The 57,671-nt window shown below is 66.7% G+C and carries 42 protein-coding genes and 1 rRNA gene (1 of these 43 running past the window's edge); 25 read left to right on the top strand and 18 right to left on the bottom strand.

The genetic code is table 11. The features are described 5' to 3' along the window. The first annotated feature begins 206 nt into the window (after positions 1 to 206). Positions 207 to 319 (top strand): 5S ribosomal RNA (rrf, locus tag BM436_RS00010). A 69-nt stretch (positions 320 to 388) separates the two neighbouring features. On the opposite strand, the gene BM436_RS00015 is transcribed toward rrf, so the two are convergent. The 4 genes from BM436_RS00015 to BM436_RS00030 form a co-directional block, all read right to left on the bottom strand. Then, the gene (locus tag BM436_RS00015) at positions 389 to 736 is read right to left on the bottom strand and encodes a DUF1840 domain-containing protein (RefSeq protein ID WP_093552118.1); all 348 of its coding nucleotides are present in this window, start codon (positions 734 to 736) and stop codon (positions 389 to 391) included. Positions 737 to 812: 76 nt separating this feature from the next. Continuing rightward, positions 813 to 1,346 carry a hypothetical protein gene (locus BM436_RS00020; RefSeq protein ID WP_093552120.1) on the bottom strand — a complete coding sequence of 178 codons (534 nt, stop codon included), beginning with the start codon at positions 1,344 to 1,346 and terminating at the stop codon, positions 813 to 815. 42 nt (positions 1,347 to 1,388) lie between these two features. Further along, positions 1,389 to 2,903 (bottom strand): YifB family Mg chelatase-like AAA ATPase, encoded by a 1,515-nt coding sequence (locus tag BM436_RS00025; protein WP_093552124.1) that lies wholly within the window; start codon positions 2,901 to 2,903, stop codon positions 1,389 to 1,391. A 209-nt stretch (positions 2,904 to 3,112) separates the two neighbouring features. After that, positions 3,113 to 3,358 carry an accessory factor UbiK family protein gene (locus BM436_RS00030; RefSeq protein ID WP_093552127.1) on the bottom strand — a complete coding sequence of 82 codons (246 nt, stop codon included), beginning with the start codon at positions 3,356 to 3,358 and terminating at the stop codon, positions 3,113 to 3,115. 234 nt (positions 3,359 to 3,592) lie between these two features. Here BM436_RS00030 and BM436_RS00035 point away from each other — a divergent pair, with 234 nt between their 5' ends. The 12 genes from BM436_RS00035 to BM436_RS00090 all read left to right on the top strand — a co-directional run bounded on the left by BM436_RS00035 (position 3,593) and on the right by BM436_RS00090 (position 15,046). Next, positions 3,593 to 4,336, top strand: coding sequence for a TorF family putative porin (locus BM436_RS00035; protein ID WP_093552132.1), 744 nt, complete (start codon positions 3,593 to 3,595; stop codon positions 4,334 to 4,336). Between the two features lie 14 nt (positions 4,337 to 4,350). Then, entirely contained in the window at positions 4,351 to 4,689 is a 339-nt protein-coding gene (locus BM436_RS00040) for a P-II family nitrogen regulator (RefSeq protein WP_093552137.1), read from the top strand. Positions 4,690 to 4,702: 13 nt separating this feature from the next. Further along, positions 4,703 to 6,268, top strand: coding sequence for an ammonium transporter (locus tag BM436_RS00045; RefSeq protein ID WP_093552139.1), 1,566 nt, complete (start codon positions 4,703 to 4,705; stop codon positions 6,266 to 6,268). 159 nt (positions 6,269 to 6,427) lie between these two features. Beyond that, entirely contained in the window at positions 6,428 to 7,729 is a 1,302-nt protein-coding gene (gene gshA, locus BM436_RS00050; RefSeq protein WP_093552140.1) for a glutamate--cysteine ligase, read from the top strand. A gap of 75 nt (positions 7,730 to 7,804) precedes the next feature. Beyond that, positions 7,805 to 8,758 (top strand): glutathione synthase, encoded by a 954-nt coding sequence (gshB, locus tag BM436_RS00055; RefSeq protein ID WP_093552142.1) that lies wholly within the window; start codon positions 7,805 to 7,807, stop codon positions 8,756 to 8,758. 6 nt (positions 8,759 to 8,764) lie between these two features. Next, complete coding sequence (locus tag BM436_RS00060) at positions 8,765 to 9,166, top strand: PTS sugar transporter subunit IIA (protein WP_093552144.1); 402 nt, start codon at positions 8,765 to 8,767, stop codon at positions 9,164 to 9,166. Between the two features lie 39 nt (positions 9,167 to 9,205). Beyond that, positions 9,206 to 9,475 (top strand): HPr family phosphocarrier protein, encoded by a 270-nt coding sequence (locus BM436_RS00065; protein ID WP_093552146.1) that lies wholly within the window; start codon positions 9,206 to 9,208, stop codon positions 9,473 to 9,475. Positions 9,476 to 9,534: 59 nt separating this feature from the next. Then, positions 9,535 to 11,280: a phosphoenolpyruvate--protein phosphotransferase gene (gene ptsP, locus BM436_RS00070; protein ID WP_093552952.1), complete on the top strand. Its 1,746-nt coding sequence runs from the start codon at positions 9,535 to 9,537 to the stop codon at positions 11,278 to 11,280. A gap of 108 nt (positions 11,281 to 11,388) precedes the next feature. Continuing rightward, on the top strand, positions 11,389 to 12,582 hold the full coding sequence (gene metX / locus BM436_RS00075) for a homoserine O-succinyltransferase MetX (protein ID WP_093552148.1): 1,194 nt from the start codon (positions 11,389 to 11,391) through the stop codon (positions 12,580 to 12,582). Further along, the gene (metW, locus tag BM436_RS00080) at positions 12,579 to 13,190 is read left to right on the top strand and encodes a methionine biosynthesis protein MetW (protein WP_093552150.1); all 612 of its coding nucleotides are present in this window, start codon (positions 12,579 to 12,581) and stop codon (positions 13,188 to 13,190) included. Before metX ends, metW begins: the two co-directional genes overlap by 4 nt. 33 nt (positions 13,191 to 13,223) lie before the next feature. After that, a complete protein-coding gene (locus BM436_RS00085) occupies positions 13,224 to 14,126 on the top strand; it encodes a M48 family metallopeptidase (protein WP_093552152.1) in 903 nt (300 codons plus the stop codon). 2 nt (positions 14,127 to 14,128) lie between these two features. Then, the gene (locus tag BM436_RS00090; RefSeq protein WP_093552153.1) at positions 14,129 to 15,046 is read left to right on the top strand and encodes a pseudouridine synthase; all 918 of its coding nucleotides are present in this window, start codon (positions 14,129 to 14,131) and stop codon (positions 15,044 to 15,046) included. Here BM436_RS00090 and BM436_RS38425 read toward each other — a convergent pair. The 4 genes from BM436_RS38425 to BM436_RS00110 all read right to left on the bottom strand — a co-directional run bounded on the left by BM436_RS38425 (position 15,043) and on the right by BM436_RS00110 (position 36,742). Continuing rightward, entirely contained in the window at positions 15,043 to 22,161 is a 7,119-nt protein-coding gene (locus BM436_RS38425) for an Ig-like domain-containing protein (RefSeq protein WP_093552155.1), read from the bottom strand. The genes BM436_RS00090 and BM436_RS38425 overlap by 4 nt on opposite strands. 121 nt (positions 22,162 to 22,282) lie before the next feature. Beyond that, positions 22,283 to 29,476, bottom strand: coding sequence for an Ig-like domain-containing protein (locus BM436_RS00100; protein ID WP_093552158.1), 7,194 nt, complete (start codon positions 29,474 to 29,476; stop codon positions 22,283 to 22,285). A 196-nt stretch (positions 29,477 to 29,672) separates the two neighbouring features. Then, positions 29,673 to 35,834 (bottom strand): Ig-like domain-containing protein, encoded by a 6,162-nt coding sequence (locus tag BM436_RS00105; RefSeq protein WP_093552161.1) that lies wholly within the window; start codon positions 35,832 to 35,834, stop codon positions 29,673 to 29,675. A 137-nt stretch (positions 35,835 to 35,971) separates the two neighbouring features. After that, positions 35,972 to 36,742 carry an exodeoxyribonuclease III gene (locus tag BM436_RS00110; protein WP_093552163.1) on the bottom strand — a complete coding sequence of 257 codons (771 nt, stop codon included), beginning with the start codon at positions 36,740 to 36,742 and terminating at the stop codon, positions 35,972 to 35,974. An 83-nt stretch (positions 36,743 to 36,825) separates the two neighbouring features. Here BM436_RS00110 and pyrE point away from each other — a divergent pair, with 83 nt between their 5' ends. The 3 genes from pyrE to BM436_RS00125 all read left to right on the top strand — a co-directional run bounded on the left by pyrE (position 36,826) and on the right by BM436_RS00125 (position 38,821). Next, on the top strand, positions 36,826 to 37,491 hold the full coding sequence (pyrE, locus tag BM436_RS00115; RefSeq protein ID WP_093552165.1) for an orotate phosphoribosyltransferase: 666 nt from the start codon (positions 36,826 to 36,828) through the stop codon (positions 37,489 to 37,491). A gap of 98 nt (positions 37,492 to 37,589) precedes the next feature. Continuing rightward, positions 37,590 to 37,964, top strand: coding sequence for a hypothetical protein (locus BM436_RS00120; protein ID WP_093552166.1), 375 nt, complete (start codon positions 37,590 to 37,592; stop codon positions 37,962 to 37,964). Next, the gene (locus BM436_RS00125; RefSeq protein ID WP_093552167.1) at positions 37,964 to 38,821 is read left to right on the top strand and encodes an alpha/beta fold hydrolase; all 858 of its coding nucleotides are present in this window, start codon (positions 37,964 to 37,966) and stop codon (positions 38,819 to 38,821) included. The genes BM436_RS00120 and BM436_RS00125 overlap by 1 nt, the downstream gene beginning before the upstream one ends. A 225-nt stretch (positions 38,822 to 39,046) precedes the next feature. Here BM436_RS00125 and gatB read toward each other — a convergent pair whose 3' ends face one another. The 3 genes from gatB to gatC are packed head-to-tail and all read right to left on the bottom strand — an operon-like array spanning position 39,047 to position 42,368. Next, positions 39,047 to 40,507, bottom strand: a complete 1,461-nt coding sequence (gatB, locus tag BM436_RS00130; RefSeq protein WP_093552169.1) for an Asp-tRNA(Asn)/Glu-tRNA(Gln) amidotransferase subunit GatB — start codon at positions 40,505 to 40,507, stop codon at positions 39,047 to 39,049. Positions 40,508 to 40,547: 40 nt separating this feature from the next. Then, positions 40,548 to 42,029, bottom strand: a complete 1,482-nt coding sequence (gatA, locus tag BM436_RS00135; protein ID WP_093552171.1) for an Asp-tRNA(Asn)/Glu-tRNA(Gln) amidotransferase subunit GatA — start codon at positions 42,027 to 42,029, stop codon at positions 40,548 to 40,550. Positions 42,030 to 42,065: 36 nt separating this feature from the next. Then, positions 42,066 to 42,368 carry an Asp-tRNA(Asn)/Glu-tRNA(Gln) amidotransferase subunit GatC gene (gene gatC, locus BM436_RS00140; RefSeq protein WP_093552174.1) on the bottom strand — a complete coding sequence of 101 codons (303 nt, stop codon included), beginning with the start codon at positions 42,366 to 42,368 and terminating at the stop codon, positions 42,066 to 42,068. Between the two features lie 265 nt (positions 42,369 to 42,633). Between gatC and BM436_RS00145 the strand changes: the two genes are divergently transcribed. The 6 genes from BM436_RS00145 to BM436_RS00170 all read left to right on the top strand — a co-directional run bounded on the left by BM436_RS00145 (position 42,634) and on the right by BM436_RS00170 (position 49,891). Further along, the gene (locus tag BM436_RS00145; protein WP_056398240.1) at positions 42,634 to 43,677 is read left to right on the top strand and encodes a rod shape-determining protein; all 1,044 of its coding nucleotides are present in this window, start codon (positions 42,634 to 42,636) and stop codon (positions 43,675 to 43,677) included. Positions 43,678 to 43,768: 91 nt separating this feature from the next. Continuing rightward, a complete protein-coding gene (mreC, locus tag BM436_RS00150; protein ID WP_093552176.1) occupies positions 43,769 to 44,878 on the top strand; it encodes a rod shape-determining protein MreC in 1,110 nt (369 codons plus the stop codon). Then, positions 44,875 to 45,387: a rod shape-determining protein MreD gene (gene mreD, locus BM436_RS00155; RefSeq protein WP_093552177.1), complete on the top strand. Its 513-nt coding sequence runs from the start codon at positions 44,875 to 44,877 to the stop codon at positions 45,385 to 45,387. Before mreC ends, mreD begins: the two co-directional genes overlap by 4 nt. Before the next feature lie 11 nt (positions 45,388 to 45,398). Next, positions 45,399 to 47,582: a penicillin-binding protein 2 gene (gene mrdA / locus BM436_RS00160; RefSeq protein WP_093552180.1), complete on the top strand. Its 2,184-nt coding sequence runs from the start codon at positions 45,399 to 45,401 to the stop codon at positions 47,580 to 47,582. Positions 47,583 to 47,591: 9 nt separating this feature from the next. Next, entirely contained in the window at positions 47,592 to 48,707 is a 1,116-nt protein-coding gene (rodA, locus tag BM436_RS00165) for a rod shape-determining protein RodA (RefSeq protein ID WP_093552182.1), read from the top strand. Then, positions 48,704 to 49,891, top strand: coding sequence for a septal ring lytic transglycosylase RlpA family protein (locus tag BM436_RS00170; protein ID WP_307663632.1), 1,188 nt, complete (start codon positions 48,704 to 48,706; stop codon positions 49,889 to 49,891). Before rodA ends, BM436_RS00170 begins: the two co-directional genes overlap by 4 nt. A gap of 102 nt (positions 49,892 to 49,993) precedes the next feature. Here BM436_RS00170 and BM436_RS00175 read toward each other — a convergent pair whose 3' ends face one another. The 7 genes from BM436_RS00175 to argS are packed head-to-tail and all read right to left on the bottom strand — an operon-like array spanning position 49,994 to position 56,186. Then, positions 49,994 to 50,686 (bottom strand): SPOR domain-containing protein, encoded by a 693-nt coding sequence (locus BM436_RS00175; RefSeq protein WP_093552184.1) that lies wholly within the window; start codon positions 50,684 to 50,686, stop codon positions 49,994 to 49,996. Further along, positions 50,680 to 51,486, bottom strand: a complete 807-nt coding sequence (locus tag BM436_RS00180) for a type III pantothenate kinase (protein ID WP_093552186.1) — start codon at positions 51,484 to 51,486, stop codon at positions 50,680 to 50,682. Before BM436_RS00180 ends, BM436_RS00175 begins: the two co-directional genes overlap by 7 nt. Continuing rightward, positions 51,483 to 52,289 carry a biotin--[acetyl-CoA-carboxylase] ligase gene (locus BM436_RS00185; protein WP_093552190.1) on the bottom strand — a complete coding sequence of 269 codons (807 nt, stop codon included), beginning with the start codon at positions 52,287 to 52,289 and terminating at the stop codon, positions 51,483 to 51,485. The genes BM436_RS00180 and BM436_RS00185 overlap by 4 nt, the downstream gene beginning before the upstream one ends. Continuing rightward, positions 52,286 to 53,065: an SDR family oxidoreductase gene (locus tag BM436_RS00190; RefSeq protein ID WP_093552194.1), complete on the bottom strand. Its 780-nt coding sequence runs from the start codon at positions 53,063 to 53,065 to the stop codon at positions 52,286 to 52,288. Before BM436_RS00190 ends, BM436_RS00185 begins: the two co-directional genes overlap by 4 nt. A gap of 7 nt (positions 53,066 to 53,072) precedes the next feature. After that, the gene (locus BM436_RS00195; RefSeq protein WP_093552197.1) at positions 53,073 to 53,744 is read right to left on the bottom strand and encodes a thiol:disulfide interchange protein DsbA/DsbL; all 672 of its coding nucleotides are present in this window, start codon (positions 53,742 to 53,744) and stop codon (positions 53,073 to 53,075) included. A 12-nt stretch (positions 53,745 to 53,756) separates the two neighbouring features. Beyond that, positions 53,757 to 54,458, bottom strand: a complete 702-nt coding sequence (locus tag BM436_RS00200; protein ID WP_093552201.1) for an SPOR domain-containing protein — start codon at positions 54,456 to 54,458, stop codon at positions 53,757 to 53,759. Between the two features lie 18 nt (positions 54,459 to 54,476). Continuing rightward, the gene (gene argS / locus BM436_RS00205) at positions 54,477 to 56,186 is read right to left on the bottom strand and encodes an arginine--tRNA ligase (protein ID WP_093552204.1); all 1,710 of its coding nucleotides are present in this window, start codon (positions 56,184 to 56,186) and stop codon (positions 54,477 to 54,479) included. 178 nt (positions 56,187 to 56,364) lie between these two features. On the opposite strand from argS, the gene BM436_RS00210 reads away from it, so the two are divergent. The 3 genes from BM436_RS00210 to BM436_RS00220 form a co-directional block, all read left to right on the top strand. Continuing rightward, entirely contained in the window at positions 56,365 to 56,592 is a 228-nt protein-coding gene (locus BM436_RS00210; RefSeq protein WP_093552206.1) for an addiction module protein, read from the top strand. Then, positions 56,589 to 56,885 carry a type II toxin-antitoxin system RelE/ParE family toxin gene (locus BM436_RS00215; RefSeq protein ID WP_093552208.1) on the top strand — a complete coding sequence of 99 codons (297 nt, stop codon included), beginning with the start codon at positions 56,589 to 56,591 and terminating at the stop codon, positions 56,883 to 56,885. The genes BM436_RS00210 and BM436_RS00215 overlap by 4 nt, the downstream gene beginning before the upstream one ends. Positions 56,886 to 57,021: 136 nt before the next feature. Next, a protein-coding gene (locus BM436_RS00220; protein WP_093552210.1) for a CRISPR-associated helicase/endonuclease Cas3 crosses the window boundary here: on the top strand, positions 57,022 to 57,671 show its 5' portion. It continues 2,131 nt past the right edge of the window; the window shows 650 of its 2,781 coding nt (coding positions 1–650); the start codon lies at positions 57,022 to 57,024; the stop codon falls past the right edge of the window.

The following is a 57,671-nucleotide window of genomic DNA, read 5'->3' on the forward strand; positions in this document are numbered from 1 at the left end:
GGCTGGGTGTGGAAGCGCAGTAATGCGTTAAGCTAACCAGTACTAATTGCCCGTAAGGCTTGTCCCTATAACATTGATAAGTTGTAGGCGGGAAGTGCGCATGTTGTGCGTAGTTGATACGCGATCGCTACAATAATAAATCCGAATTCTTCCAAGTTTTAGAGCCTTGCTGCCCAATCGGGAGCAATGTCTCGTACAAGTCAAAGCCTGATGACCATAGCAAATCGGTCCCACCCCTTCCCATCCCGAACAGGACCGTGAAACGATTTTGCGCCGATGATAGTGCTGCAACCAGTGTGAAAGTAGGTTATCGTCAGGCTAGTTATACAGAAGAACCCCCGTTTGGCGAAAGCCGGCGGGGGTTTTTCGCTTTTGTGCGCCGTTTTTTTTATATCCCCCACATCACGTCGTGGCCGTCCGTCATGGCGGTGCGCAGCATTTCCAGCAGCGGGTAGACGCGCGCGGCGAAGCCCACGTGCTGCTTTTCCACCAGGTCGGGACCGTCGCCGTCCAGTGCGTCGGTGTTGTGGGTGGAGTCCGGGTGGTGCTCGATGTCCATGTCCGGGTGCAGCTTGGAGAGCTCGATCTCCTTTTCCAGCGCCGCCAGCGCCGTTGGCACCTCGGCGGCCGTGATCACCCCACGCGTCGGACTCTTGTTCAACAACTCAAGAATACGCTCGGCGTGTTCCTTGTACATCATGACGGCTGGAGATGATTTGGATTTGAACGTGATCATGGCCCTATTCCCATTCTTGTTGTTCGTGATGAAAAGATAGCACGACTTGCGCGCTCGCACACTACGCTTGCACTCATCAATTCAGCTTGAACGAACTCATGAAGGTTTCAACTGCGTCCTTCACCATGTGTTTTTCCCGGCCAACAACGATAACCTGGTAAACACGTTTATCTTTGGCAACGAAATGCCCGACCATCAACACCGGCTCGCCGTTGCGCGAGCCCTTGGCTTCGATGTCGATGGTGCTTTGCTGGCGTCCGCCGGCGGACGAGCTGGCCTGCTTTTCCGACGTGACGGTGGCCTTGATGTTGCCCACCATGGTGGTTTTCATCGCGGCGAGCGCAAGCTGCGCCGCCGCGGGGTCCGGCAACTCCGCGCTGCCGACGGCGAACATGGCGCCGTCCACCTCGGCCGCCGCCATGTGCATGTTGACATTCTGGCCGCCCAGGCTGATGGCGCGGGTCTGCGTGGCCGGCTTGGCGGGGAACAGCACCGCGTACGGCGCCTCGCTGGCGCGGTAGTCGCGCCAGTCGAACTTGGGACTGCAGGCGCTGAAGACGCAAGCGGCCGCGACGGCGGTCCCTATCGTGACTAGGAATCTGATTTTCATGGTGTGATGGTAGCAGGGCGCAAGCGCGCACGCCATCCACCCTTACAGGTCCAGCAGTGCGCGGCGGTACTGGATCGCCTCTTTCACGTGCTCGCATCTGATGGCCTTGGACTGCGCCAGGTCGGCGATGGTGCGCGCCACCCGCAGCACGCGGTGGTAGGCGCGCGCCGACCAGTTGAACTTGACCATGGAGTCGCGCAGCACGGCTTGCCCCTCCTTGTCCAGCTTGCAGTGGCGGTCGATCTCGCGCGTGCCCAGGCGCTGATTGCTGGTCCCCTGCCGCGCGTGCTGGGCGGCGAAGGCCAGCGCGACGCGCGCCGCGATGTCCGGCGACGGCTCGCCGTCCGCGTCCGCATGCAACTCCTCGCTGGTCAGGGGCAGGACCGCCAGCAGCAGGTCCATGCGGTCCAGCAGCGGCCCCGAGATCCTGGCCTGGTAGCGCAGGATGGTGTCGGGCGGGCATTTGCAGCGCCCGCTGGGGTGGCCGTGATAGCCGCAGGGGCAGCCGTTCATGGCGGCGATCAGCTGGAAGCGGGCCGGGAAATCGGCCTGCCGCCGGGCCCGAGAGATGGTGACGCGGCCGGATTCCAGCGGTTCGCGCAGCACTTCCAGCACCCGGCGGTCGAATTCCGGCAGCTCGTCGAGGAACAGCACCCCGCAATGCGCCAGCGAGATCTCGCCGGGATGGGGCACGCTGCCGCCGCCGACCAGCGCGGCGCCGGACGCGGTATGGTGGGGAGCCCTGAACGGGCGCAGCTTCCACTGGCCGGCGTTGAAGCGCCCGGCCAGCGATTGCACGGCGGCCGATTCCAGCGCCTCCTCGTCGGTCATGGCCGGCAGCAGGCCGGCGAAGCGGTTGGCCAGCATGCTTTTGCCGGTGCCTGGCGGTCCGACCAGCAACACATTGTGCGCGCCTGCGGCCGCCACCTCCAGCGCGCGCTTGATGAGCGACTGTCCCTTGACGTCGGCGAAATCGGGATAGCCGGGAATCGCGGGCGCCGGCGCGGACACGTGGCGCGCCAGCGCCGCCTGGCCGTGCTGCGCGAAGTGGGCGCACACCTCGGTCAGCGAGGTGGCGGGATAGATGGCCGCGCCTTGCACCAGGGCGGCCTCGTCGGCATTGGCCCGCGGCAGGATGAAGCAGCGGCCGGCGCTGCGCGGATCGCGCTGCATGGCGAAGGTCATGGCCAGCGCGCCGCGGATGGGGCGCAGCTCGCCGGACAGCGACAGTTCGCCGGCGAACTCGTAATCGCGCAGCGGGGTGGTGGGGATCTGGCCGGAGGCGGCCAGGATGCCGAGCGCGATCGGCAGGTCGAAGCGGCCGGATTCCTTGGGCAGGTCGGCCGGCGCCAGGTTGACGGTGATGCGTTGCGCCGGCATCTCGTAGCCGCCGTTCACGATCGCCGCCCGGACCCGGTCGCGCGCCTCCTTCACTTCGGTTTCCGGCAGGCCGACGATGGCGAAGGCGGGCAGGCCGTTGGCCAGGTGCACCTCGACGCTGACTTCCGGCGCTTCCATGCCCGCCAGGGCGCGGCTGCGAACGACGGCTAGGCTCATGGCGCTTCCCGAGCTTGCGTGGACGGATTCCTAGGCTAGCAAACCGGGGCGGGGGGCGTTTTGCGGGCGCACAAAGGCCGGGCGGCGCGGCGATTTTCGCCGATTCACCGAAATGGTGCACGCGTCCGGGGAGGGGGCCAGGGAGCCGCCGGGGCGGCTGCGGGATGGCTTTTTTCGGTGCAGCACGCCGCGCCGAAAGGGGGGAACGGTTACTTCTGCTCGGCGATTTTGGCTTCCAGTTCGGCCAAACGCGTCTCCAGCGCCTCGAGCTTGGCGCGGGTCTTGGCCAGCACCTGGGTTTGCACGTCGAATTCCTCGCGCGTGACCAGGTCCAGCTTGGCGAAACCCTGGGTCATCATCGACTTCACGTTCTTTTCGATGTCCTTGGCTGGAGAATTCTCAATCGCCTGGTTGATCTTGCTCTGCATTTCGTTGAAAAAATTGTTCATGTCCATGGTGTTTCTCCGTCGGGTGTGAGAGGTGCGTCTTAAAATGCACCAATCAGGTGCGACGACGCATTAAGATGGTGCAGATTTTCCGCGATAGTCGCCGCCGTGTGCGCTAACTAACCGACAAGTTTGTGGATCGTAGCTGGCACGCATTCTGCTAAAGGACTAGGGGAACGTTTAGGCCTAGCCTGGATTTTAAACCGCAATAGCTACAAAAGTTCAAACTAAAAGGATATCGCCATGAAATACATGACCAAGAACCTGACTCTTGCAGCAGCAGTCGCCCTCGCGATGACTAGCCTGGGTGCAAGCGTAGCCCATGCGGAAGAAGCGGTACCGGAACACGCCGTCAGCTACAACGCCGCCGTCACCACGGACTACCGCTACCGCGGCATCTCGCAGACCCGCAAGCGCCCGGCGCTGCAGGCCGGCGCGGACTACGTGCACAATCCTACCGGCCTGTACGTGGGCACCTGGGCCTCCACCATCAAGTGGATCGACGACGCGGGCGGCGACAGCAGCCTGGAGATCGACCTCTACGGCGGCAAGCGCGGCGACATCGGCGAAGGCTTCACCTACGATGTGGGCGGCCTGTACTACTACTACCCGTCGAACGGCCTGAATCCAAGCGCCAACACCTTCGAACTGTACGGCGCCATCGGCTACGGCCCGGTTTCGCTGAAATACTCGCAATCGACCACCAACCTGTTCGGCTTCGCCAATTCCAAGGAAAGCGGCTACATCGACCTGTCGCTGAACCAGGAAATCAAGGATGGCTACATGCTGAACCTGCACCTCGGCCGCCAGTCCGTGCGTGACAACCCAAGCGCCAGCTACAACGACTGGAAAGTCGGCGTGACCAAGGATTACGGTGTCGTCACCGTGTCCCTCGCAGCGATCAAGGCCAGCACCGACGCCTACTTCGCCAAGGGCAAGGACCTGGCCAAGACCGGCGCCGTGCTGACCGTCTCCAAAACCTTCTGAAGCAAGAGGCCATCATGAAACTGATTACCGCCATCATCAAGCCCTTCAAGCTGGACGAAGTCCGTGAAGCGTTGTCGGCGATTAACGTGCAGGGCATCACCGTCACCGAAGTGAAGGGTTTCGGCCGCCAGAAAGGCCACACCGAGCTGTATCGCGGCGCGGAATACGTGGTTGATTTCCTGCCGAAAACCAAGATCGAAGCGGCCGTGGACGACGCCATCGTCGACCAGGCCATCGAGGCGATCGAAGGCGCCGCCCGCACCGGTAAGATCGGTGACGGCAAAATCTTCGTCTACAACCTGGAACAGGTGGTACGTATCCGCACCGGCGAAACCGGCAACGACGCACTCTAAGGGAATCTTTGAAATGAAGAAAACTATAACCAAACTGCTGGCTGGGGCCGCCGTCCTGTTTGCCTTTAGCGGCGCCCTGCCTGCCTACGCGCAAGACGCCAAGCCGGCCGACGCGCCGGCCGCTTCCGCCCCGGCCGCGGCAGCGCCCGCCGCCGAGGCACCCGCCGCCGCGCCCGCCGCCGCCGCCCCGGCTCCGGCCGCCGCCGCGGCGCCAGCCGCCGCGCCGGCCGACGCCCCGGCCGCGCCCAAGCCCGTCGCCAACAAGGGCGACACCGCCTGGATGTTCGTCGCCACGCTGCTGGTGATCCTGATGACCATCCCCGGCCTGGCCCTGTTCTACGGCGGCCTGGTCCGTTCCAAAAACATGCTGTCCGTGCTGCTGCAGGTGTTCTTCGTGTTCGCGCTGGTGATCACGCTGTGGTGCCTGTACGGCTACTCGCTGGCCTTCACCGAGGGCGGCGCGTTCTACGGCAAGTTCGACCGCCTGTTCCTGAACGGTATCTGGGATCCGGTCAACGCCACGTTCACCTCGGCCGCCACCTTCAGCAAGGGTGTCGTGATTCCCGAGTTCATCTTCGTCGCCTTCCAGGGCACCTTCGCCGCCATCACCTGCGGCCTGATCGTCGGCGCCTTCGCCGAGCGCGTGAAGTTCAGCGCCGTGCTGGCCTTCGTGGTGCTGTGGTTCACCTTCTCCTACCTGCCGGTCGCGCACATGGTCTGGTTCTGGACCGGCCCTGACGCCATCGTCGACGCCGCCGCCGCCACCACCGAGGCGGCCAAGGCCGGCTTCATCTGGCAAAAAGGCGCGCTGGACTTCGCCGGCGGCACCGTGGTGCACATCAACGCCGCCGTGGCCGGCCTGGTCGGCGCCATCATGATCGGCAAGCGCGTCGGCTACGGCCGCGAATCCATGGCGCCGCACTCCCTGACCATGACCATGGTCGGCGCCTCGCTGCTGTGGGTGGGCTGGTTCGGCTTCAACGCCGGCTCCGCGCTGGAAGCGGGCGACGTGGCCGCGCTGGCCTTCCTGAACACGCTGCTGGCGACCGCCGCCGCCACCGTGTCGTGGGTGTTCGGCGAGTGGATGGTGAAGGGCAAGCCTTCGATGCTGGGCGGCGCGTCCGGCGCGGTGGCCGGCCTGGTGGCCATCACCCCGGCGGCCGGCTATGTCGGCCCGATGGGCGGCCTGGTGATCGGCCTGCTGGCCGGCATCATCTGCCTGTGGGGCGTGAACGGCCTGAAACGCCTGATCGGCGCCGACGACTCGCTGGACGTGTTCGGCGTGCACGGCGTGGGCGGTATCCTGGGCGCGGTCCTGACCGGCGTGTTCGCTTCGCCGTCGCTGGGCGGCCAGGGCATCTTCGACTACGTCGCCAACAAGATGTCGCCGGACTACTCGATCAGCGGCCAGGTCATCACCCAGCTGACCGCGGTCGGCATCACCATCGCCTGGTCGGCCGTGGTGTCGGTGGTCGCCTACAAGCTGGTGGACATCGTCATCGGCCTGCGCGTGCCGGAAGAGGAAGAGCGCGAAGGCCTGGACATCACCAGCCATGGCGAGTCCGCGTACCACTCCTGATCCGCACTCCTGAGCGCGATTTGTCGCGCAATCAGTGAAAAGGCGCCCATTCGGGCGCCTTTTTACGTTCATAAACCTTTAAATTCCCGGTTTTGCCCCGATTTGGTGAGTTTGCACGGTAATATAAGATTGTTTTCCGCTGTTGTTAAGGAAGTAACCATGGTTCCCCACCTCGTCACGGCACTCACCGGACCGCTGCTCGACCTCGAAGAAAAGATCATCGCCGCCACGCCGGCCATCGAACGCTGGTTCCGCCTCGAGTGGCAGGAGCACACGCCGCCGTTCTATTGCTCGGTCGACCTGCGCAACGCCGGCTACAAGCTGGCCCCGGTCGACACCAACCTGTTCCCGGGCCGCTTCAACCACCTGGCCAGCGAGATGCTGCCGCTGTCCGTGCAGGCCGCCATGGCCGCCATCGACAAATACTGCCCGGACGCGCGCAACCTGCTGTTGATCCCGGAAATCCACGACCGCCACCCGACCTACCTGGACAACGTGGCGCGCCTGATGCAGATCTTCCGCCAGACCGGCCTGCACGTGCGCCTGGGCTCGCTGTCGCCGGAGATCACGCAGCCGACGCCGCTGGCGCTGCCGGACGGCAACATGCTGGTGATCGAGCCGCTGGTGCGCTCGCCCAACGGGCGCCGCCTGGGGCTGAAGGATTTCGACCCGTGCACCATCCTGCTCAACAACGACCTGTCCGCCGGCATCCCGGACATCCTGCAGAACATCCACGAGCAGAGCCTGCTGCCGCCGCTGCACGCGGGCTGGGCGCTGCGCCGCAAGAGCAACCATTTCAGCGCCTACGACGAGGTGGCCAAGAAGTTCGGCAAGCTGATCGGCGTGGACCCGTGGATGCTCAACCCCTTCCACGCCAAGTGCGGCGAGGTGGACGTGCACGGCGGCGACGGGCTGGATTGCCTGGCCACCAACGTCGACGCGCTGCTGGCCAAGATCCGCAAGAAGTACAAGGAATACGGCATCAAGGACCAGAAGCCCTTCGTCATCATCAAGCCGGACGCGGGCACCTACGGCAAGGGCATCATCTCGATCCGCGACGCGGCCGAGCTGAAGGACCTGTCGGCGGCCCAGCGCGAGCGCATGTCGGTGGTCAAGGACGGCAAGGTGGTGTCGGACCTGAACATCCAGGAGGGCGTGCCGACCTTCGAGAGCATCAAGGAATCGGTGGCCGAGCCGGTGGTCTACATGATAGACCGCTACGTGGTGGGCGGCTTCTACCGCGTGCACGCCGAGCGCGGCGTGGAGCAGAACCTGAACGCGCCGGGCGCGCAGTCGGTGCCGCTGGCGTTCGCGCAGCAGCACGCGGTGCCGGACGTCAAGGCCAAGCCGGGCACGGCGGCGCCGAACCGCTTCTACGTGTACGGCGTGGTGGCGCGGCTGGCGCTGCTGGCGGCGTCGCTGGAGATGGAGCGCACCGATCCGAATCCCGAGGTGTATTGACGGTATGGCCGCCCGCGCCGGTGCGGCGCGGCAAACTCGGCTAAAATCTGAGCATTATCTCAACCGGATGCGTCCATGAAAATTGCATTCCTCGCCGATCCACTGGCAGGCTTCAAGACCTACAAGGATTCGACTTACGCCATGATGGCCGAGGCCGCGCGCCGCGGCCACGAGATCCATGCCTTCGAACAGAAGGACATGGCGCTTTACGAGGGCGTGGTGAGCGCCAGGACCGCGCGCGTCACGCTGACCGGCGACGCCGACGACTGGTTCCGCGCCGAGCCGCAACAGGAATCGACGCTGGACGCCTTCGACGCCGTCATCCAGCGCAAGGATCCGCCGTTCGACATGGAATACGTGTACGGCACCTACCTGCTGCAACTGGCCGAGAAGCAGGGCGCGCGCGTGTTCAACCGCCCGTCCGCGATCCGCGACCACAACGAGAAGCTGTCCATCGCCCAGTTCCCGCAATTCACCGCGCCCACGCTGGTGGCATCGAGCGAGGCGCGCCTGCGCGCCTTCCAGGCCCAGCACGGCGACGTGATCCTCAAGCCGCTGGACGGCATGGGCGGCGCCGGGGTGTTCCGCGTCAAGGCCGACGGCCTGAACCTGGGCGCCATCATCGAGACGCTGACCGACAACGGCCGCCGCACCATCATGGCGCAGCGCTACATCCCGGACATCGTCAAGGGCGACAAGCGCATCCTGGTGATCGACGGCAAACCGGTGCCGTACTCGCTGGCGCGCATTCCGCAGGCCGGCGAGGTGCGCGGCAACCTGGCCGCCGGCGGCACCGGCGTGGCGCAGCCGCTGACGGCGCGCGACCTGGAAATCGCCGAAACGCTGGGCCCGGTGCTGGCGGCGCGCGGGCTGTTGCTGGTAGGATTGGACGTGATCGGCGACTACCTGACCGAGATCAACGTCACCAGCCCGACCTGCTTCCAGGAGATCACGCAGCAGACCGGCTTCCAGGTCGCGTCCATGTTCATCGACGCGGTCGAGGCCAACACGCAGTCGGCGCAGGTGTAGGCGGCCATGGTCGGCATACTGCTCATGACGCACGCGCCGCTGGGACAGGCCTTCATCGCGGCCTGCAACCACGTGTTCCGCGGCGCGACCGAAAGGCTGGAGGCGATCGACGTGGTGGCGGACCAGGACCTGGGCGAGGTCCAGCAACTGGCCAGCGAGGCCATCGCGCGCCTGGACGAGGGCGACGGCGTGCTGGTGATCACCGACATCAAGGGCGGCACGCCCGCCAACTGCTGCAACAAGCTGGCCGACGCCGGCCGGGTCGAGGTGATCGCCGGCATCAGCATGCCGATGCTGCTGCGCGCGATCACCTACCGCCGCGACACGCTGGACGTGGTGGTGGAGATGGCGCTGGCGGGCGCGCAGAGCGGCGCGGTCAGGGTGGACAACCGCATCCGGGTGGTGTGATGCCGCTGGGTTTATTAACGTAGGTCGAGACGATAAAAAATGATTCAACAAGAACTTGAGATTATCAACAAGCTTGGTCTGCACGCGCGCGCTTCCGCCAAATTCACCCAGCTGGCGGCGAAGTACAAGAGCGACGTCTGGCTGACCCGCAACGCGCGCCGCATCAACGCCAAGTCCATCATGGGCGTGATGATGCTGGCCGCCGGCAAGGGCGCCAAGGTGATGCTGGAGGCCGACGGCGCGGACGAGGGCGATTGCATCGCCGCCCTGTCGGCGCTGGTCAACGACAAGTTCGGCGAAGGCGAGTAATGCCGGATGACCGCAGCAGCCCGCCGCCCCCACCGCTCCGCATCCTGACAGGCCCGCCCATGGCATCGTTCACGCTCCACGGCATTCCCGTTTCGCGCGGCATCGCCATCGGCCGCGCGCACCTGCTGGCGCCGGCCGCGCTGGACGTCAAGCACTACCTGATCCCCGAGGAACACCTGGAGGCGGAGGTGCTGCGCCTGCAGGAGGCGCTGGCCGCCGTCCACCGCGAGCTGCAGACGCTGTGGAACGAGCTGCCCAAGGACGCGCCGACGGAACTGGGCGCCTTCATCGACGTGCACGCGCTGATCCTGTCGGACCCGCTGATCTCCGAGGCGCCGCTGGACATCATCCGCGCCCGCCACTACAACGCGGAGTGGGCGCTGCTGACCCAGATCGACGAGTTGTCGGCGCAGTTCGACGAGATCGAGGACCCCTACCTGCGCGAGCGCAAGGCCGACATCCAGCAGGTGGCCGAGCGGGTGCTGAAGGTGCTGATGGGCAGCGAGCCGCTTCCGGTGCAGGGCGAGCTCGACATCGACGACTTCCAGGCCCAGATGATCGTGGTGGCGCACGACATCTCGCCGGCCGACATGCTCAAGTTCCGCGACCGCTCCTTCATCGGCTTCATCACCGACGTCGGCGGGCAGAACTCGCACACCGCCATCGTGGCGCGCAGCCTGGACATCCCGGCGGCGGTCGGCATGTCGCAGGCCTCGATGCTGATCGAGCAGGACGACTGGGTCATCATCGACGGCGACGCCGGCGTGGTGATCGCCAATCCGAGCGTGCTGGTGCTGCAGCAGTACCGCGAGCGCCAGCTGGCGCAGCAGCGCGCCCGCAAAAAGCTCAACAAGCTGAAAAAGACCGCCGCCGTCACGCGCGACGGCACCACCATCACCCTGCTGGCCAACATCGAGCTGCCGGAGGACACGGCGGCGGCGATGGAGGCGGGCGCCAACGGCGTCGGCCTGTTCCGCTCCGAGTTCCTGTTCATGGGGCGCGACGCGCGCATCCCGTCCGAGGACGAGCAGTTCGAGCAGTACAAGAAGGCCGTGGTGGCGATGAAGGGCCGTCCGGTGACGATACGCACGCTCGACATCGGCGCCGACAAGCCGCTCGACCAGACCGAGCACACCGCGCTCAACCCCGCGCTGGGCCTGCGCGCCATCCGCTACTGCCTGGCCGAGCCGCAGATCTTCCTGAGCCAGCTGCGCGCCATCCTGCGCGCCTCCGCCTTCGGCAAGGTGCGCATCCTGATCCCGATGCTGGCGCACGCCTTCGAGATCGACCAGTCGCTGGCCATGATCGAGCAGGCCAAGGGCCAGCTGCGCGACGCCGGCGTCAAGTACGACCAGGGCGTCGAGGTGGGGGCGATGATCGAAATCCCCGCCGCCGCGCTGTCGCTGCCGATGTTCGTCAAGCGCATGAACTTCCTGTCGATCGGCACCAACGACCTGATTCAGTACACGCTGGCGATCGACCGGGTTGATTATGAGGTGGCGCACCTTTACAATCCCCTGCATCCGGCGGTGCTGCAGCTGATCGCCATGACCATCTCGGCCGGCCACAAGGCCGGCATCGACGTGGCCGTGTGCGGCGAAATGGCGGGCGACGTCAAGTTGACGCGGCTGTTGCTGGGCATGGGGCTGCGCGAGTTCTCCATGCACCCGGCGCAGCTCTTGTCGGTCAAGCAGGAGATCCTGAACAGCGACCTCGGCCTCATCATGCCGCAGACCCGCAAGATCCTGCGCGCGATGGAACCGGACGTCATCGCCGACGCCGTGCACGCGCTGCAGCAGCTGTGAGGCCGCCGCCGTGACACTTAAATAAAAAGCAAGCCTGCGGAACCCATCCTCGTGGTTCCGCATCGATTATTGGCCCGTGGGGCCGCGCAGTATTTTTTCTGACCTCCCATGCCTTCGATAGGAATCGTCTCTCCGAAAACCATGCATTTCGCGGAGCCGCTGCAGCTGCAGAGCGGCGCGCAGCTGCGCGACTATATGCTGATGTATGAAACCTATGGCACCCTGAACGCGGACAAGTCCAACGCGGTCCTGGTGTGCCATGCCCTGAACGCCTCCCACCACGTGGCCGGCGTGTACGCCGACCAGCCCAAGAACGTGGGCTGGTGGGACAACATGGTCGGCCCCGGCAAGCCGCTCGACACCGACAAGTTCTTCGTCATCGGCGTCAACAACCTGGGCTCCTGCTTCGGCTCGACGGGGCCGATGCACAACAATCCCGCCACCGGCAAGCCCTACGGCGCCGCCTTCCCCGTGGTCACGGTGGAGGACTGGGTGGCCGCGCAGGCGCGCCTGGCCGACCAGCTGGGCATCGCCCAGTTCGCCGCCGTCATGGGCGGCTCGCTGGGCGGCATGCAGGCGCTGGCCTGGTCCATCATGTATCCGGACCGGCTGCGCCACTGCGTGGTGATCGCCTCCACGCCCAAGCTGTCGGCGCAGAACATCGCCTTCAACGACGTGGCGCGCACCGCCATCCTGACCGACCCGGACTACCACGGCGGCGACTTCTACGAGCACGGCGTGGTGCCCAAGAACGGCCTGAAGGTGGCGCGCATGATCGGCCACATCACCTACCTGTCGGACGACGACATGGGCGAGAAGTTCGGCCGCAAGCTGCGCGACGCGGAAACCAACGGCGGCGGCTACAAATTCGGCTTCGGCGTCGACTTCGAGATCGAGTCCTACCTGCGCTACCAGGGCGACAAGTTCTCGTCCTATTTCGACGCCAACACCTATCTCTTGATCACCAAGGCGCTGGACTACTTCGACCCGGCCCGCCACCACGGCGGCGACCTGGCCAAGACCCTGGCCGGCACCCGCGCCCAGTTCTTCGTGGCCTCCTTCACCACCGACTGGCGCTTCTCGCCGGAGCGCAGCCGCGAAATCGTGCAGGCCTTGATTTCCAACCGGCGCGACGTCACCTACGCGGAAATCGACGCGCCCCACGGCCACGACGCCTTCCTGCTGGAGGATCCGCGCTACATGGGCATGGTGCGCGCGTACTACGAGCGGGTGTGGGACGACATCGGGGGCAAGGCCGGCGGCGTCGCCGCGGCGGACACGGTCAGCAAGGAGGCCGCATGAATTTCGAACAACTGAGCAGCGCGCGGCCGGACCTGGCCTTCATCGCGCACTGGGTGCCGGCCGGCGCCCACGTGCTGGACGTGGGCTGCGGCGACGGCGTGATGCTGGACTTCCTGCAGAGCGACAAGCGCTGCAGCGGCTACGGCATCGAGATCGCCGACGACAAGGTGCTGGAAAGCAGCAGGCGCGGCGTGCGCGTGATCCAGCAGGACATGGAAAACGGCCTGGGCCTGTTCGGCGACAACTCCTTCGACACGGTGCTGTGCCTGTCCTCGCTGCAGATGATGAAGCACGTCGAGCCGCTGCTGCGCGACATCGTCCGGGTCGGCAAGGAAGCCATCATTTCCTTCCCCAACTTCGCCTACTGGCCGCACCGGGTGGCGCTGCTGAAGGGGCGCATGCCGGTGTCCGAGACTTTGCCCTACGAATGGTACGACACGCCCAACGTCCGATGCGCTACCATCAGCGACTTCCGCGACCTCGCCGAGGAGGTGGGGCTGGAGGTGATCGAATGCGTGGCGCTGGCCGAGGGCCGCATCGTCAACGTCCTGCCCAACCTGCGCGGCGAGCTGGCCGTGTTCCGCCTGCGTAAGAAGGCGGCGCACTGACGGAAGCATGATCAACGCACCAAGGGGTTTACTATGAAATCGCTGAACATTGGCTGTGCCGCGCTGGCGCTGGTATTCAGCGCGCACGCGTCGGTGGCGCTGGCCGCGCCCGCGGCCCAGCAGGACGGCATCCCGGTCGAGGAGATGTCGCGCCTGCGCGGCATCGCCGGCGACGCCGCCCAGTTCGACCAGCAGTCGAAACAGCAGTACCTGCAATTGATGAGCGAAGCCCAGCAAAAGGGCGCGCTGCTGCCGGACAACCATCCGCAGGTGCAGCGCCTGCGCGGCATCGCGCGCCGCATCGTGCCCTACGCCACGCGCTGGAATCCGGAGGCGGCCAAGTGGGGCTGGCAGGTCAACCTGCTGAACGCGCCCACCATCAACGCCTTCTGCATGCCGGGCGGGCGCATCGCCTTCTTCAGCGGCATCCTCACCAAGCTCAATCTCACCGACGACGAGGTGGCCATGGTGATGGGCCACGAGATCGCCCACGCGCTGCGCGAGCACGCGCGCGAGCAGGCCGGCAAGACCGCCGTCACCGGTTTCCTGTCGCGCCTGGCCGGCGCCGGCGCGGCCGCCTATTTCGGCGTCGATCCGCGCATCGGCGAACTCGGTGGCAACCTGGTCACCAAGGGCGCCTCGCTGAAGTTCTCGCGCGACGACGAGCGCGAGGCCGACCTGGTCGGCATGGACCTGGCCGCCCGCGCCGGTTTCGACCCGCGCGCCGGCAAGACGCTGTGGGAAAAGATGGGCGCGGCCAGCAAGGGCGCGCCGCCGGCCTTCCTGTCCACCCACCCGGCGGGCAAGGAGCGCATCGAGCGCATGGAGAAGGCGCTGCCGCAGGTGATGCCGGTGTACGCCCGCACGCAGGGCAAGGCCATCAACGCGCTGCCGCCCTACCGCAGCGCGCCGATGCCGGCGGGCGGCGCCGGCTGACCATGCCGCGTCCGCGCGTCAGGGAGGCGGCGCCGCTGCCCATGCGCGACGGCGTCGCGCCCAGCTATCTGTGGCTGCCGGAAGGGCAATGGCCGGACATGCTGGCCTTCCTGGTGGCGTACTACCCCGCCGTCAGCGAAGCCTCCTGGCGCGAGCGCATGGCGCGCGGCGACGTGGTGGACGGCGATGGCCGTCCGCTGCAACCATCCAGCCCCTACCGGCGCGGCATGCGCATCTTCTACTACCGCGAACTGGAATTCAAGGAGACCCCCATCCCCTTCCAGGAGGAGATCCTGTTCCAGGACGAGCACATCGTGGTGGTGGACAAGCCGCACTTCCTGCCGATGATACCGACCGGCCGCTTCCTGCACGAGACGCTGCTGGTGCGGCTGAAAAAGACGCTGGGCATCGAGGAGCTCACGCCCATCCACCGGCTGGACCGGGAAACGGCCGGCGTGGTGGTGTTCTCGTCGAATATCGCCACGCGCGGGCGCTACCAGTCCATGTTCCAGCAGCGCGTGGTGCAGAAGGAGTACGAGGCGCTGGCGCCGCGCCTGCACGGGCGCGAGTTCCCCTTCACCTACCGCAGCCGCATGGTGGACGGCGACAAGTTCTTCACCATGAAGGAGGAGGCGGGCGAGCCGAATTCTGAAACGGTGATCGACGTCGCCGAGCACGGGTACGCGGGCGGCGACGCCACCCTGTACCGCCTGTGGCCCCACACGGGACGCCAGCACCAGCTGCGGCTGCACCTGGCGTCGCTCGGCATCCCCATCGTCAACGACGCCTTCTACCCGGTGGCGCTGCCCTGCAAGCAGGACGACGTGTCGCAGCCATTGAAGCTGCTGGCGCGCGCCATCAGCTTCCCCGATCCGCTGACGGACGAGATACGGCGCTTCGAAAGCCGCCGCGTCCTTTAGTACACGGCCAGGGCCAGGTTGTCCATCCACAGTCCCGTCCCGCCCGATTGCCCGACCAGCGCGACCTCGTCCTCCGGCGCGGCGAAGGCCGCCGCCGGGGGCGGACCCGCCATGGTGCCGTAGCTGAACGCCACAGTGGACGACGCGGCGGAGGCGTTGCCGGCCCGGTCCAGCACCGCGTTGGCCGCCAGCGCGATGCCGCCGGTGCCGGCGCTCCCGGCGACGGGCGTCAGCAGCGCGTACCAGCTCGAGCCGCTGCCGGACAGGGAACCGAGCGCGCCGCCGGTCACGGTGAAGTCGGCCAGCGTCAGCCCCGTCACGGTTTCGTTGAACTGAATGTAGACACTGGCGGTCTGGCCGCTGGTCAGCGTGTAGTCGCCCAGCGTCACGGAAGCCGTGGGGGCCGTCTGGTCCAGCGTGTAGTACTTGGTGCGCGTGGTGCTTTCCTCGGAGTCGGTGGCCGTGCGCGCGTAGAGGTAGGACGGGCTTCCCGCCGCCACCGTGGCGTTGTAGGTCCAGCTGTTGCCGGACACCGTGGCCGCGTTCCAGGACGTGCCGCCGTCCACCGACACCTCCACGCGCTCGCCGGCCGCCAGCGCGCCCGTGAAGGTGCCGCCGATGGTTTGCGCCGAGACGTTGGTGATGGTGTCCGTGTCGCTGCTGCCGCTGTCGATCAGCGTGATGGCGCTGTCCACGGTGGCGGTGGGGCGGATGTTGTTGTAGCTGAACGAGGCGCTGACTGCGGCCGCGCCGCTGCCGTTGCCCGCCCGGTCGGTGACCGCGCCGCCCGCCACGGTCACCGTGCCGCTGCCGGTGGCGCCGGCGTCCGGCGTCAACAGCGCGTACCAGGTGGCGCCGCTGCCGGACAGCGCGCCCAGTGTGCCGCCGGTGACGGTGATGTCGGACAGGCTCAGGTCCGTCACGCTTTCGCTGAAGCGGAAATACACGTAGGTGTTCTGGCCCGGCGTCAGCGTGGTGTCGCTGATGTCGATGTCGACGTTCGGCGCCGCCCGGTCCAGGGTGTAGTACTTGGTCTGCCGCGCGCTGTTCTCGTATTCGGTGGCGGTGCGCGCGTACACATAGCCCGGATGCCCGGTCGCGATGGCGCCGCTGTAGCTCCAGCTGTTGCCGGACACGGTGGCCTGGTTCCAGGTCGTGCCGCCGTCCAGCGACACCTGCACATGCTCGCCCGAGGCCAGCGTTCCCGTGTAGGTGCCGCTGAAGGTCTGCGCCGTGACGTTGGTGATCGCGTCGCTTCCGCTGGCGCCGCTGTCGATCAGCGCGATGGCGCTGTCCACGGTGGCGGTGGGGCGGATGTTGTCGTAGCTGAACGTGGCGGCGACCGCGCCGGCGGCGCTGCTGTTGCCCGCCGTGTCCTTGACCGCGCCGCCGGCCAGCGTGATGGAACCACTGCCCGCCGCGCCGCTGGCGGGCGTGAGCAGCGCGTACCAGGTGTTGCCGCTGCCGGACAGCGCGCCCAGCGTGCCGCCGGTGACGGTGATGTCCGACAAGGCCAGGTCCGTGACCGTTTCGTCGAAGCGGAAATACACATAGGTGGTCTGGCCCGGCGTCAGGGCGTTGTCGTTCAGCGTGACGGTGACGGTGGGCGCGGTCTGGTCCAGCGTGAAGTACTTGGTCTTGGCCGCGCTGTTTTCCTGGTCGGTGGCGGTGCGCGCCTGGACATAGCCCGGCCCGCCCGCCGCGACCGCGCCACTGTAGCTCCAGGTGTTGCCCGACACGGTGGCCGTGTTCCAGCTGCGGCCCGCGTCCAGCGACACTTCCACGCGCTCGCCGCTGGCCAGGGCGCCGCTGTAGGTGCCGCTGAAGGTTTGCGCGCCCGCGTTGGTGATGGCGTCCGAGGCGCTGGAGCCGGTGTCGGTCAGCGCGATGGCGCTGTCCACGGTGGCGGTGGGGCGGACGTTGTTGTAGCTGAACGCGGCGCCGACCCCGCCGGCGCCGCTGCTGTTGCCGGCCTTGTCGGCGACGGCGCCGCCGGCCAGCGTCACCGTGCCGGCGCCGGCCGCGCCGCTGGTGGGTGTCAGCAAGGCGGACCAGCTGGAGCCGCTGCCGGACAGCGCGCCCAGCGTGCCGCCGGTGACGGTGATGTCGTCCAGCGTGAAGCCGGTGACGGCCTCGTTGAAGTGGAAAGACACGTAGGTGGTCTGGCCCGGCGTGAGGGTGCTGTCGTTGAAGGTCACCGACGCCGTCGGCGCCGTCAGGTCCAGCGTGTAGGACTTGTACTGCGCGGTGCTGTGGCCATAGGCCGTGGCGGTGCGCGCGTAGACGTAGTCCTCGTTGTCCGCCGCGATGGTCCCGCTGTAGCTCCAGGTGTTGCCGGACACGGTGGCGATGTTCCAGCTGTGGCTACCGTCGATCGAGACCTCCACATGCTCGCCATCGGCCAGCGTGCCGGTGAACGTGCCGCTGATGGTCTGCGCCGTCGCGTTGGTGATGGCGTCGGTGGCGCTGCTCCCGCTGTCGGTGATGGCGATGGCGTTGTCCACGCTGGCGGTGGGGGTGATGTTGTTGTAGCTGAACGAGGCGCCGATGGCGTTGGCCGACGTGCCGTTGCCGGCCGTGTCGGCGGCCGCGTTGCCGGCCAGCGTCACCGTGCCGGTGCCGGCGGCGCCGGCGGTGGGCGTCAGCAAGGCGTACCAGTTGGCGCCGCCGCCATTGAGGGCGCCCAGCGTGCCGCCGGTGACGCTGATGTCGTCCAGCGTCAGGCCGCTGACGGTTTCGTTGAAGCGGAAGTAGACGTAGGTGGTCTGGCCCGGCGTGAGCGCGGCGTTGTCCACGGTGACGGTGCCGGTGGGGCCGGTCTGGTCCAGCGTGAAGCTCTTGCTCACCCGCGTGCTGTCGTCGGTGGCGGTGGCCGTGCGCGCGTACACGTAGCCGGGGCCCCCGGCGGCGATGGCGCCGCTGTAGGTCCAGGCGTTGCCGGACACGGTGGCCTGGTTCCAGGTGGTGCCGCCGTCCAGCGAGACTTCCACGTTTTCACCCGCGGCCAGCGTGCCGGAGTAGGTGCCGCTGAAGGTCTGCGCGGCGACGTTGGTGATGTTGTCGGTGGCGCTGCCGCCGCTGTCGACGAGCGCGATGGCGCTGTTCACCGTGGCGCCGGTGTTCACGGCGGTGGACGTGGACGAGAACGTGGCGGCGCTGGCCGTGTTGGCGTTGCCGGCGGTGTCGGCGACGGCCGCCGCCGCCAGCTCGATGCTGCCGCTGTCGCTGCGGGACGCCAGCGTCGCCTGCCAGTTGGCGCCGCTGCCCGTCAGGTTGCTGAGGGTGCCGCCGGTGACGGTGAAGTCCGACAGCTCCAGCCCCGTGACCGCTTCGTTGAAGCGGAAGTACACCGTCGCGCTCTGTCCCGAAGCGACCGTGGAGCCGCTGAAGGTGATGGCGGCGGCCGGGGCGAACTGGTCCAGCGTGTAGGACTTGCTCTGCCGGGTGCTGTTTTCATAATCGGTGGCGGTGCGCGCGTAGATGTAGCCCGGATGGCCGGCGGCGATGGCGCCGCTGTAGCTCCACGCGTTGCCGGTCACCGCGGCCTGGTTCCAGGTGGTGCCGCCGTCCAGCGATACCTCGACCCGTTCACCGGTGGCCAGCGTGCCGGAGTAAGTGCCGCTGAAGGTTTGCGCGCCCGCGTTGGTGATGGCGTCCGAGGCGCTGGAGCCGGTGTCGGTCAACGCGATGGCGCTGTCCACGGTGGCGGTGGGGCGGATGTTGTTGTAGCTGAACGTGGCGCCGACCGCGCCGGCGCCGCTGACGTTGCCGGCCCGGTCCAGGACCGCGCCGCCGGCCAGCGTCACCGTGCCGGCGCCGGCCGCGCCGCTGTCCGGCGTCAGCGTGGCGGACCAGCTGCTGCCGCTGCCGGACAGCGCGCTCAGCGTGCCGCCGGTGACCGTGATGTCCGACAAGGCCAGGTCGGTGACGGCCTCGTTGAAGCGGAAGTAGACGGTGGTGGTCTGGCCCGGCGTCAGCGAGCCGTCGTTCAGCGTGACGGTGGCGGTGGGCGCCGTCTGGTCCAGCGTGAAGGACTTGGTTTTGACCGTGCTGTTTTCGTAGCCGGTCGAGGTTCGGGCCGAGACATAACCCGCGCCGTTGGCGGCGACGGCGCCGCTGTAGGTCCAGCTGTTGCCGGACACGGTGGCCTGGTTCCAGCTGGTGCCGCCGTCCAGCGATACCTCGACCCGTTCGCCGGTGGCCAGGGTGCCGGAGAAGGTGCCGCCGAAGGTCTGCGCGGCGGCGTTGGTGATGTTGTCGGTGCCGCTGCTTCCGCTGTCGGTGAGCGTGATGGCGCTGTCGACGGTGGCGGTGGGACGGTGGTTGTTGTAGCTGAAGGTGGCGCTGGCCGCGCCGGCCGTGCCGCTGTTGCCGGCGGTGTCGGTGACGGCGTTCGCCGCCAGCGTGACCGAGCCGGCGCCCGCGCTGCCGCTGGTGGGCGTCAGCGTGGCGTACCAACTGGTGCCGCCGCCGTTGAGCGCGCCCAGCGTGGCGCCGGTGACGGTGACGTCGTCCAGCGTCAGGCCGGTGACGGCCTCGCTGAAAGTGAAATACACATAGGTGGTCTGGCCCGGCGTCAGCGCGGTGTTGTCCAGCGTGACGGTGGCGGTGGGGGCGGTCTGGTCCAGCGTGAAGTAATTGTATTGCGCCGTGCTGTGCCCGTAGTCCGTGCCGGTGCGCGCGTACACATAGCTGGCGTGGCCGGGCGCGATGGCGCCGCTGTAGGTCCAGGCGTTGCCGTTGACGGTGGCCGCGCCCCAGGTGTGGCCGTCGTCCAGCGAGACTTCGACCCGTTCGCCGGTGGCGAGGGTGCCAGAGTAGGTGCCGCTGAAGGTCTGGGCCGAGACGTTGGTGATGCGGTCCGTGCCGCTGGCGCCGGTGTCGATCAGCGTGATGCCGCTGTCCACGGTGGCGGAGGGGCGGATGTTGTCGTAGGTGAACGTGGCGGCCACCGCGTTCGCCGCGCCGCTGTTGCCGGCCGTGTCGGCCACGGCGCCGGCGGCCAGCGTGATCGTTCCCGCGCCCGCCGCGCCCAGGGTCGGCGTCAGCTGCGCGTACCAGCTGGAGCCGCCGCCGTTGAGCGTGCCCAGCGTGCCGCCGGTGACGGTGATGTCGTCCAGCGTCAGGCCGTTCACCGCCTCGTTGAAGCGGAAGTAGACATAGGTGGTTTGGCCCGGCGTCAGGGCGCTGTTGTCCAGCGTGACCGTGGCGGTGGGGACGGTCTGGTCCAGCGTGTAGGACTTGTATTGCAGCGCGCTGTTCTCGGACGCGGTGGCGGTGCGCGCGTACACATAGCCGGAATTGGCGGTGATGGCGGCGCTGTAGGTCCAGGCGCTGCCGGTAACGGTGGCCGCGTTCCAGGTGTAGCCGTCGTCCAGCGAGACCTCGACCCGTTCGCCGGCGGCCAGCGTGCCGGAATAGGTGCCGCTGAAGGTCTGGGCCGCGACGTTGGTGACGCGGTCCGTGGCGCTCGTGCCGGTGTCGATCAGCGTGATGGCGCCGTCCACGGTGGCGGTGGGGCGCACGTTGTTGTAGCCGATGGCCGCGCTGGCGCCGGCGGTGCTCGCGTTCCCCGCCCGGTCCATCACCGCGTTGGCCGCCAGCGTCACCGTGCCCGCGCCCGCGCCGCCGCTGGTGGGCGTGAACAGCGCGTACCAGTTGGCGCCGCCGCCGCCCAGCGCGCCCAGCGTGCCGCCGGCGACGGTGATGTCGTCCAGCGTCAGGCCCGTGACGGCCTCGTTGAAGTTGAAGTAGGCGTAGGCGGTCTGGCCGGGCGTCAAGTTCTCGTTGCCGAAGCTGACGGTGGCGGTGGGCGCGGCCTGGTCCAGCGTGTAGTAGCGGTATTGCGCGGTGCCGTGCGACTCCGCCGTGGCGGTGCGCGCGTACACATAGCCGGGCGCGCCGGCGGCGACGGCGCCGCTGTGGCTCCAGGCGTTGCCGGACACGCTGGCCTGGTTCCAGCTGGTGCCGCCGTCCAGCGACACCTCGACCCATTCGCCGCTGGCCAGCGTGCCGGTGTATGTGCCGCCGAACGTCTGGGCCGCGACGTTGGTGATCCCGTCCGTGCCGCTCGTGCCGCTGTCGACGATCGTGATGGCGCTGTCTATCGTCGCCACGCCGGGCGTGTTGTTGTAGGTGAAGGAGGCGCTGGCGGACGCGCCGCCGTTGCCCGCCGTGTCGGTGACGGCGTCGGCGGCCAGCACGATGCTGCCGCTGCCCGGCGCGCCGCTGTCCGGCGTCAAGGTCGCGGTCCAGTAGTTGCCGCCGCCCGAGAGGCCGGAGAGCACGCCGCCGGTGACCGTGAAGTCCGACAGGGCCAGGCCCGACACCGCCTCGCCGAACTGGAAGTAGACGGTGGTGCTCTGGCCCGGCGCTATCGTGCCGCGCTCCAGCGTGATGGTGGCGGCGGGCGCCGCCGCGTCGTAGGTGTAGGCCTGGCTCTGGGAGGCGGAGTGGTTGCCCGAGGCGTCGCTGACGCGGGCCACCAGCACGCCGCCGGCGGCGATGGTGGCGCTGTATTGCCAGGTGTTGGCGGAGGCCAGCGCGGTGTGCCAGGTGGCGCCGTTGTCCAGCGAGACCTCCACGAACTCGCCGCCGGCCAGCGTGCCGCTGTACGTGCCGCTGAACGTTTGCGCCGCCACGTTGGTGACGTGGTCGCTGGCGCTGTCGCCGCTGTCGACCATGGCGATGGCGCCGCCGACGGCGGCCGACACCGTGCCGGCCGCCGTCGTGGTGAGCGCCAGCTTGAGCGTGTCCTTGATTCCAGCGTGGTTGTTGCCGTACAGGTCTTGCAGCACGCCTGCGGCCATCGTCACGCTGTAGCCGTGGTTGGGCAGCAGATCCGCCAGCGGCTTGATGGTGACGGTGTTGCCGCTGATGGTCACCTGCGCGCCGTCGGCGACGCTGATGGTGCGCGTGTCGGTGGCGCCCACGATGCGGGTTTTCAGCGTGCCGTCGTACGCCATGTAGGTCTGCGTGGCGCCGTCGCTGATGACGATGTTGCCGACGCCGGCGGCGATGGCTTCACTGAAGACGAGGACGATGTCGCCACCAGGGCTGATGGCGCCGGAGGTGGACGAGGACAGGGTGGGAGGGGTCTGGTCGGCGGTTGGCATGATGGCGGAAAAACGCGCGGATGGAGTCCATTATCATACCAAAGATGCATCTTAATTGCGCGTTTGCAACCCCCTCCGGGCGTGGAAACAACGCGGGCGCCGCGCCGCGCGCCCGCCGGGATCAGGCGGTGTCCAGGTGCACCGCCAGGCCTGCCGCCGTCTGGACTCTCACGGTGGCCGAGCCGAGCGCATAGGTGTCGTAGTCGGCGTCGACCACGTCCACCTCGACCCACTGGCCGCTCAGGTACAGATGGGCGCCGGTCGAGCCGGTGATTTCCGCGTAGCCGCTGGACAGCGTCGTGATGTCGCTGGCGCCGACCCGCAGCGTGTTGCTGTTCCCCAGGGCGAGTTTCTCGAACGAGAACAGGTGCGTCAGCAGCGTGGACAGCGTGATGTCCTGGCTGGTGGTGTTGAAAATCAGCGTGTCGGTGCCGCTGCCTCCGCCGACGGAGCCGGTGGGGATGGCCGCCAGGCCGATGGTGTCGTCGCCGCCGCCGCCGGACACGTTGCCGGTGACGACACCGGCGATGGTGAGGATGTCGTTGTCGCCGCCGCTGTCGACGATGCCGCTGACCGTGTTGGTCAAGGTCATCTGGTCGTTGCCGTCGCCGCCGTCGATGGAACCCGCGGTGACGCCGTCGACGTTCAGGAGGTCGTTGCCGGCGCCGCCGGTCATGGCACCGCTCATCAAGCTGAAGACGGTCACGATGTCGTCGCCTTCGCCCCCGATGATGCCGCCGGCGGCTTCTAGAGTGGCGTAGACCAGGATGGTGTCGGCCCCGTCGCCGCCATCGATGTCGCCGCTGACCGCGCCGTTCAGCGTGATGGCGTCGACGCCGCCGCTGCCATGGATGGTGCCGCTCGTCGCGCCCGTTATCGTGAGCGTGTCGTTGCCGGCGCCGCCATCGATGGTGCCGGACACGCTGCCGCTGACGGTGAAGGTGTCGCTGTCGCCACCGCCGTCGAGGTAGCCGTCGGCGTTGCCGGCGGTGTTGATGGTGTCGTTGCCGGCGCCCGCGCGCAGGTGGGGCATGGTGGCGGCGTCGAAGGTGCCGCCATAGCCGTCGCCGATGTAGACCGTGTAGCCGGCCGCGTCGTCGCCGTGGCTGCCGATGTTGCCGGCGGTGTCGGTGACGCGCAGGCCGATCGCGCCGCCGCTGCTGACCGTGGCGCCGCTCACCGTCCAGGTGGCGCCGCTGACGCTGGCCTGCGACCAACTGCCGCCACCATTGAGCGTGTACTCCACGTACTCACCGCTGCCCAGCGCGGCGCTCAGGGACCCGGAGATCGTCGCGATGGGGGAGCCAGTGCCTTCGAACGACGGATAGCTGGAGACATAGCCGGTCGGCTCCGTCGTGTCGATGGTCACCGCGGTGCCGAACTGCGCGCCGTTGCTGTAGTGGTCGGTGTCGTCGTACTGGCGCACCAGGATGTCGCCGTCGGCGTATTCGCCGTCGGGCGCCGTGAAGCTGCCGGTGCTGCCGGAACCCCTGGTTATCGTGGTCCAGTGCGTGCCGCCGTCGGTGGAGTAATCCCAGTAGGTGGAGTACAGGTCGGCGACCGCGATGCTGGCGTTGCTTGTAACGAGGTCGCTGCCGCTGCCGCTGCCGGTGGCGTAGCTGGTGTCGGTGAAGCTGATGCTGGGCGCGTTCGGCGCCAGGACGGGCTGCTCGTCCACCGAGAACGAGAACAGCGTCGTCTCCACTTCAAGATAGTTGCCGGCCAGGTCGCCCAGCGACGAGCTGAAAATCTTCACCTCATAGGTATAGCCGGACCACAGGTTCTCGCCCAGCTGGATGGTCACCGTGTGAGTATCGGCGTTGTAGCTGAGATATTCGTCGGGATCGCCCGATTCGAACACGATCTCGTGCGTGTCGGATCCGTTGGTCACTGAGAAACCGTTGACGCTTGAAATGTCGAGCGCCTCGCTGAAGGTCAGCGTCAGGCTACGCGTGTCGTAGTCCACGGTTTCGTTTGGCGCGATCGAGCTGGCGCTCAGCTCCGGCGCCGTATCGTCCAGGGTAAAGGCGAGCGGCGTGGCGCTGTGGACGCCGGTGTTGCCTGCCAGGTCCTCGGCGCGCAGCACCAGTTGGTGCGAGCCCGCCTCCAGCGCGTCGATTTGCATGGTGAAGGCGCTGGCGCCGGACGCCACTTCGGACGCCGCCACCGTGTGCAAGCCGACCACCGTCGAGGTGGAGAGGTCGTAGACTTGCAGCGTGTCGCCGTCCTCCAGGCTGGCGCCGGCCAGGTTGATGGACAGCGTGGGCGCCATGTCATTGGTGATCAGGTCGTCCGGTTCGGCGCCGCTGTCGCTGCCGCCGTACAGGGTGGGCGAGATCGACGCCAGCGATCCCGGATCGGTGCTGTCGACCGTCAGCGCGTAGCCCAGCGTGCCCGAACCGCTCTCGTTGCCCACGCTGTTGTATTGCTGGACCAGGATGGTGCCGGCCGCGTAGGTGCCGTCGCCAAGCCCGATGGTGGAACCGCTGCCCACCGTCCAGCTGCCCCCGCCGTTGGTCGAGTAGCGCCAGTGGGCGGCCGTCACGTCGCCGACGGTGAGGGAGTTGTTGCCGGTGACATGGTCGGTGCCGGAGTCCCCATCGCTGGCGTTGGCGGTGTCCTCGTCCAGCGTGAGCGTCGGCGCCGCCAGGCCGGATGTGCCCAGGTTGGTCGTGAGGGAGGTCGCCACTTCCAGCGTCACCTCGTGGCTGGCGTTGAAGTAGCTGGCATAGCCGCCGTCCGCGCCGAGTTCCGCCCAGCTGGTATCGAGGTTCAGCGTGTTGCCGGCGCCGCCGTCGATGGTCAGCACACCGGTGCTGGTGAGCGCCGCCGCCGCCGCCGCCGACACGGACAGCGTGTTGCCGCTGCCCATGCTGATCGTCTCGAACGACGACAGGTACGCCACCGCCGACGACAAGTCGTAGCTTTGGCCGGAGGCGTTGAACAGCAGCGTGTCGGTGTCGCCGCCGCCGTCCACCATGCCTGAACCGGTCGGTATGGCGCTGATGGAGATGGTGTCGTTGCCATCGCCGCCATCGATGGCGCCGGTGACATCGCCGCCAATCGTGAAGGTGTCGCCGTCGCCGCCGCCGTCCAGGTAGCCGTCCGCGTCGCCGGTGGTGGAGATGGTGTCGGAACCGTCGCCCGCGTGCAGGTAGCGCATGGTGTCGGCGTCGAGGCTGCCGCCGTAGCCGTCGCCGAGGTAGACCGTGTAGCCGCTCGCGACTCCCAGTTCCTCGTTGCCGCCCACGTTGCCGGAGCCGTCCACCACGCGCAGGCCGATCGCGCCACCGCCGGACAGGGTGACGCTGTTGAGCGTCCAGGTCGAGCCGCTGGTGCTGCCCGTGGACCAGCTCGAGCCGCCGTTCACCGTGTATTGCACGGACTCGCCCGCTTCCAGCGCCGCGCTCAGCGCGCCGGTGATCGTGTTGATCGCCGCGCCGCTGCCGAAGAACGAGGGATAGCTCGACACATAGGCCGAGGGTGCCGAGACGGTCGAGAGGGTCGAGAAGTGCAGCACTTCCGTGTCGACCGCCAGCGTGTTGCCGGCCTTGTCCAGCAGCGGGGAACCGTGGACGGACAGCGTGTAATCGCTGCCGTGTTCAAGCGCGTCGCCCAGCGTGATGGTCACCAGGTTGGTGCCGCTGTCGAACGACGCGTAGTCGCCGGGGCCGCTGCCGAACGCGATGGTGCGCGTGTCGCTGCCATTGCTGAGGGAGAAGCCATGGGTATCGTCTATCGCCAGGTATTCGCTGGCGGTCAGCGTGATGGTGGTGGTCTCCGCGCTGATGGTGTCGCCCTCCGTCATCGAGGTGGGCGTCAGCGTGGGCCCGGTGTAGTCCTCGATCACCGTCACCGACGCGCCCGAGGAAGAGTTGCCGGCGAGGTCCTCGGCGCGCAGTTCCAGCACGTGCGTGCCCGCCGTCAAGGCGCTGATCTGCATCGTGAAGTTGACTTCCGCCGCCTCGGCGGCGCTCAGGGTATGCGTGCCGACCGAGGTGCCGGTGGTGACGTCGTAGATGCGCATGACAGTGTCCGCCGCCAAGCCGGCGCTATGCACATTGAGCAGGAATGTCGGTGCGCTGTCGTTAGTGACGCCGTCATCGCCGCTTTCGCCGGAATCGCTGCCGCCGTAAAGCTCGAAGGTGACGCCGGTGGGCGACGGAGGCGCCGTGGTGTCCAGCGTGTAGCTGTGGCTCTGCGTGCTGGTGGCGCCACTGGAGTCTGTCAGCCTGGCTTGCAGCGTGCCGGTGCCCGACGACAGCGTGACGCCCGTGGCGCTGAAAGTGTGCGTGTCATTGTCGACGGTTGCGAGGGTCCAGTTGCTGCCGTCGGCCGAGACTTCGATCTTGGCGCCGGTGGGGGCGTACACGGTGCCGCTGAAGGAACCCGTGACGGTCTGGCTGGCGGTCTTGGTCACGAAGTCCGTGGCCAGCTCTCCGGTGTCGGCCGATATGTCCAGCGTGTCCGCCGTCAGCGACGGGGTTTGCGTGTCGTAGTCGAAGGTGACGGCGGTGGCGCTGGCCGGGCCGGTGTTGCCCGCCTGGTCGCTGATCGAACCGGCCTGCAGCGTGACCGAGCCGCTGCCCGTGGCGCCGCTGGTCGGCGTCAGCGTGGCGGTCCACGTGAAGCCTTCATTGCTGGTGGTGAAGGCGCCAAGGGTGCCGCCCACGACGGTGAAGTCGGACGCCACCGGCGTGTCGGTGATCGGTTCTGCGAAGCTGAGCGTCACGGTGGCGGTGCCGCCGGTCGCCAGCGTGTTGTCGCTGATGGTCAGCGCGGGCGCGGGCGCCACGGTGTCGACCGTGAAGTTGTGCGTGCTGCTTTCCGCCACGTTGCCCGCCAGGTCGCGCGCGGACCCCGACTGGAGAACCAGGCCGGCGGCGCCGGTGTAGCCGGCTTCCGGCGTCAGCGTGGCGGTCCAGGTGATGTGGTCGGAGGTCTGCAAGTCGCCCAGGGTGCCGTGCGCCTGGCTGAATGCGGGAGTAAAGCCGTCGGACAGCTGTTCCGAGAAGGTGAAGGTCACCTGCGTGGTCTGGCCGGCTTTCAGCGAGTCGTCGCCGAACACCACGTTCAGCAGAGTGGGCAGCGTCGTGTCGTAGGTGTAGCTGTGCGAAACCGGAGTGGTGCTGGTGTCGCCATTGGTCACCCGCGCGATCAGCGTGCCGCTGTTGGAGATGGTGGGCGTGAACTGGAAGAAGTTGTTCGCGAGGAGCGTGGCCGTGCCCCACGAGACGCCGTTGTCCACCGACACCTCGATGGATTCGCCGCTGGCCAGTGTGCCGTCATACGTGCCGCCGATCTGCTGGCTGGACGAATTGGTGTAGTACGGCGAAACGCCCGAGGCCTGATTGAAGAAGTGCAGATTGGTCACCACCGCGGTGGGCGCGGCCGGCGCGTTGTAGCTGAAGCCGATGGCCGAGGATGCCGCCGCCGGGCCGGTGTTGCCGGCCAGGTCGCTCACCGTGCCGCTGTTCAGCGTGATGCTGCCTTCGCCGATGCCGGTGGCCGGCGTCAGCGTGGCGGTCCAGGTGATGCCCTGGTCGACGCTCGTGAATGTGCCCAGCGTGCCGTTCGAGATCGTGAAGTCGGTGGCGGCCAGGCCCGTGACTTTCTCGGCGAAGGTGACGGTGACCGTCGCCGTCTCGCCCGAGCCGAGCACCGCGTCGCTCAGCTCGATGGTGGGCGTGGCCGGGGCTGCGGTGTCGTAGTCGAAGTTGCACACCTGGGCGCCGGTGGCGCCGTTGCCGGCCAGGTCGGTCGCCACGGCGCCGCTCAGCGTGACGGAGCCGCTGCCGCTGGCGTTCGCCGTGGGGGTGACGGTCGCGGTCCAGGTGACGCCTCCGTCGTTGCTGCCCAGGCTGCTGATGGTGCAGCCGCTGACGCTGAAATCGGACGTTTCCAGCCCCACCACCGCCTCGGAGAAGGTGATGGTGATGGTGGCAGTCTCGCCCGCCTTCAGGGATGTGTCGCTGAGCGTCGTGGTGAAGGTGGGCGTCGTCGCGTCGTAGACGTAGGTCTGGGACGCGGAGGCGGAGTGCAGCGTGCCGTTGGTCACGCGCGCCACGATGGTGTCGCTGGCGCCGATCGTGCCGCTATAGGACCAGGCGCCGGCGGTGGCGCCGGCCGTGTGCCAGGTCGTGCCGCCGTCCAGCGACACCTCGACGCTCTCGCCGGCGGCCAGCGTGCCGGTATAGGTGCCGGTCACCGTTTGCGCGGCGGTGTTGGTGATGTAGTCGGTGGCGCTGGATCCGCTATCGATGAAATGGATGGCGCCGCCGACGGCGGCGTCGGGCGCGCCGAGCACGTTGTAGCTGAAGCTTTTGGCGCTGGATGCGGCCGCCGGTCCCGTGTTGCCGGCCAGGTCGGCCACGCCGCCGGCCGCCAGCGCGATGCCGCCGGCGCTGTTGGCGCCGGCGCCGGCGGTGGGCGTCAGCGTCGCGGTCCAGGTGAGGCCGCCGTCGGCGCTGGTGAAGTCGCCCAGGGCGCCGCCGGTCACGGTGAAGTCGGCCGCTTCCAGGCCGGTCACCTTCTCGGCGAAGGTGACGGTGACGGTGGTGGTCTGGCCGGCCGCCAGGCTGTCGCTGGCCAGCGCGATGGCGGGAACGGCGGGAGCGGCGGTGTCGAGCACGAAGCCGTGGCTTTGCGCGCTGGTCGACAGGCCGGCCGCGTTGGCGACGCGCGCCATCACGGTGCCGCTGTCGGCGATGGTGGTGGAGTAGCTCCAGCTGTTGCCGGAGACGGCCGCCTGCTGCCAACTGGCGCCGCCGTCAAGCGACACCTGCACCATCTCGCCGGCGCCCAGCGTGCCGCTGTAGCTGCCGCTGAACACCTGGCTGGTGGCGTTGGTGATGTAGTCGGTGGCCAGCACGCCGGTGTCGGTCATGCCGATGGCGCTGTTCACGGTGGCCGTGGGCGCGGCGGCGGCCTCGGTGGTGAAGGCCAGCTTGGTGCTGTCCGCCAGGCCCTTGTAGCTGTTGCCCGTCAGGTCCCGCAGCACGCCGGTGGCCATTTGCACGCTGTATTTCACGCCCGCCTTCAGGTCGCCGGTCAGGTTGATGGTGACCGTGTTGCCGTCGATGGTGACCTGCGGGTCGGTGATGCTGATGGTGCGGGTGTCGGTCGCGCCCACCACCCGGGTGCGCAGCACACCGCCGCTGCTCATATAGGTCTGGGTGGCGCCATCGGTGATGACAATATTGCCACTGCCGGCGGCGATGGCTTCGCTGAAGGTCAGGACGATGTTGGCGCCGGCGGCGATGGTGCCGGTGGTGGACGAGGCGAGGGTGGGGGCGGTCTGATCGACTGTAGGCATGATGGCGGAGAGGGGAGCGGGCGCAATCCACTATCATAACAAACCGGCACTATTTTTTTCATTTAGCAAACAATTTTGGCGCTGCAAACAACGAATACCCTTGGTTACAGCGCCAGTTGCCCGTTTCAGCCGAAATCCTGCTGCACCCGCGCGCCCGTCCGCAATTGCACGCTGCCGTTACCGGGGCCGCCGGACATCAGGCATCCCACTCGATGTCCACGCCCGCGCCGAAGTGGGTGTAGACGTGCAGTACGGCGCCGGAAGACAGGTGGATGTAGGACACCCAGCCGAGCAGGTCGAGCGAGATGTGGTTGCTCCAGGCGCTGGCCTCCAGGTAGAGGGTGTCGGTGCTGTTGCCGTCGATCTTCAGCGTGTCGGTGTCGGACCAGGCCATCACGTCGGCGGGCGTCAGCGTCATGCTGTTGCCGCTGCCCATGCTGATGTTTTCGAACGACAACAACTCGCCCAGTTGCGCGGTCGCGATCGACAGGCCTGTGCCGCTGAGCACCAGGGTGTCGGTGCCGCTGCCGCCGTCGACGGTGCCGGTCGGCAGGCTGCTCAGAGAAATGGTGTCGGCGCCGCTGCCGCCCCGGACGGTGCCGCTGACCGCGCCGTTGAGGACGATGGTGTCGTCGTTGGCGCCGCCGGTGACGTCGCCGGCGACCGAGCCAGAGAAGGTCAGCGTGTCGTTGTCGTTGCCGCCGTCGACGTCGCCGCCGACGGTAGTGGAGAAGGTCAACGTGTCGTTGCCGTCGCCGCCGTTGGCGCTGCCGCTGACAAGGCCGGAGAAGGCGATGGTATCAGCGCCATCGCCGCCCGTGATCGTGCCGGCGGTGGATAGCGCGCCGTTGACGGTGATGTTGTCGGCGCCTTCGCCACCGTCGATGGTGCCGCTGACCGCTTCCATGAGCGTGATCGCGTCGGTGCCGCTGCCGCCGCTGACGGCGCCGCTGACAGCGCCGTTGAAAACGAGGGTGTCGTTGTCGGTGCCGCCGGTGATCTCGCCGCTGACCGTGCCGGAGAAGGTCATGCCGTCGTCGCCGTCGTCGCCGTCGACGGTGCCGCTGACCGCGCCCGTGACCTCTATCACATCATTGCCGTCGCCGCCGTCGATGGCGCCGGAGACGGCGCCGGTGATGCTGACGGTGTCGGCGCCGCCGCCGCCGTCGAGGTAGCCGGCCGCGTTGCCGCTGGTGCTGATGGTGTCGTTGCCGTAGCCGGCATGCAGGTGGGGCATGGTGGCGGCGTTGAAGGTGCCGCCGTAGCCGTCGCCAACGTATACGGTGTAGCCGGAGGAGATATCCAGGTCGCCATTGCCGCCGATGTTGCCGGCCGTGTCGGAAACGCGCAGACCGAAGGCCCCGCCCTCGGCGAGCTGCAAGCCGCTGAGTGACCAGGCGCTGCCATCGATGGTGCCGACGCGTGTCCAGTTGACGCCGTTGTCGGTGGTGTACTCGACGAACTCGCCGCTGCCGAGCGCTGCGCTGAGGCTGCCCGTCAGGGCGTTGATGACGACGCCGCCGAGACCGAAGAAGCTCGGGTAGCTGGACACGTAGGCGGAAGGGGCCGCGGTGTCGACGGTCAGCGCCTGCTCCAGGGAGGCATACTCGCTGATATTGCTAGGGTCGTCGTACTGGCGCACCTTCGGGTAGCCGGTGTAGGAAGCGCCGCCTTCCAGCGTAAAGGTGGCGCCGCCGTTGGCGATGGTGAGCGCATGCCAGTCATCGTCCTCGCTGATCGTGTATTCCGCGTTGGCGGCGGTCAGGCCGCTGACGGTGATCAGGCCGTTGCTGGTGATGTAGTCGCTGCCCGTGCCGCTGCCGGTGGCGTTGGCGGTGTCGGTGAACGACAGCGTCGGCGTGGACGGAATGGACGCGGTGGTGAAGGTGGCCAGCGTGCTGCCCTGGGCGTATCCGATGTTGCCTGCGTAATCGGCCAGGTCGCCGTAGTTGATCGTGACCGTGTAGGTGGTGCCGGCGCTCAGCGTGATTGGCGGGGTGATGATGATGGAGTTGCCGCTTTGCGTGAAGCCGCCCGATTCGCCGGAGATTTCCTGGACCACTTGCGAGGCGGTCTGGATGCTGAAGGTGTGGCTGCCGTGGAGGTAGATCTCCTCGTCGAAGGTCAGCGTGATGGTCGAGTTGAGATTGACGCCGGTCGCGTTGGCGGTCGGCGACGTGCTTTGCAGCGTGGGCGCGGTGGTGTCCACGGTGATGCTCAGACCGGAGTCGCTGACCGTGCCGGTGTTGCCCGCCGCGTCGGCCGCGCGCAGTTTCAGCACGTGCGCGTCGCCGTCGCCGGCGTTCGAACTCAGTTGGTCGAGCGTGACGCTGATGGCGCCTTGCCCGGAGAGGTCGGCCGAAGTCAGCGTGTAGGTGCCGACCACTTCGTCCCCCTTGCCGGTATCGATGATGTCGATGATGTCGCCGGCCGCGAATCCGCCCGCCAGCGGCAGGCTGAAGGTGACGGTCGGCGTGGCGTCGCTGGTGACGCGGTCCGTGGTGCTGGCGCCGGTGTCCGAAGCGGTCAGCAGGGCCGGCGTCTTGCTGGACATCGAGCCCGGCGCGCTGGTGTCCAGCGTGTAGGCCTGGCTCTGGGCCGTCGAGTACAAGCCGGCGGCGTTGCCGACGCGCGCCATCACGCTGCCGCTGGCGGAGATGGTGGCGGCATAGCTCCAGATGTTGCTGGTGGCCGTGGCCGTGTTCCAGGTGGTGCCGCCGTCCAGCGACACCTCGACGAATTCGCCGCTGGTCAAGGTGCCGGTGTAGCTGCCGCTGAAACTCTGGCTGGTGGCGTTGGTGATGTAGTCGGTATCGCTGGAGCCGCTCTCGGTGATGGCGATGGCGCTGCCGACGGCCGCGGCCGGGGTGGTGGCGGTGTTGTAGCTGAACTCGGCGCCGCCCGACGTGTTGGCCGGGCCGGTGTTGCCGGCGATGTCGGTCACCGAACTCGCGGACAGCGTGACGCTGCCGGAACCGCTGGCGACGCCAGCGGTCGGCGTCAGCGTCGCGGTCCAGGTGAAGCCCAGGTCGGCCGTGTTGAATTCGCCCAGCGTGCCGCCGGACACGGAGAAATCGGTGTTGGCCAGGCCCGTCACTTTCTCGGTGAAGGTCACGGTCACGGCGGTGGTCTGGCCGGCCGTCAGGCTGTCGTCGGTCAGGACGATGGTGGGCGTGGCGGGCACGGTGGTGTCCAGCGTGTAGGCCTGGCTCTGGGCCGTCGAGTACAGGCCGGCGGCGTTGCCGACACGCGCCATCACGCTGCCGCTGGCCGAGATGGTGGTGGCGTAGCTCCAGGTGTTGCTGGTGGCCGTGGCGTGGTTCCAGCTGGTGCCGCCGTCCAGCGACACTTCGACGAATTCGCTGCCGTTCAGGGTGGCGTTGTAGCTGCCGCTGAAGCTCTGGCTGGTGGCGTTGGTGATGTAGTCGGAGTTGCTGGAGCCGCTCTCGGTGATGGCGATGACGCTGCCGACGGCTGCCGTCGGCGCGGCGGCGGTGTGGTAGTTGAACGTGGTGGCGCTGGATGCGGCGGCCGGGCCGGTGTTGCCGGCGATGTCGGCCACCGTGCTGGCGGACAGTGCGACGCTGCCCAAGCCGTTGGCGACGCCGGCGGTCGGCGTCAGCGTGGCGGTCCAGGTGATGCCGGAGTCGCTGGTGCTGAACGCGCCCAGGGTGCCGCCCGACACGGTGAAGTCGGTGTTGGCCAGGCCCGTCACTTTTTCGGCGAAGGTCACGGTCACGGTGGTGGTCTCGTCGATCGTCAGGTTTTCGGCGCCGAGCGCGATGGTGGGTGTGGCGGGCGCGGTGGTGTCCAGCGTGTAGGCCTGGCTTTGTGCCGTCGAGTGCAGGTTGGCGGCGTTGGCGACGCGCGCCATCACGCCGCCGCTGGCGGAAATGGTGGCGGCGTAGCTCCAGGCGTTGCTGGCGGCGGTGGCCGGGTTCCAGGTGGTGCCGCCGTCCAGCGACACCTCGACGAATTCGCCGCCGGCCAGGGTGCCGGTGTAGCTGCCGCTGAAACTCTGGCTGGTGGCGTTGGTGATGTAGTCGGAGTTGCTGGAGCCGCTCTCGGTGATCGCGATGGCGCTGCCGACGGCCGCCGTCGGCGCGGTGGCGGTGTCGTAGCTGAACGTGGTGGCGCTGGACGCGGCGGCCGGGCCGGTGTTGCCGGCGCTGTCGGTCACCGCGCTTGCCGACAGGGTGACGCTGCCCGAACCGTTGACGACACCGGCGGTCGGCGTCAGGGTGGCGGTCCAGGTGAAGCCCAGGTCGGCCGTGCTGAATTCGCCCAGCGTGCCGCCGGTCACGGTGAAGTCGGTGTTGGCCAGGCCAGTCACTTTCTCTGCGAAGGTCACGGTCACGGCGGTGGTCTGGCCGGCGGTCAGGCTGCTGTCGCCGAGCGCGATGGTGGGTGTGGCGGGCGTGGTGGTATCCAGCGTGTAGGCCTGGCTTTGTGCCGTCGAGTGCAGGTTGGCGGCGTTGGCGACGCGCGCCATCACGCTGCCGCTGGCGGAAATGGTGGCGGCGTAGCTCCAGATGTTGCTGGCGGCGGTCGCCGTATTCCAGGTGGCGCCGCCGTCCAGCGATACCTCGACGAATTCGCCGCTGGCCAAGGTGCCGGTGTAGCTGCCGCTGAAACTCTGGCTGGTGGCGTTGGTGATGTAGTCGGAGTTGCTGGAGCCGCTCTCGGTGATCGCGATGGCGCCGCCGACGGCCGCCGTCGGCGCGGTGGCGGTGTTGTAGCTGAAGGCGGTGGCGCTGGACGCGGCGGCCGGACCGGTATTGCCGGCGACGTCGGTCACCGCGCTTGCCGACAGGGTGACGCTGCCCGAGCCGTTGACGACGCCGGCGGTCGGCGTCAGGGTGGCGATCCAGGTGATGCCCTCGTCGGCGGTGCTGAACGTCCCCAGCGTGCCACCGGACACGGTGAAGTCGGCGCTCGCCAGGCCAGTCACTTTCTCGGCGAAGGTCACGGTCACGGTGGTGGTCTGGCCGGCGGTCAGGCTGTCGTCGGTCAAGGCGATGGTCGGCGCGGTGGGCGCGGCGGTATCCAGCGTGTAAACCTGGCTTTGTGCCGTCGAATGCAGGTTGGCGTCGTTGCTGACGCGCGCCATCACGCCGCCGCTGGCCGAGATGGTGGCGGCGTAGCTCCAGGCGTTGTCGGCGGCCGTGGCCGTGTTCCAGGTGGTGCCGCCATCCAGCGAAACCCCGACGAATTCGCCGCTGGCCAAGGTACCGGTGTAGCTGCCGCTGAAACTCTGGCTGGTGGCGTTGGTGATGTAGTCCGTGTCGCTGCTACCGCTCTCGGTGATGGCGATGACGCCGTCGACGACCGCCGACGGCGCCGCGGCGGTGTCATAGCTGAAGGCGGTGGCGCTGGACGCGGCGGCCGGGCCGGTGTTGCCGGCGATGTCGGTGATGGAACCGGCGGACAGGGTGACGCTGCCCGAGCCGTTGGCGACGCCGGAAGTGGGCGTCAAGGTGGCGGTCCAGGTGATGCCCTGGTCGCTGGTGGTGAATGCGCCCAGCGTCCCGCCGGACACGGTGAAGTCGGCGGCGTCCAGGCCGCTCACTTTTTCGGCGAAGGTCACGGTCACGATGCTGGTCTGGCCCGCCGTCAGGCTGCCGTTGCTCAGGACGATGGTGGGCGTGACGGGGGGGGTGATGTCGAGCACGAAATCATGACTCTGCGCGGTGGAAGACACGCCGGCGGAGTTGATGACGCGCGCCATGACGCTGCCGCTGGCGGAGATGGTGTTGGCGTAGCTCCAGCTGTTGCCGGACACGGCCGCCTGCTGCCACGTGGCGCCGCCGTTCAGCGACACTTGCACGACCTCGCCGCCGGCCAGGGTGCCGGTGAAGGTGCCGCTGAACACCTGGCTGGTGGCGCTGGTGATGTAGTCGGTGGCCAGCGCGCCGGTGTCGGTCATGCCGATCGCGCTGTCGATGGCGGCGCTGGGCGCGGCGGCGGCTGACGTCGTGAAACTCAGCCTGGTGCTGTCCGTCAGGCCCTTGAAGTCGTTGCCGGCCAAGTCTTCCAGTACGCCCGTGGCCATCTGCACGCTGTATTTGCGCCCGGCGCCCAGGTCGCTGCCCAGGTCGATCGTCACCACGTTGCCATTGATGCTCACCTCGGGACCGGTGATGCTGATGGTGCGGGTGTCGGTGGCGCCGACGATGCGGGTGCGCAGCAGACCGCCGCTCATATAGGTCTGGGTGGCGCCGTCGGTGATGACAATGTTGCCGCTGCCCGCCGCCATGGCCTCGCTGAAGGTCAGGACGATGTTTCCGCTGGTGCCGATGGTGCCGGAGGTGTACGAGGCGAGGGTGGGCATGCTCAGGTCGGGCGTGGAGGTGGACATGATCTATTTCAGGAGGGATGGGAGCGGTCCCATATAATAGCAAAGGAGTATCAACCTTTGCACATGGGAAATGAAATTTAACGGGGAAACTACGGAGAAATGCGGCTTTCCGGGCCCAAAGGCCCGGAATTGTTGCATCAGGCGTGGTAGTCGATGATCAGCGGCGCGTGGTCGGAGAAGCGCTCGTCCTTGTAGATGGCCACCTGGTGCGCCTTGCCGGCGATGCCCTTGGTCGCCACGTGGTAATCGATGCGCCAGCCCACGTTCTTCGCGTAGGCCTGGCCGCGGTTGCTCCACCAAGTGTATTGCTCCTCGCGCTTGTCGATGCCGCGATGCACGTCCACAAAGCCCACCTCGTCGAACACGCGGGTCAGCCAGGCGCGCTCTTCAGGCAGGAAACCGGAGTTTTTCTTGTTGCCTTTCCAGTTTTTCAAGTCGATCTCGTGGTGGGCGATGTTCCAGTCGCCGCAAATCACGACTTCGCGCCCTTCGGCGTGCAACTGCTTCAAATGCTCGATAAACAGGTCCATGAAGCGGAATTTGGCCTCCTGGCGCTCGGGACCGGACGAGCCCGACGGGCAGTACACGGAAATGATGGTCAGCGGGCCGAAATCGCAGCGCACGTAGCGCCCTTCGGCGTCGAACTCCGGGCTGCCGAAGCCGATCAGCACCGCATCGGGGGCGATCTTGCTGTAAATGCCGGTGCCGGAATAGCCCTTCTTCTCGGCGTAGTGGAAATGGCCGTGGTAGCCGCCCGGGTTCAGGAACTCCGGCGTCATGTTCTCGGCTTGCGCCTTGAGTTCCTGCACGCAGACGAAGTCGGCGTCCTGGGCGGCCATCCAGTTGAAAAAGCCTTTGGTGGCGGCGGAGCGGATACCGTTCAGGTTCGCTGAAATGATTTTTGGCATGGTCGGGCTATATGGTCGGGAAGGGAGACAGAGGCAGTGGCCGTGGAGTTAAAATACAGGCACTTTCTATTTAAGAGGCAACTGTGAAAAATTTACGGCAAGAGTTTATCGCGTTTTCCGTGGCGACGGGAGTTTTGCGCTTCGGCGATTTCACCACCAAGGCAGGGCGCCAGTCGCCGTATTTCTTCAACGCGGGCCTGTTCCACGACGGCGCCACGCTGGCCCAGCTGGCCCAGTTCTATGCGCAGACGCTGCTGGACTCCGGCGTCGAGTTCGACATGCTGTTCGGCCCCGCCTACAAGGGCATCACGCTGGCGTCGGCCACCGCCGTCGCGCTGGCCGGCAAGGGCCGCAACACCTCCTTCGCCTACAACCGCAAGGAAGCCAAGGACCACGGCGAGGGCGGCACCATCGTCGGCGCCAAGCTGCAGGGCAAGGTTGTCATCATTGACGATGTGATATCGGCCGGCACCTCGGTGCGCGAGTCGGTGGAAATGATACGCGCCGCCGGCGCCGAACCCTGCGCCGTGCTGATCGCGCTGGACCGCATGGAGCGTGGCGCCAAGGATGGCCAGATTTCGCCATACTCGGCGGTGCAGGAAGTGACGCGCAACTATGGCATTCCCGTCATCTCCATCGGCAACCTGCAAGACTTGTTCGGTTTCCTGTCGGACGCCTCGGCCGATCCGGAACTGCAGAAGCACAAGGACGCCGTGGCCGCCTACCGCGCCCAGTACGGCGTGGCCTAAGGACGGAGCCGCAACGCCCGACGGGTTTGGGCGTTGCGGCCCTTGGCGCGTGTGCTAGACTATATTTTCTTTGCTGTAACATTAAAAGTGGAGCAAGAATGAATATAGCAACGTTGAAAGTGTACGGCGACGAGGCAGCGCTGATCGACGTGCGCGACGGTTTGCCGGTGGAGCCGGACAGCGACTGGAAGAAGGGCGATGTGCGGCCGGATGGCCGGGTACGCATCGATTCCGGTTTTTACGTCAATCTCGCCACCGACAAGGATCCGGGTTCCCTGTTAAAACAGGTGCATGGATTCCTGATTGAATGCCAGGCGCGCGGCATCACCTTCGACGCGCCGTCGATCGCCGCCGAATTGCGCATCGCCTATACCGTCGGCGACGCGGCCGTCGGCGCACCCACCCTCGATTTCTCGCTGGCCGAATTAGGCCTGCTGCTGGAAATGGGCATTACCCTCAGCATCACCTCCTGATGCGCTTTGCCGAAGACCGGCTGGCCCGGTTCAAAGGGCGCGGCGGTGCTGAGCGCACCATTCATATATGGGAACCATCGCAGCCGCGCGCCGTTATCATGGCTTTGCACGGCGCTTTGGCGCACGCGGGCGATTATGTGACGCCCGCGCTTTATTTCCGCGACCACGACATCGCGCTCGCCAGTTTCGATATGTGCGGGCATGAGGGCAAGCGCCGCGCGGATATTCCGGATTTCGATATTTTCCTCGATGAAGCCGAGCTGTTTCTTCAGTGGATAAAAAAGCATTACCCGGACTTGCCCATATTTATCATGGGTCATTCCATGGGGGCGCTGATCGCGACCAGGTTCGGCCTGGAACGCATGCGCCGCAGCGACGAAGTGAAGGGATTTATCCTTTCATCGCCGTATTATGTGAACGCGGTGAAAGTTCCGGCCATATTGCAGAATATATCGGGCTTGCTGGCGCGCTTCTTCCCGAAAATGAAAGTGCCGCTGGCGTCTTTTACCGATGTGCTGACGCATGACGCGGCCATTACCGCCCGTCATCACGCCGACGAGGCGGATAATGTGCGGGCGTCGGAATTGACGGTGCGCTTCGGTCATGCGTTGAGCGAGGCGCAAAAGGGACTGGCGGCGAAAATGCCGACCTGGCGTTTCCCCATTTACGCGGTGGTCGCGGGCGACGATAAGCTGGCCGATGGCCGCGCCGCCGAGGCCATGTTGAAAACGGTGGATGGCGGATTGCTGGAATATCGTTGCGAGCCGGCGAATTATCACGAGAATTTCAACGAAACCAATCGCGAAGACATTTTCGCCGATATCCTCCGCTGGATGACGCCGCGCATCGGCGGCTGATTCAAACCCTTCCCAATACTCGAATGTCCCTGGCGCCGCGTGCGCGCCCGGCGTCGTCACGGGCGGGTTATGCTAGATTCTGGCGTGATCGCGCCAGTTTCGGGCGCAATCCAAGTGCAAAAACCGGGGTCAGACCCAATGGGTCTGGCCCCAGCCTCTGTCTTGGGTTGCGCCTCGCCAAAAAAACGGCGCCCGAAGGCGCCGCTTTGACTATGCGGATTTAAATCAGCCAGCCAGTTTCTTTTTCAGCAGTTCGGTCAATTGGGCCGGATTGGCCTTGCCCTTGGATGCCTTCATCGCCTGGCCGATCAGCGCATTGATGGCCGCTTCCTTGCCGGCGCGGTATTGCTCGACCGATTTCTCATTCGCCGCCAATACCTCGTTGACGATGGCTTCCAGCGCGCCGGTATCGGAAATCTGTTTCAGCCCCTTTTTGTCGATAATGGCGTCGACCAGGTTTTCATCGTCGCCATTGGCGGCCCACATGTCGCCGAAGATTTCTTTGGCTATCTTGTTGGAAATGGTGCCGTCGGCAATGCGCTTCAGCATATTGGCCAGCTGCGCGGGTTTCACCGGAGAATCGGCAATATCCACATTCTCGCGGTTCAACGTCGATGACACATCGCCCATCAGCCAGTTGGCTGCGGTTTTCGCATTTTCCTTGCCGGCTTTCGCCACCACGGCCTCGAAGTAATTCGCCATCGCTTTCGACGAGGTGAGTATCAGCGCGTCATATTCCGGCAACGCGTATTCCTCGATAAAGCGGGTGCGCATCACCGCCGGCAATTCCGGCATGTCGGCTTTGACGCGGTCTATCCAATCCTGCGAAATGGCCAGCGGCGGCAAATCCGGATCCGGGAAATAGCGGTAATCCTGCGCGTCTTCCTTGCTGCGCATTTGCCGGGTTTCTTTTTTATCCGGATCGTACAAGCGCGTCGCCTGCACCACCGTGCCGCCGTCTTCGATCAATTCGATCTGGCGGCGCACTTCAACGTGAACGGCTTCTTCGATAAAGCGGAAGGAGTTCAGGTTTTTAATTTCGCAGCGGGTGCCGAATTCGGTCGCGCCTTTGGGGCGTACCGACACGTTGATATCGCAACGGAAAGAACCTTCCTGCATATTGCCGTCGCAAACGCCCAGCCACATCACCAGGCCATGCAGCGCCTTGCAATAAGCCACCGCCTCGGCCGCGCTGCGGATTTCAGGTTCGGAAACGATTTCCAGCAACGGCGTGCCGGCGCGATTCAAATCGATGCCGGACATGCCGTGATAATCCTCGTGCAGCGATTTGCCGGCATCTTCTTCCAGGTGGGCGCGCGTCAGGTTCACCGTCTTGGTGACGAATTTGCCATCCTTTTCGTAGCCGAAGGTCAGCGCGCCGCCCACGACCACGGGGTCCTCGAACTGGCTGATCTGATAACCTTTCGGTAGATCCGGATAAAAATAGTTCTTACGCGCGAAGACCGATTGCGGGGCGATTTTGCCGCCCACGGCCAAGCCGAAGCGGATCGCGCGATCCACGGCGGTCTTGTTCATCACCGGCAGCACGCCAGGCAGCGCCAGGTCGACCGGGCTGGCCTGCGTGTTCGGCTCGGCGCCGAATTTGATCGGCGAGCCGCTGAAGATTTTCGATTCGGTGGTGAGCTGCACGTGGTTCTCAATACCGATGACGACTTCCCATTCCATATTTCTGTTCTCGCTAATAGCTAATAGGTTAACGCAAGGGTTAGATACCACCGGGGGCTTGCTTGTGCCACTCGGTCGCTTGCTGGAACTGGTGCGCCACGTTCAGCAGTTTCGCCTCGGCGAAGTAGTTGCCGATGATTTGCAGGCCGACCGGACGCTTGCCGTTCTTGTCGCCCTGGCCGAAGCCGCAGGGGATGGACATGCCGGGCAGGCCCGCCAGGCTGGTCGACAGGGTGTAGATGTCGGCCAGGTAGTTGGCCACCGGGTCGGACTTGGAGCCCAGGTCCCAGGCCACGGTCGGCGCCACCGGGCCCATGATGACGTCGCAGACGGCGTTCGGGCCGTTCAGCACGGCTTCGAAGTCCTGCGCGATCAGGCGGCGGATGCGCTGCGCCTTCAGGTAGTAGGCGTCGTAGTAGCCGTGGCACAGCACATAGGTGCCGACCATGATGCGGCGCTGCACTTCCGGGCCGAAGCCCTCGGCGCGGGTCTTCTTGTACATGTCCTGCAGGTCCTTGTAGCCGTCGGCGCGGTGGCCGAAGCGCACGCCGTCGAAGCGGGACAGGTTGGACGAGGCTTCCGCCGGGGCGATCATGTAGTAGGCGGGGATGGACAGCGCGGTGTTCGGCAGCGAGATGTCCACCAGGGTGGCGCCCAGCTTCACGAACTGCGCCAGCGCGCCGCGCACGGCCGCTTCCACGTCCGCCGCCAGGCCCTCGCCGAAGTATTCCTTGGGCACGCCGATGCGCAGGCCGGCCAGCGGCTGGGCCAGGTCGCGGCCGAAGTCCTCCTGCACGCCGCCTTGTTCCGGCGTCAGGCTGGTGGAATCGCGCTCGTCGAAACCGGCCATGGCGTTCAGCAGCAGGGCGCAGTCCTCGGCGGTTTGCGCCATCGGGCCGCCCTGGTCGAGCGAGGAGGCGAAGGCGATCATGCCGAAGCGCGACACGCGGCCGTAGGTTGGCTTGATGCCGGTGATGCCGCAGAAGGCGGCCGGCTGGCGGATGGAGCCGCCGGTGTCGGTGCCGGTCACGCCGGGCGCCAGGCGCGCGGCCACGGCGGCGGCCGAACCGCCGGACGAGCCGCCGGGCACGGCGCCGTGGTCCCATGGGTTCTTCACGGGGCCGAAGGCCGAGTTTTCATTGGCCGAGCCCATGGCGAACTCGTCGCAATTGAGCTTGCCCAGCGTGACCATGCCGGCCGCGTTGAGCTTTTCCACCACGGTGGCGTCGAAGGGGCTGACGTAGTCGGCCAGCATTTTCGAGCCGGCGGTCGAGCGCCAGTTCCGGGTGACGAAGATGTCCTTGTGAGCGATCGGCACGCCGGTCAGCGGGGTGGCGGTGCCGGCGGCGATGCGGGCGTCGGCCTCGGCGGCCTGGGCCAGCGTGAGCGCGCGGTCCACGTGCAGGAAGGCGTTCAGCTCGCTTTTTTCGATGCGGTCCAGGAAGTGCGTCGCCAGCTCGGTGGCGGAAACGGCTTTGCTTTGCAGCAGGGCGGACAGTTCTTTGATGGTCTTGGTATGCATTGTTCTTCGCTCTTGGTCGATCACTCAATCGATCACTTAGTCGATTACCTTCGGCACCAGGTACAGGCCGTCTTCCGTCTTCGGCGCCACTTTCTGGTAGTCCTCGCGGCGGTTCGGCTCGGTGGCCACGTCCTCGCGCAGACGCAGTGCGATGTTGTTCATGTGCGCCGCCAGCGGATGGCTCAGCGGCGCGACGCCGTTGGTGTCCACGGCCTGCATTTGCTCGGCCAGCGCGAAGATGCCGTTCAGTTGTTCCAGGGCGGTGCCGGCCTGGGTTTCGCTCATTTCCAGTTGCGCCAGATTGGCGATGCGTTTTACGTCGGATAGTGTCAGGGACATGATGGCGAGAGGCGCGGTGTGCCGCGCGTTGTGATATGAATAAAGAACTTGTAATTCCTGCTATTTAGCCTTGAAATCCCGTCAATTGTCGTGCAATTCACGTTGTGCACGGTCGCACTTTAGAAGGGATTTTTGGTAAATGACATTCGAATTATAAGGTAGAATGGCGGGTTGATGCGTTGACGGCGCCAGGCAGGCAGCCGCCGCTTCCACGGATACTCCCTATAACTGCTCACACGCGCGGCCGACGCGCCACAGGATACTCATGTTTGGTTTTTTACGCAGGTATATTTCCACCGATCTGGCCATTGACTTGGGCACGGCCAACACCCTGATTTATGTACGCGGTTCCGGCATCGTGCTGGACGAACCATCGGTAGTTGCGATTCGCCAGGAAGGCGGCCCGAACGGCAAGAAAACGATCCAGGCGGTCGGCAAGGAAGCGAAACAGATGCTGGGCAAGGTGCCTGGCAACATCGAGGCGATCCGCCCGATGAAGGACGGCGTGATCGCCGACTTCACCGTCACCGAGCAGATGCTCAAGCAGTTCATCCGCATGGTGCACGACTCCAAGTTCTTCCGCCCGTCGCCGCGCATCATCATTTGCGTGCCTTGCGGCTCGACCCAGGTCGAGCGCCGCGCGATCCGCGAATCCGCGCTGGGCGCGGGCGCCTCCCAGGTCTACCTGATCGAGGAGCCGATGGCCGCCGCGATAGGCGCCGGCCTGCCGGTCTCCGACGCCACCGGTTCGATGGTGGTCGACATCGGCGGCGGCACCACCGAGGTGGGCATCATCTCGCTGGGCGGCATGGTGTACAAGGGTTCGGTGCGCGTGGGCGGCGACAAGTTCGACGAGGCCATCGTCAACTACATCCGCCGCAACTACGGCATGCTGATCGGCGAACAGACCGCCGAGGCGATCAAGAAGGCCATCGGTTCGGCCTTCCCGGGCTCCGAGGTCAAGGAAATGGAAGTCAAGGGCCGCAACCTGTCCGAAGGCATTCCGCGCTCGTTTACGATCTCGTCGAACGAGATCCTGGAGGCGCTGACCGACCCGCTGAACAACATCGTTTCGGCCGTGAAGAACGCGCTGGAACAGACCCCGCCCGAGCTGGGCGCGGACATCGCCGAAAAAGGCATGATGCTGACCGGCGGCGGCGCCCTGCTGCGCGACCTGGATCGCCTGCTGATGGAGGAGACCGGCCTGCCGGTGCTGGTGGCGGAGGATCCGCTGACCTGCGTGGTGCGCGGCTCCGGCATGGCGCTGGAGCGGATGGACCAGCTGGGTTCGATCTTCTCCTACGAGTGATCTGAGTAAGCGGGGCGGCCAGGAGCCGCCCCGCTGCATTATGTAGACTGAGACTGGGCTACCCGCTGGTTCGCGCCGGATTATTGGAAACATGGAATACAGTCCACCGCCACTCTTCAAGCAAGGCGCGCCCGCGCGCGTCAAAATGACTTTGTTCGCCTGCATTTCGATCGCGCTGCTGCTGGCCGACGCGCGCATGCACGCGCTCACCACGGTGCGCCAGGTGGTCGGCACCGTGCTGTACCCCCTGCAAATGGCGGCGCTGATGCCGCGCGACGCGCTGTACGGCGTGGGCGACTATTTCTCGTCGCAGGCCGCGCTGGAGCGCCAGGTGCGCGATTTGAAGCAGCAGCAGATCGTGTCGGCCCAGGCGATGCAGCAGGCGCAGCTCCACAACGCGGAAAACGCGCAGCTGCGCAAGCTGCTGGACGCGCGCGAGCGCGTGCCGGGCAAGTCGCTGCTGGCCGAGATCCTGTACGACGCGCGCGACAGCGCCAGCCGCAAGATCGTGCTCGACCGCGGCGTGCAGCAGGGTGTGGCCCTGGGCCTGCCCGTGATTGACAACCAGGGCGTGGTGGGGCAGGTGACGCGGGTGTTCCCGTTCACCTCCGAGGTCACGCTGCTGACGGACAAGGAGCAGGCCATTCCAGTGCAGGTGCTGCGCAACGGCTTGCGCAGCGTGGCGTACGGCCGCGGCCAGTCCGGCCAGCTGGACCTGCGCTTCATGGCGCCCAACGCCGACGTGCAGGTGGGCGACATCCTGATCACCTCCGGCATCGACGGCGTGTATCCGGCCGGCCTGGCCGTGGCGCGCGTGATGCAGGTGGAGAACAACGCCAACGGCGCCTTCGGCCGCGTGGTGTGCCAGCCGCTGGCGGGCATCCAGAACCACAGCCAGCTGCTGATATTGATGTCGCCTCCAGAACTGCCGCCACGGCCGCCGGAAGAGGAAGTGATCAAACCCGGCCGCAAAGGCAAGGCCGCCAAGGAGGCCGCCGCTGCCGCCGCCGCCGCCGCAGCGGCCACCGCCGGCGCGACGCCCGGCGCGGCCGGACCGGCCGCCGCGCCCGCGGGAACGACGCCCGCCGGCGTGACGCCCGCGCCTGCGCAGCGTCCGGCCGCCGCGGCTCCGGCCCCGGCCCCGGCGGCCGCCAGTCCGTCCGCCGCGCCGCGCGCCGAGCCGAAAAAGGAAACGCGATGAACCGCCCCCATTACATACTGCTGCCGGTCAGCCCGGTCTTCATCGCGTTCAGCCTGTTCTGCGCGTTCCTGCTCAACCTCATGCCCTGGGGGCACTTCGTCGGCGCGCCGGACTTCGTCGCGCTGACGCTGGTGTTCTGGGGCGTGCACCAGCCGCGCAAGGTCGGCATCGGCACCGCCTTCTTCCTCGGCCTGCTGATGGACGTGCACGACGCCACGCTGCTGGGCGAGAACGCGCTGGCGTACACGCTGCTGTCCTATTGCGCCATCATGATCCACCGCCGCGTGCTGTGGTTCCCGCTGATGACGCAGGCCATGCACGTGTTCCCGCTGCTGCTGATGGCGCAGTCGGTGCAGCTGATGGTGCGCTTCATCGTGTCCGGCAAGTTCGCCGGCTGGTGGTATTTCATCGAAAGCGTGGTGGCCGTGGCCCTGTGGCCATTCATCACCATGCTGCTGCTGGCGCCGCAGCGCCGCGCCGTGGATAAAGACCACACGCGTCCCATCTGACCCGAAGCGCGATGACCGAGTTAAAAAACACAGAACGCGAACTCCATCTGTTCCGCCTGCGCCTGTCGGCGCTGGGCCTGCTGGTGTTCGTCTGCTTCGCCGTGCTGCTGGCGCGCTTCGTGTGGCTGCAGGTGGTGCACCACGACCACTACATGACGCAGGCCGAGGAGAACCGCATCGCCTTCGTACCGGTGGTGCCCAACCGCGGCCTGATCGTGGACCGCAATGGCGTGGTCCTGGCCCGCAACTATTCCGCCTACACGCTGGAGATCACCCCGTCCAAGCTGCGCCTGCCGCTGGAGACGGTGATCGACGAAGTGGCCAAGCTGGTGCAGGTGGAGCCCAAGGACCGCAAACGCTTCAAGCGCCTGCTGGAGGAAACCAAGAGCTTCGAGGGCGTGCCGCTGCGCACCCGCCTGACCGACGAGGAGGTGGCGCGCTTCACCGCGCAGCGCTTCCGCTTCCCCGGCGTGGAGATCCAGGCGCGCCTGTTCCGCCAGTATCCGCTGGGCGAAACCGCCTCGCACGTGATCGGCTTCATCGGCCGCATCAGCCAGAGCGAGGCCAAGGTGATCGAGGCCGGCGACGACGCGCGCAACTACAAGGGCACCGAGCATATCGGCAAGGAGGGCCTGGAGAAGAGCTACGAGAAGCAGCTGCACGGCGTCACCGGCTACGAGGAGGTGGAAGTCTCGGCCGGCGGGCGCGCGGTGCGCACCCTGTCGCGCACCCCGGCCACGCCGGGCAACAACCTGATACTGTCGATCGACATCGAGCTGCAGAAGGTGGCGGAGGAGGCCTTCGGCGAGTGGCGCGGCGCGCTGGTGGCGATCGAGCCGTCCACCGGCGACATCCTGGCCTATGTGTCGCGCCCCGGCTACGACCCCAACCTGTTCGTGGACGGCATCGACCAGCAAAGCTGGAACGAACTGAACACCTCGCTGGACCGGCCCATGGTGAACCGGCCGCTGTCCGGCACCTACGCGCCGGGCTCCACCTTCAAGCCCTTCATGGCGCTGGCCGCGCTGGAGACGGGCAAGCGCACCACCGGGCAGACCATCAGCGATCCGGGTTTCTTCTACCTGGGCAGCCACAAGTTCCGCGACGACGTGGTGAACGGCCACGGCACGGTGGATATGCGCAAGTCCATCGTCGTGTCCTGCAACACCTATTACTATGTGCTGGGCCGCGACATGGGCATCGACGCGATCCACGACTTCATGAAGCCCTTCGGCTTCGGCCAGCCGACCGGCATCGACCTGGAAAACGAGAAGACCGGCATCCTGCCGTCGCAGGCCTGGAAGCGCAACCGCTACAAGAAGAATCCGCAGGCCGGCAAGTGGGTGGGCGGCGACACCATTTCCGTTTCCAACGGCTCGGGCTACAACTCGTACACGCCGCTGCAGGTGGCGCACGCGGTGTCCATCCTGGCCAACAACGGCGTGGTGATGAAGCCCCATCTGGTCAAGATCGTGGAGGACGGCGCCACCAAGGCGCGCAAGCTGACGGTGGCCAAGGAAAGCTACCGCATCCCGCTCAAGCAGGAGAACGTGGACTTCATCAAGGAGGCCATGGTGGGTGTGACCACCGAGGGCACCGCCGCGCGCGCCTTCGTCAACGCCGGCTATACCGTGGGCGGCAAGACCGGCACCGCGCAGGTGATCGCGATCAAGGCCAACGAGAAGTACAACGCGTCCAAGCTGGACGAGCGCCTGCGCGACAACGCCTGGTTCACCGCCTTCGCGCCGGCCGACAAGCCGCGCATCGTGATCGCCATGATCGTGGAAAACGCCGGCTTCGGCGGCGCGGTGGCGGCGCCGATCACGCGCAAGGTGCTCGACTACTACCTGCTGGGCAAGCGCCCGACGGAGAAGGACACGACCAAGGTGCCGAAGGAGGACGCGGCCGAATTCGAACCGGTGCTGGATCCGGCGGACGAGGAGGCGGCCGCCGTCGCCACCGAGGAGAAGCGCGCGGCCGCGGGCGGCGCCGCCCCGGCGCCCGCCGCTCCAGCCGCGCCGGCGGCTGCGGCCAAGCCGCAGCCGCTGGTGCAGCCGCCGCTGATACAGAAACCGCCCGTGCCGCAGCCGGGATCGGCCGCCCGGCACGGCACCGTGGTGCCGCAGCCGGCCACGCCGCCGCACGCGCCGGTGCAGGGGCTGCCGCCGGCCACGCCGCCGCGCAAGAAAGAATAAGGAGGCGCGATGCCTATCAACGAGAGGCGCTCGCTGTGGCGCCGGATGAAACCGTACCTGATGGTGTTCGACCCGCCGCTGATGATCATCATCACGCTGCTGCTCGGCACCAGCCTGGTCACGCTGGTCTCGGCCAGCATGGGCATACCGGGCAAGATGGAGGACCAGGTGCGCAATATCTGCATGTCCTTCATGATGATGTGGATCGTGGCCAACGTGTCGCCGCAAATGATGATGCGCATCGCGCTGCCGGCCTACGTGATGACGGTGGCGCTGCTGGTGGCGGTGGCCCTGGTGGGCACCATCAAGCTGGGCGCGCGCCGCTGGCTGCACATCGGCGTGGTCGACATCCAGCCCTCCGAGTTCGCCAAGATCGCCGTGCCGCTGATGCTGGCGTGGTTCTTCCAGCAGCGCCAGGGTTCGCTGCGCTGGCCCTCCTACGCGATCGGCGCGGCGCTGCTGCTGGTGCCGGTGTTCCTGATCGCGCGCCAGCCCGACCTGGGCACGGCGCTGCTGGTGGTGATGGCGGGATTCTGCGTGATCTTCCTGGCCGGGCTGTCCTGGAAGGCGATCTTCGCGCTGGCGGTGGCCGCCGCCGCGAGCATGCCGGTGGCCTGGTCGATGATGCACGACTACCAGCGCGAGCGCATCATGACGCTGATCGACCCCACCACCGACCCGCTGGGCAAGGGCTTCCACATCATCCAGGCCACCATCGCCGTCGGCTCCGGCGGCTTGATGGGCAAGGGCTGGAAGGAGGGCACCCAGGCCCACCTGGAGTTCATCCCCGAACGCACCACCGACTTCATCTTCGCCGTGTATTCCGAGGAGTTCGGCCTGGTGGGCAACCTGTGCCTGATGCTGCTGTACCTGCTGCTGATCGGACGCGGCCTGATGATCGCCGCGAACGCGCCCAACTTCTTCACCCGCCTGCTGGCCGGCGCCGTGACGATGATCTTCTTCACCTACGCCTTCGTGAACATGGGCATGGTGAGCGGCATCCTGCCGGTGGTGGGCGTGCCGCTGCCGTTCATGAGCTACGGTGGCACCGCGCTGCTGACGCTGGGACTGGCCTCGGGCATCCTGATGAGCGTGCAGCGCCACCGCAAGCTGGTGCAAACATGATGCGCCTGTCCTATTTCGCCATGCTGGCGGCGCTGCTGGCGCTGGCCGGCTGCGGCAACGCGCCGCAGCTGCCGTCGCCGGATGGCGCCCGGCCAGCCCCCGCGCCCACGCCATCCGGCAAGCCTCGCCAGGAGCCCGGCGTGCCGGTGCTGCCGCCCGCCGGTTCGGGACGCGGCGGCTATTACCAGGACGACGGCCCGGGCGACAACCCGCCGCCCAACCTGATGCAGACGCCCGACGCGGAGGTGCGCAACGACCCGCCCATCCCGCGCTCCAACCGGCCCTACGTCGTCTTCGGAAAGACCTACACGCCGATCACGGACACGGACACGCCTTTCGTGCAGCGCGGGCTGGGAACCTGGTACGGCAAGAAGTTCCACGGCCAGCGCACCTCGTCCGGCGAACTGTATGACATGTACAAGATGACGGCCGCCCATCCCACGCTGCCGATTCCGTCGTACGCGCGGGTGACGAACCTGGACAACGGCAACCAGGTGGTGGTGCGCATCAACGACCGCGGGCCGTTCCACTCCACGCGCGTGATCGACGTCTCCTACACGGCGGCGCTGAAACTGGGCTTGCTGGGCAAGGGCAGCCACCAGCTGGAGGTGGAGCGCATCCTGCCGGCGGAGGCCGCGCGGCTGGCGGCCGGCGGCAAGCCGCGGACGAGCGCGGCGATTCCGCAGGGCGCGCCGCGGCAGGGCGTGCAAAAGATCATCCCGCCGGCCGTGGCCCCGGCGCCGCAGCGTCCCGTTGCGCACACGGCGGCGCTGCTGTATCCGCCGCCGCCGGCGAGCGCGCCCGATGCCGGCGCGCAGGCGGGCCCCATCATGGCCGCCCCGCTGATCGTGACGCCGGATCCGGCGCAGGCTGACGGCGGCGTCATGCTGGCCGGTGGCAGCGTCTCCGGCGCGTCCGCGGCGGCGATGCCGGCGGTCGGGACTCCTCCCGCCGCGCAAGGCGGTTTCTATCTGCAGCTGGGCGCGTATTCACGCGCCGAGAACGCCGAATCCGCGCGCGCGAAAGTGGCGATGGAGACGTCCCTGTTCGGTCTGGAGGTGGTGCCGTCCGGCGCCGTGTTGCGCCTGTACAGCGGGCCGTATGCGACGCGGCAGGAAGCCGCGCAGGCGATGCAGGCCTTGCCTCCCGCCCTGGGTTTGAAGCCGCTGGTGATACAGCGCTGATAAACCAGCGGCAGAATCGGGGGACAGACCCGCGATCCGAGTCCCATGCTTTTGCGGCAGCTTGTGGCGCGGAGGGTCTGTCCCCGGTTGAGGCCGCTGGTTTTATTTGCAGCCGCGGCTGACCTTGTCCTCGAAGCCGCCGCGTATCTTGTCCAGCTGCGCCTTCACCTCGGCGCTGATGCCGCGGAACTGGAAGGCCAGCTGTTTGCTGCCGCTCATGCGCGGCGCCACGCGGGCGCCATGCACGCCCTGTTTCTGCAGGCTGGCCAGCAGGTTCTGCGCCGCCGTCTCGCTCTTGAACACGCCCAGTGAAATCCCCCAGCGCTGGGTGGGATTGTCGGACATGACGAAGTAGTTGGTCACGCCCAGTTGGCGCAGTTCCGCCGTCTTCTTGTCCGCGCCTTCCTTGCCGCCCTGCGGCGGAATGTACACGATGTAGCTCGAAATCTCCGTGCCCGGCATGTTGATGCGCGCCTGGCGGTCGCCCAGGTCCAGCTTGGCCAGCTGCGTCTCAAACCTGCGCGCCTCCGGCAGCAGGAAATTGCCGATCTCCAGGCAGGCGATGGTCTCCGGCTTTTTCTCCACGGCCGCCGGCGCCGGCGCGGGCGCCGCCAGCGCGGCCATCGCGGCGTTGGCCTTGGCCGGCGCGATGATGAACAGCTTGTTGGCGTTCAGCTGATTCGCCAGCCGCGCCGGTTCGCGCTCGTTGCCGCTGAAATGGCCGAGATAGCCCTGCCCATACGCGTACAGCGCACCATTCACGGCAAGCAGGGACCAGAAGATAAATTTCAGCACGGGCGATCCAGATCAGCGCCGCCATGGTCGGGATGAACCACGGCGGCATGCAAACCAATAAGCACGATATTATCCACCAATTGATGCGGCACGCGCGCCGTCAGGGCGGGGGAAATGTACTGCGCGGCGCCGCCGGAGATCAAACAGTCCTCGGCCTGGTGCAGCATGCACGCGTGTTCGATGGCGCCCGCCTGGGCCGCCAGCAGGCCGCTGAGGATGGCGTCGTCGGTGTTGTCGGCGAAGCCGGACGGCAGCGGGCCGCCCTGCGCGATCTGCGGCAGCTGCGCCGTGTTGCGCGCCAGCGAGGTGGCCATCAGGCCCAGGCCGGGCAGTATCATCCCGCCGAGGAAGACGCCGTCCGCCGTCACCGCGTCGATGGTGGTGGCGGTGCCGCAGTTGGCCACGATGATGGCGCGGCCCGGCGCCAGCGCGTGCGCGCCGATGGCGGCGGCGAAACGGTCGCAGCCCAGCTGGCCGGGATTGCGGTAGCCGTTCTTCACGCCGGCCCGTTCGGGTATGGAGGCGAACCACTCGATGGCCTCCGCGTTTCCGGCGGCGGCCAGCATGCGTTCCAGCTGCTCGCGGACCGCGGCGCCGGCCACGTTGGCGGCCAGCACGCGCGTGACGGCGCCATGGCCTTGCGCCGCGTGCGTGGTGAACGCGGCGCGCCACGCGTCCGCCAGCTGCGCGGCGTCGGCGTGCATCACGGCGCCGTAGTCCAGCCATTGGCCCGGCTTGGAGGCGTCGGCCGCCAGCGCCCATTTGATGCGGGTGTTGCCCGCGTCGATCAGCAGCATCATGGCGCCAGCCTCAGCGACACGTCGCCGGACAGCACCGGCACGCGGCCGGCGTCGGTGTCGAGCAGCAGGCGGCCCAGTTCATCCACGCCGGCCGCGCGGCCCTCGTGCAGCACCTGGCCGCGGTCGATGATGGTGACTTGCTGGCCGCGCCAGGCCTGCAGCGCGTTCCAGCGTTCGGTGAAGGCGGCGAAGCCGGTGTCGTCGAATTCGGCCAGCGTGGCGGACAGGCGGTTCAGCAGCGCGGCCATCAACTGGTTGCGGTCCATCTGCGCCAGCCACGGCGCGGAGGCGACCTCGCGGCCGATGTCGGCCTCCAGCCGGTCCGGCATCAGCAGGTTGACGCCGGCGCCGATCACGGCCCAGATCTCGCCGTTCGGCGCGTTCTGCGTCTCGACCAGGATGCCGGCCAGCTTGGCGCCGTCCTTCAGCAGGTCGTTCGGCCATTTCAGCAGCACCGGCACGCCCAGCGCGGCGATGGCCTCGGCCAGGGCCACGCCCACCGCGAGCGGCAGGCCGACCAGATTTTGCAGCGGCCCCTTGAAGCGCCAGGCCAGCGAGAAGGTGAGCGTGGCGCCCGGCGCGGACAGCCAGGCGCGCCCGGCGCGGCCCTTGCCGGCGGTCTGGTTTTCGGCGATCAGCAGCACCGGCGCGGACAGCGCGGCGGCGTGGACGCGTTGCAGCAGGTCCGCGTTGGTGGAGCCGGTTTCGGCGACCACTTCCAGCGCCACATGGGAGGCGCACTCCGCCACGTGGGGGGCGATGGCGGCCGGGCTTAATTGGTGGATGGTGTGTGGCTGGCTCATCGTGCGTTCTTGCGCGGCTTGTGCGGCGCCTTGGCGAAGGCGAAATCGTAGACCGCGTTCGGCAGCAGGCGCAGGGCCTTGGCCACCACGCCCATCTGCCATGGGATGACCGAGTAGCTCGTGCCGCGCTCGATGGTGCGCATCGCGGCGGCGGCGAACTTCTCGGGCGCCATCAGGAAAGGCATGGCGTAGGGATTGTGCCTGGTCATGGGCGTGTCGATGTAGCCGGGGCAGATGGTCACCACGCCGATGCCGTGCGGCTTCATCTCGATCCGCAGCGATTCGCAGTAGCTGATGACGGCCGCCTTGGATGCGCTGTAGCCGCCTCCGCCGGGCAGGCCGCGTATGCCCGCCACGCTGCCGATGCCCACCAGCCGCGCCGGCGTGCGCTGCGCCTTCATCGCGCCGATGAAGGGCGCGAAGGTGGCGAAGGTGGCGGTGACGTTGGTGGCCATGATGGATTCGAACACGGGCAGGTCTTCCGCGTGGTCGGTGAGGGTACCGTGCGAGATGCCGGCGCTGGCGATCACCACGTCCACGCCGCCGGTGTATTCGATGTAGTCCATGGCGGCCGCGCGTATGCCCGCGTGGTCCAGCACATCGACCGCGTAGGCGCGGTGTTTTTCGGGGTTGGGCAGGGTGGCGATCAGCGCGTCCAGCGCGTCGCGGCGGCGTGACATCAAACCAAGGGTGGCGCCGTGCTGGGCGTAGCGCAAGGCGAGGGCGGCGCCGATACCGCTGGAGGCGCCCGTGATGAATACCCGTTTCAACGCCATGCCGGGTTTATTTCTTTTCCGCTTTGGCTTTGGCGACCAGATGGTCCATCACCTGCAGCGAGGCCGCGTGCAGGTCCACTTCCGTCGTATCCGCCGGCAGGCTCTGGCTGACCTGGTAGGCCGAGGTCTGATAGCGGCCATCGACGATCAGCATGGGCCAGGAATCGATCTTGTAATCGTTCATCATCTTCTCGGCGCGGGTCGCACGGGACTGGACCGCGAAGGAGCGGTAGGTGTCGATGAACTTCTGGCGGTCGATGCCGTTCTTCGCCACCCAGTCGAACACCTGCCCATCGCGCTCGAGCTTCTCGCGCTCCACGTGGATGGCTCGGAACACCTTGGTCTGGTACTTGTCCACCAGGCCCAGCGCCTCGAGCGTGAAGTACAGCTTTTGCTGCGGCTCGCCGCGCGGCACGTGCACGCGCTTGAACACGATGTTGGCGCCTTGCTTCTTCACCCACGCGTCGATCATCGGCTCCAGCACGTTGCAGTGCGGGCACCAGTAGGCGAAGAACTCGATCACCTCGATCTTCTTGCCGGTGTCCGTGTTCTGCGCCGTCGGCAGCACCACGTAGTCGGTGCCCGCGACCGGGCTGGCCGGGGACGCCGAGGCGCCCGGCGCCATGAAGGCGCTGCCGCACAAGGCCAATACGCTCAGGATCCGCTTCACAATACGCATGCTCGCTCCAGGTTATTTTTGGTTGCGCACGACGGCGACGTCGATGCCGTTTTCGGACAGTTTGCTGCGTACCTTGTTCATCGTTTCCACCTGGGCGTAAGGCCCCATGCGCACGCGGTGCAGCACGCCGGTGTCGGTGGTGCGGTCGGACACGGTGGCCTCGAAGCCCAGCAGCGCCAGTTTGGCGCGGGTGTTTTCGGCGTCGGCCACTTCGCGGAAGGCGCCAGCCTGCAGATAATATACAAACTTCTCGTCGGCCGCCGAGGCCGGCGCCGCCGGAGCGGCGGCGGTGGCGGGAGCGGCCGCTGGCGCGGCGGCCGGAGCCTTGGTCTTGCCGGCCGCCTCGATCTTGTCCACCACCTGCTGCAGTTCGTCCTTGGCGGGGGCCGGCTGGGGCGCGGGCGCCGCCGGTTGCGGCGCGGCCGGCGCGGCGGGGGCCGCCGGCTGGTGCTCGCGCGAGAAGTCGCGCGCCGCTTCGCGCGCGGCGTCCTTGTTGCCGTACATCGGCTTGTTAGGATCCGAGATCTGTCCCGCCGTCGGCTCGGCCGACTTGCCCACCTTGCCAGACTTGTCGGTGAACGGCGTGGCGCCCTTGCTGATGACCAGTGCGACGACAACCGCGATAACCAGGCCGATGACCAGGCCGATGATGATGCCAACCAGCGTGTTGCCCTGTTGGCGCGCCGGTGGGGTAGGGCGGGAACGGAAACTCATTGTGCGTAGGATCCTCGATTACATTTTGTTGGGAGCGGAGACGCCGATCAGCGCCAGGCCGTTGCGCAGCACCTGGCGGGTGGCCACCATCAGCGCGATACGGGCCATCTTCAGCGCCTCGTCGTCCACCAGCACGCGCTCGGCGAAGTAGAAGCTGTGTAGCGCGGCGGCCAGGTCGCGCAGGTAGAAGGCCACCTGGTGCGGGCCGAGTTCGGCCTGGGCGCGGGCCAGCACTTCCGGATACGCGGCCAGCGCGGCCAGCAGCGTGGCCTCGCTCGGCGCGGTCAGCGGCGACAGGTCCACGCCGGCCAGCGAGGCCTCGTCGCCGGTCCACTGCTCCAGCATGCGGCAGATGCGCGCGTGGGCGTACTGCACGTAATAGACCGGGTTCTCGTCCGAGGTTTTCAGGGCGACGTCGACGTCGAACACGAATTCGGTGTCCGCCTTGCGGGAGATGAGGAAGAAGCGCACCGCGTCGCGGCCCTTGGCGATGTCGCCGCCGCCGGACCATTCGATCAGGTCGCGCACGGTGACGTAGGAGCCGGCGCGCTTGGAGATCTTCACTTCCGCGCCGTCCTTCATCACGGTGACCATCTTGTGCAGCACGTAGTCGGGGAAGCCCTGCGGCACGCCCATGCCCACCGCCTGCAGGCCGGCGCGCACACGCGCGATGGTGCCGTGGTGGTCCGAGCCCTGCACGTTGATGGCCTGGGTGTAGCCGCGCTGGAACTTGACGATGTGGTAGGCCACGTCCGGCACGAAGTAGGTGTAGGTGCCGTCGGACTTGCGCATCACGCGGTCCTTGTCGTCGCCGTAGTCGGTGGTGCGCAGCCACAGCGCGCCGTCCTGCTCGTAGGTGGTGCCGGATTTGACCAGCGCCTCGACCGCGCCCTCGACCTTGCCGTCCGAGTACAGCGAGGACTCCAGGTAGTAATTGTCGAATTTCACGCCGAAGGCCTGCAGGTCGATGTCCTGCTCGTTGCGCAGGTAGGTGACGGCGAAGGCGCGGATCGATTCGAAGTCGTTGGCGTCGCCGGAAGCGGTGGCCGGCGCGCCGTCGGAGGCGGACACGGTTTTCCTGGCCAGGAAGTCGTCGGCGATGTCCTGGATGTAGTCGCCGTTGTAGGCCGATTCGGGCCATTCGGCGTCGCCCGGCTTGAAGCCGCGCGCGCGCGCCTGGACCGAGGTGGCCAGGGTCTGGATCTGCACGCCGGCGTCGTTGTAATAGAACTCGCGGGTGACCTGGTAGCCCTGGGAGCCGAACAGCGACGACAGCGCGTCGCCCAGCGCCGCCTGGCGGCCGTGGCCCACGTGCAGCGGGCCGGTCGGGTTGGCGGACACGAATTCGATGATGACGTTCTTGCCGGCGCCGGCGTCGCTGTTGCCGAATTGGGCGCCCTGCGCCAGCACGGTCTTGATCACGGCCTGCTTGGCGGCGGCGGTCACGCGCAGGTTGATGAAGCCGGGGCCGGCGATCTCGGCGCCCTCGACGATGTGCTTGCCGGCCGGGTTCTCCAGCAGCGCGGCGACGACCTTGGTGGCCAGCTCGCGCGGGTTCATCTTCAGCTGCTTGGCCAGCTGCATGGCGATATTGCAGGCCACGTCGCCGTGCGACGCGTCGCGCGGGCGCTCCAGCACGACATTGGCGTTGACGCCGCTGCCTTCAAGGATGGGCGCCAGGGCGGCGTTGAACAGGGAGACGATCTCGGATTTTTGTTGGGCTAGCATGACGTATGGGGCAAATGTGGGCGGCGGGGCCGCGCGGTATCTATCTTCTGGAAGCAAAACGGCCGGGCGGTCAGCCCGGCCAAACTGGGGTAATTATACTGGTTTGGCCGGGGGAGGAAACCGACTGGTGGGCGGGGGGCGGACGTACAATGAACTATCTGGATGGGAGGGCTGGAAAATGCTGACCTTGGACGATCTGAAAAGGGAACTGCGGGCGCGGCCGGCGGAGGAACGGGCTGAGCTCGCCGAGATGCTGCTGGCGTCGCTGGATGATCAGCAGGATGCGGATGTGGAGGCTGCCTGGGCGCAGGAAATCGCGGCCCGGATTGGCACATATGAACGTGGCGAGGCCGAGGTTTTTGCTGCGGAAGACGTGTTTGCGGAAGCGCGCAGACTCGCAAAATGAAGGTCGCGCGCTTCCATGCACGCGCACGAGAAGAGTTTTTGGCCGAGATCGACTATTACGATCAGATTCAGCCCGGCTTGGGTGCGCGTTTCGCCGCCGCTATAGAAAAAACGGTAGCTCGAGCGCTGGCTTTTCCCAAGGCTGGGGCTCCGGCAGCAATGGGCGCTCGCCGGCTGATCGTGAAGCAGTTTCCTTTCTCTGTCGTTTATCTCGGCAAACCGGACGGCATCCTCATTATTGCTATAGCTCATCAAGCCCAAAGGCCCGGCTATTGGCACACGCGCGCAATCTAACCGTTGCGGCTGTATTTCCGTGCATTTTGCTAGTTGTGAAAATCACAAAATACCTGTTGTGGTTCGGAAATATTTCTGCAATTATTCCTGTCGGGTTGCTTTTTTGGTGGCTAACTTACTTCTTGAAAGGTAAGTCATGGTCGGCTTTGTTCATTGTCCCGCTTACTTTCATTATTGGGGCAAGGCACGTCCATCGAAGGCGGAAATTGCAGAATTTCACCTGCTGGTTTTTCATAGTCTCGACGTCGCCGCAGTAGGTCGTATCTATCTACGGCGATCAAAGTCATTGCTTAAAGTGTGTGCAAGCTTGTTGCGCTGCTCCGAGGATGCGCTACTTTCCTGGGCGACGTTCATGCTGGCGCTGCATGATCTTGGTAAGTTCAGCGAGGCGTTCCAATCGCAGCGCGCAGACATTCTCCGGGTATTGCAAGAGCGGGAGCCGAACGGGGCTGTACGATATCTCGAACGTCACGATTCGCTGGGTGCCTGGCTCTGGATAGAGGAGTTGGTAGAGGATGGCATCTTGGAGGCGCTTGGCTTGCCTCAAGCAAGCCATGTGGAACCGGCAATCAAAAGCTGGATATTCGCTGTGACCGGGCATCATGGCATGCCACCGAAAGCCAGCGGGCATGTTGATTCCTTTTTTCTAGAAACGGACAAGCGCGCTGCGCGAGACTATGTGCTGGCGATGGCTGACTTGCTGTTGACGTCTGAAGCCAGAGCAGTGCCGGCCGCGACGGGCGCCGATTTCGAACTGTTCAGTAAATTGCTTTCCTGGTGGTTTTC

This window comes from Pseudoduganella namucuonensis (genome assembly GCF_900116645.1).
GTDB lineage: Bacteria > Pseudomonadota > Gammaproteobacteria > Burkholderiales > Burkholderiaceae_D > Rugamonas > Rugamonas namucuonensis.

Coding starts and splice junctions, on each gene's coding strand:
- BM436_RS00100 (WP_093552158.1), bottom strand. CDS start 29,476: ATGCCTACAGTCGATCAGACCGCCCCCACCCTCGCCTCGTCCACCACC.
- BM436_RS00215 (WP_093552208.1), top strand. CDS start 56,589: ATGAAGGTCGCGCGCTTCCATGCACGCGCACGAGAAGAGTTTTTGGCC.
- BM436_RS00090 (WP_093552153.1), top strand. CDS start 14,129: ATGCCGCGTCCGCGCGTCAGGGAGGCGGCGCCGCTGCCCATGCGCGAC.
- rodA (WP_093552182.1), top strand. CDS start 47,592: ATGCCTATCAACGAGAGGCGCTCGCTGTGGCGCCGGATGAAACCGTAC.
- BM436_RS00170 (WP_307663632.1), top strand. CDS start 48,704: ATGATGCGCCTGTCCTATTTCGCCATGCTGGCGGCGCTGCTGGCGCTG.
- gatB (WP_093552169.1), bottom strand. CDS start 40,507: ATGGAATGGGAAGTCGTCATCGGTATTGAGAACCACGTGCAGCTCACC.
- BM436_RS00040 (WP_093552137.1), top strand. CDS start 4,351: ATGAAACTGATTACCGCCATCATCAAGCCCTTCAAGCTGGACGAAGTC.
- metX (WP_093552148.1), top strand. CDS start 11,389: ATGCCTTCGATAGGAATCGTCTCTCCGAAAACCATGCATTTCGCGGAG.
- BM436_RS00025 (WP_093552124.1), bottom strand. CDS start 2,903: ATGAGCCTAGCCGTCGTTCGCAGCCGCGCCCTGGCGGGCATGGAAGCG.
- BM436_RS00035 (WP_093552132.1), top strand. CDS start 3,593: ATGAAATACATGACCAAGAACCTGACTCTTGCAGCAGCAGTCGCCCTC.
- mreC (WP_093552176.1), top strand. CDS start 43,769: ATGGAATACAGTCCACCGCCACTCTTCAAGCAAGGCGCGCCCGCGCGC.
- BM436_RS00180 (WP_093552186.1), bottom strand. CDS start 51,486: ATGATGCTGCTGATCGACGCGGGCAACACCCGCATCAAATGGGCGCTG.
- BM436_RS00195 (WP_093552197.1), bottom strand. CDS start 53,744: ATGCGTATTGTGAAGCGGATCCTGAGCGTATTGGCCTTGTGCGGCAGC.
- BM436_RS00015 (WP_093552118.1), bottom strand. CDS start 736: ATGATCACGTTCAAATCCAAATCATCTCCAGCCGTCATGATGTACAAG.
- mrdA (WP_093552180.1), top strand. CDS start 45,399: ATGACCGAGTTAAAAAACACAGAACGCGAACTCCATCTGTTCCGCCTG.
- BM436_RS00200 (WP_093552201.1), bottom strand. CDS start 54,458: ATGAGTTTCCGTTCCCGCCCTACCCCACCGGCGCGCCAACAGGGCAAC.
- BM436_RS00020 (WP_093552120.1), bottom strand. CDS start 1,346: ATGAAAATCAGATTCCTAGTCACGATAGGGACCGCCGTCGCGGCCGCT.
- BM436_RS00210 (WP_093552206.1), top strand. CDS start 56,365: ATGCTGACCTTGGACGATCTGAAAAGGGAACTGCGGGCGCGGCCGGCG.
- gatC (WP_093552174.1), bottom strand. CDS start 42,368: ATGTCCCTGACACTATCCGACGTAAAACGCATCGCCAATCTGGCGCAA.
- gatA (WP_093552171.1), bottom strand. CDS start 42,029: ATGCATACCAAGACCATCAAAGAACTGTCCGCCCTGCTGCAAAGCAAA.
- BM436_RS00120 (WP_093552166.1), top strand. CDS start 37,590: ATGAATATAGCAACGTTGAAAGTGTACGGCGACGAGGCAGCGCTGATC.
- BM436_RS00190 (WP_093552194.1), bottom strand. CDS start 53,065: ATGGCGTTGAAACGGGTATTCATCACGGGCGCCTCCAGCGGTATCGGC.
- mreD (WP_093552177.1), top strand. CDS start 44,875: ATGAACCGCCCCCATTACATACTGCTGCCGGTCAGCCCGGTCTTCATC.
- BM436_RS00110 (WP_093552163.1), bottom strand. CDS start 36,742: ATGCCAAAAATCATTTCAGCGAACCTGAACGGTATCCGCTCCGCCGCC.
- BM436_RS00105 (WP_093552161.1), bottom strand. CDS start 35,834: ATGTCCACCTCCACGCCCGACCTGAGCATGCCCACCCTCGCCTCGTAC.
- BM436_RS00145 (WP_056398240.1), top strand. CDS start 42,634: ATGTTTGGTTTTTTACGCAGGTATATTTCCACCGATCTGGCCATTGAC.
- BM436_RS00060 (WP_093552144.1), top strand. CDS start 8,765: ATGGTCGGCATACTGCTCATGACGCACGCGCCGCTGGGACAGGCCTTC.
- gshA (WP_093552140.1), top strand. CDS start 6,428: ATGGTTCCCCACCTCGTCACGGCACTCACCGGACCGCTGCTCGACCTC.
- BM436_RS00185 (WP_093552190.1), bottom strand. CDS start 52,289: ATGAGCCAGCCACACACCATCCACCAATTAAGCCCGGCCGCCATCGCC.
- ptsP (WP_093552952.1), top strand. CDS start 9,535: ATGGCATCGTTCACGCTCCACGGCATTCCCGTTTCGCGCGGCATCGCC.
- metW (WP_093552150.1), top strand. CDS start 12,579: ATGAATTTCGAACAACTGAGCAGCGCGCGGCCGGACCTGGCCTTCATC.
- BM436_RS00030 (WP_093552127.1), bottom strand. CDS start 3,358: ATGGACATGAACAATTTTTTCAACGAAATGCAGAGCAAGATCAACCAG.
- gshB (WP_093552142.1), top strand. CDS start 7,805: ATGAAAATTGCATTCCTCGCCGATCCACTGGCAGGCTTCAAGACCTAC.
- BM436_RS38425 (WP_093552155.1), bottom strand. CDS start 22,161: ATGCCAACCGCCGACCAGACCCCTCCCACCCTGTCCTCGTCCACCTCC.
- argS (WP_093552204.1), bottom strand. CDS start 56,186: ATGCTAGCCCAACAAAAATCCGAGATCGTCTCCCTGTTCAACGCCGCC.
- BM436_RS00085 (WP_093552152.1), top strand. CDS start 13,224: ATGAAATCGCTGAACATTGGCTGTGCCGCGCTGGCGCTGGTATTCAGC.
- BM436_RS00065 (WP_093552146.1), top strand. CDS start 9,206: ATGATTCAACAAGAACTTGAGATTATCAACAAGCTTGGTCTGCACGCG.
- BM436_RS00045 (WP_093552139.1), top strand. CDS start 4,703: ATGAAGAAAACTATAACCAAACTGCTGGCTGGGGCCGCCGTCCTGTTT.
- BM436_RS00125 (WP_093552167.1), top strand. CDS start 37,964: ATGCGCTTTGCCGAAGACCGGCTGGCCCGGTTCAAAGGGCGCGGCGGT.